The organism is uncultured Caulobacter sp., assembly GCF_937900395.1.
Lineage (GTDB): Bacteria > Pseudomonadota > Alphaproteobacteria > Caulobacterales > Caulobacteraceae > Caulobacter.
The window spans coordinates 1-49515 of sequence record NZ_CALCDX010000243.1; the positions used below are offsets into that span (position 1 = coordinate 1).

Genomic DNA, 49515 nt, shown 5'->3' on the forward strand with positions numbered 1-49515 from the left:
GGCTATCTGTTCCGCACGCCGCCGGGCTGGTCGATGATGGCCATGGGGCCGCCCAACCACGTCAAGGACGGCATCCAGCCGCTGGCGGGCGTCATCGAGACGGACTGGCTGCCCTTCCCCTTCACGATGAACTGGATCTTCACTCGCCCCGGCACGGTGCGGTTCGAGAAGGGCGAGACCTTCTGTTTCCTGATGCTGCTGCAGGACAAGGCCATCGAGTCGTTCCAGCCGGTGATCCGCTCGATGAACTCCAATCCCGAGCTGCGCCGCCAGTACGACGTCTGGGCCGAGAAGCGCACCGAGTTCAACAACCTGATCTTCAAGCGCGACCCCGAGGCCACCAAGGAGGCCTGGCAGCGCTTCTACTTCAAGGGCGAGTACCCCGAGGAGATCAAGGCGGAGGCGCCCAGCCACCACGTCAACAAGCGCCGGCTGAAGTCGCCCAAGCTGGGGGTTTAGGCGCCGGCCTGATCCTTCCGCATGGGCGCCAAGCGCCGCCGTGACTTCGTTCGTCTTCCCCCTTAGGGTCGCCCGTAAACGCGCCTGAGGGCCATGGGGGAAATCGAATGAATCGTCGCCTGACAGCGCTGGCCGCCTTGTTGCTCATGTCTGGATCGGCCCTGGCTCAGACGGCCGGGACCCCGAGCGCGCCGGCCGCCAGCGCGGCCAAGCCTGACAAGCCCGAGAAGTGGAACGTCAACGCGCCCCAGGGCGTCGCCACGCGCGAGGTGCGCATCGCGGTCGACAACGGCACCTGGATGAATGTCGACGTCTCGCGCGACGGCAAGCTGATCGCCTTCGACATGCTGGGCGACATCTATGTCATGCCGATCGCGGGCGGGACGCCGACGCGGATCGCCGAGGGCCTGGCCTATGACCAACAGCCGCGCTTCTCGCCGGACGGCAAGCGGATCGCCTTCACCTCGGACCGTGGCGGCGGCGACAACATCTGGGTGATGAACGCCGACGGGAGCGACAAGCGCCAGGTGACCAAGGAGGACTTCCGCCTCCTGAACCAGCCCAGCTGGAGCCCGGACGGCCGGTTCATCGTGGCCAAGAAGCACTTCACCACGGGCCGCTCGCTCGGCACCGGCGAGGTGTGGGTCTACCACGTCTCGGGCGGCGGCGGCGTCCAGTTGGTCAAGCGCGCCAGCGAAGCGCTGCAGAAGGAGCTGGGCGAGCCGATCTACGCGGCCGACGGCAAGAGCGTGTTCTACACCCGCAACGTCACGCCCGGCCCGATCTTCGAATACGCCCAGGACTCCAACACCGCCCTGTTCGACATCGAGCGCTACGACCTCGAGACCGGCGAGGTGACGACCGCCGTGTCCGGCCTGGGCGGGTCGGTGCGTCCGACCCCGTCGCCGGACGGGAGCAAGATCGCCTTCGTCCGCCGCGAGCGGACCAAGTCCAAGCTCTATGTGAAGGACCTGACCTCGGGCGAGGAGCGCAAGGTCTATGACGCTCTGGATCAAGACGTGCAGGAGACCTGGGCGGTCACCGGCGTCTATCCGAACATGGCCTGGACGCCGGACGGCGCCAGCGTGGTGTTCTGGGCCGGCGGCAAGATCCGGCGCGTGAACGTGGCCGACGGCGCGTCCAGCGAGATTCCCTTCAAGATCGACGACACCCGCGTCGTGATCGACGCGGTCCATCCCGAGGTCGCGGTCGCTCCCGATCGCTTCACCACCAAGATGCCCCGCTGGGCCAGCGTCTCGCCGGACGGCAAGTCGGTGGTGTTCGAAACCCTCGGCAAGCTCTGGGTCAAGTCCACGGCGGGCGGCGAGCCACGCCGGCTGGTCTCGGGCGACGAGGCCGAGTTCGAGCTCTATCCGTCCTGGTCGCGCGATGGCCGCACGATCGTCTTCGTCGGCTGGAGCGACGCGGGCCTGGGCCGTCTGCGCACGGTGGCCGCCAGCGGCGGGGCGGCCAAGGACGTGATCGCCCAGCCGGGCCACTATGGCGCGCCGCGCTTCTCGCCAGACGGCAAGACGATCGTGTTCGAGCGCCGGGGCGGCGGCGGCCTGACTTCGCCGCGGTGGTCGCAGGATCCGGGCGTGTATCGCGTGGCCGCCTCGGGCGGCGCCCCGGTTCGGATCTCGCGCGGCGGCGGCGATCCGCAGTTCGGCGCGTCCAACGACCGCGTGTTCATGCTGATGTCCGAGAAGGACAAGCGCCAGCTGGTCAGCACCGACCTGAACGGCCAGGCCAAGCGCGTCCACGCCAGCGGCGACATGGTCACTGCCTACCAGGTCTCGCCCGACGGCCGGAACGTGGCCTTCCGCCAGAACTACGAGGCCTTCGTCATGCCGCTGATGCCCGGGACCCAGGAGGTCTCGGTCGATCAGAAGGGCGGGCCGCTGCCGGTGACGCGGGTCAGCGCCGAGGGCGCCGACTTCATCAACTGGTCCAAGGACGGCAAGCAGGTCCACTGGAGCATGGGACCGACCCTGTTCACCGCCGAGACCGACGCGCTCTATGCCAACGCGCCCGCCGCCGACGGCGCGAGCAAGGACGAGGGCAAGTTCAAGCCGGTCAAGACTGGCCTCCCGTTGTCGATGGAGGCGGTCGCCGACAAGCCGACCGGCGTCGTCGCCCTGACCGGCGCGCGCGTCGTCACCATGGCCGACAAGAGCGGCGGAATCATCGACAACGGCGTGATCGTCATCAAGGGCGACCGCATCGTCGCGGTGGGGCCAAAGGCCAGCACGCCCGTGCCCGCCGACGCCAAGGTGGTCGATGTCGCGGGCAAGACCATCATCCCCGGCCTCGTCGACGCCCACGCCCACGGACCGCAGGGCGATGACGACCTGGTGCCGCAGCAGAACTGGTCGGCCATGGCCAACCTGGCCATGGGGACGACCACGATCCACGATCCGTCGTCCCGGGCCGCCGAGATCTTCGTCGCCGCCGAGCTGCAACGCGCCGGCAAGATCCTGGCCCCGCGCACCTTCTCCACCGGCGAGATCATCTATGGGGCCAAGGCCGCCGGGGTCTATGCCGAGATCAACAGCCTGGACGACGCCCTGGCCCATGTCCGCCGGCTGAAGGCCCAGGGCGCCCACAGCGTCAAGAACTACAACCAGCCGCGCCGGGACCAGCGCCAGATGGTGGTGGTCGCGGCCCAGAAGGAGGGCATGGAGGTCGTGCCGGAGGGCGGGTCGCTGTACGCCATGGACGTAACCCTGGTCCAGGACGGCAACGCCACCGTCGAGCACAACCTGCCGGTCGATCGCTTCTACGACGACATCGTCAGCCTGTGGTCGCAGAGCAAGACCAACTACACGCCGACCCTGGTGGTCGCCTATGGCGGCCTGGCGGGGGATCCCTACTGGCGCCAGCACATGGACGTCTGGGCCCACCCGCTGCTGTCCAAGCACGCGCCGCCGGCCCTATTGGCGGCCCGCAACGTGCGCCGCCAGGCCGCGCCGGAAGAGGACTATGTCGACGGCGCCACCGCGCGCGAGGCCAAGAAGCTGGCCGATCGCGGCGTGCAGGTGGCCATCGGCGCGCACGGCCAGCAGGCCGGCCTCGGCGCGCACTGGGAGCTGTGGTCGTTCGTCCGCGGCGGTTGGAGCCCGGTCGAGGCCCTGGCGGCCGGCACGATCAACGCGGCCCGCTCGCTGGGCTACGCCAAGGACGTCGGGTCGCTGGAGGCGGGCAAGCTGGCCGACCTGCTGGTGCTGGACGCCGATCCTACCGTCGACATCCGCAACAGCGATAAGCTGTACCGCGTGATGCTGGGCGGGCGGCTCTACGATCCGGCGACCCTGAACGAGACCGTGACCGGCAAGCGCGTCCGCCAGCCCTACTGGTGGGAGCGTTCGGGCGAGACCTGGAGCGGCGGCCAGGGCGGCGCCGACCACACCGACGACGTCGGGTAGGGGCTGGCTAAAACAGTGTCATCCCGGCCGTAGCGCAGCGGAGCGCCGGGACACAGGGGCCGCGCGCTCGGCGTTCACGCACCCCCTGGGTCCCGGATAAGCCCTGTGGGCTTTCCGGGATGACAGGATTTGGGGAGCGGTCGTTTGCCCCTTAAGCCGCCTTCACCGCGCCGGCGATCGACTTGACCACCTTCTTGACCAGGGCCGGGTCGTCGCCCTCGGCCATGATGCGGATCAGGGGCTCGGTGCCCGAGGCGCGGACGACGATGCGGCCCGAACCGTTCAGCTGGGCCTCGCCGTCGGCGATGGCCTCCTTGACCGTCTTGGCCTCCAGCGGCTTGCCGCCGGCGAAGCGGACGTTTTCCAGGAGCTGCGGCACCGGCTCGAACTGGCGGCTCAGCGCGCTCATCGGCTGGCCGCTCTCGACCATCACCGCCAGCACCTGCAGGGCGGCGATCAGGCCGTCGCCCGTGGTCGAGAAGTCCGACAGGATCAGGTGGCCCGACTGCTCGCCGCCGACATTGAAGCCGCCTTCGCGCATGCGCTGCATGACATAGCGGTCGCCCACGGCGGTGCGCTCCAGCGACATCCCAAGGGCGTTCAGATGGCGTTCCAGGCCGAGGTTCGACATGACGGTGGCGACCACGCCGCCGCCCTTCAGCGCGCCGTCCTTGGCGAAGGCGCCGGCGATGATCGCCATGATCTGGTCGCCGTCGACGACCACGCCCTTCTCGTCGCAGATCACCAGGCGGTCGGCGTCGCCGTCCAGGGCGATGCCGATGTCGGCGCGGTACTCGCGGACCATCTTGGCCATGGCCTCGGGATGGGTCGAGCCGCACTCCTCGTTGATGTTGGTGCCATCCGGCGACACGCCCAGCGAGATGACCTCGGCGCCCAGCTCATAGAGGGCGGTCGGGGCGACCCTGTAGGCCGCGCCGTTGGCGCAATCGATGACGATCCGCAGGCCCGACAGGTTGCGATGGCGCGGGAAGGTCGCCTTGACGATCTCGACATAGCGCGCCTGGGCGTCGTCGATCCGCTTGACCCGGCCCAGCTCGCGCGGGGCGGCGAGGCCCTCCTGCAGGCCCTCGTCCATCAGGGCCTCGATCTTCAGCTCCTGCTCGTCCGACAGCTTGTAGCCGTCGGGGCCGAACAGCTTGATGCCGTTGTCGGCGAAGTTGTTGTGGCTGGCCGAGATCATGACGCCCAGGTCCGCGCGCATCGAGCGGGTCATCATGGCGACGGCCGGCGTCGGCAGCGGGCCGAACAGGCGCACGTCCAGGCCGACGCTGGTCAGGCCCGCGACCAGGGCCGGTTCGATCATGTAGCCCGACAGGCGGGTGTCCTTGCCGATCACCACCAGGTGGCGGCGCTCGTCCTGCGAGCGGAACAGCTTGCCGGCCGCCAGGCCGACGCGCAGGGCCACCTCGGCCGTCATGGGGTGCTTGTTGGCCTGGCCCCGGATGCCGTCGGTGCCGAAATAGGCGCGCTTGCTCATATGATTTCGTCGTCTCTTGGCGAGCGTACAGTCGTTGGGTCGCTCATTGCCCCAATTCTGAGCCATTCAGAAGAGATTGGCTTGCTGAAATTCGGCGCGCGAAACGATCCGAAATGCAGATTTATCAGAGCCAATCCAGGACGAGTGCTAAACGCGGCTTCGCAAAGCGAACGCCCGCGCACGATCCGGTGACGCGTTCTACAAGGGATCATGGCCCATGTGCGGCATTATCGGCATCGTCGGCAAGCAACCGGTCGCCGACCGTCTGATCGAGAGCCTCAAGCGCCTGGAGTACCGCGGCTACGATTCGGCGGGGATCGCCGGCGTGGTCGGCGACCGCATCGAGCGCCGTCGGGCCCAGGGCAAGATCAAGGCGCTGGAGGCGGTTCTCGCCGACCAGCCCCTGCCCGCGACCACCGGCATCGGCCATACCCGCTGGGCCACCCACGGGGCGCCGAACGTCAAGAACGCCCACCCGCACACGGCCGGCCGCGTCACCCTGGTCCATAACGGCATCATCGAGAACTTCGCGGAGCTTAAGGCCGAGCTGGCCGCCGCCGGCCGGACGTTCGAGAGCGACACCGACACCGAGGTGATCGCCCAGCTGATCGACGCCCAGCTGGCGACGGGCCTCGCGCCCCTGGACGCCTTCAAGGCCACGCTGGACCGCCTGACCGGCGCCTACGCCCTGGCCGTGCTGATCGAGGGCGAGGCCGACCTGATCCTGGGCGCCCGCCGCGGCAGCCCGCTGGTGGTGGGCGAGGGGCAGGGCGAGATGTTCCTGGGCTCGGACGCCCTGGCCGTCGGCCCCTTCACCAACCGGGTGATCTATCTGGAGGAGGGCGACTACGTGGCCCTCGACCATGACAGCTGCCGCATCTTCGACGCCTCGGGCGCGGCGGTGACCCGGCCCGTGCGCGTGGTGCCGACCTCGTCGGTGATGCTGGAGAAGGGCAACTACCGGCACTTCATGGAAAAGGAGATCCATGACCAGCCGGAGGGCTGCCAGCGCACGATCGCGGCCTATGTCGACACCCTGACTTCGAAGGCTTCGATCCCTGGCGATATCGACTTCGCCAAGTTGGAGCGCATCCAGGTCGTGGCTTGCGGCACCTCGTACATCGCCGGCGTCGTCGGCAAGTATCTGATCGAACAGCTGGCCGACCTGCCGGTCGACGTCGAGATCGCCTCGGAGTTCCGCTATCGCGAGCCGGCGATCCGCAAGGACGCCCTGGTCGTCGCCATGTCGCAGTCGGGCGAGACCGCCGACACCTTGGCGGCCCTGCGCTACTGCAAGGCCAAGGGCATGAAGAGCGCGGTGGTGGTCAACGCCCAGGAATCCACGATGGCTCGCGAGGTCGACGTGGTCTGGCCGATCCATTGCGGTCCGGAGATCGGCGTGGCCTCGACCAAGGCCTTCACGGCCCAGGTCAGCGTGATGATCGCCCTGGCGATCGCCGCCGCCAAGGCGCGGGGGACGATCGACGCGGCCGAGGAGCAGCGCCTGGTGAAGGTGCTGCTGGAAGCCCCGCGCCTGATCGCCGAGGCGATCGGCCTGGAAGACGCCATCAAGGAGATCGCCGCCGACGTCGCCAAGGCCCGCGACGTGCTCTACCTCGGTCGCGGCCCGATGTCGGCCCTGGCCCTGGAAGGCGCGCTGAAGCTGAAGGAGATCAGCTACATCCACGCCGAGGGCTACGCCGCCGGCGAGCTGAAGCACGGCCCGATCGCCCTGGTCGACGACCAGACGCCGATCGTGATCCTTGCGCCCCACGACAGCTATTTCGAGAAGTCGGCCTCGAACATGAGCGAGGTGATGGCGCGCGGCGGCCAGGTGATCTTCATCACCGACACCGAAGGCGTGAAGCACGCGCCGGCGGGGGCCAAGGTGGTGGTGACGGCGCCAGCCTCGGATCCGCTGGTCTCGACCCTGGTGATGTCGGCGCCGATCCAGCTGCTGGCCTACCACGTCGCCGTGGTGAAGGGCGCTGACGTCGACCAGCCGCGGAACCTGGCGAAATCGGTGACGGTGGAGTGATCTAGCCGTTCAGGGCGGAGTGCTTGCGCGAATACCCGAAATACACCGCGCAGGCCCCCGCCACCCAGGCCGCGAACAGCGCCCAGGTGTCCAGCGGCAGGCCGATGATCAGATAGCCGCAGAAGGCCACGCTGGCGATCGGCAGCAGCGGGTAGAGGGGGGCGCGGTAGCTCCTCGGCAGGTCCGGCTGGGTCCGGCGCAGGATGATCACGCCCAGTGAGACGATGGCGAAGGCGATCAGCGTGCCCATGCTGGTCAGGTTGACCAGCACGTCCAGCGGCACGAACGCCGCCAGGATCGCGATGAAGGCGGCGACGATGTAGGTGTTGAGGTCCGGGCTGCGGGTCTTCGGATGCAGGCGCTGGAACACCTTGGGCAGCAGGCCGTCGCGGCTCATGGCGTAGAGGATCCGCGTCTGGCCGTACATGACGACCAGCGTGATCGAGAAGATCGAGACGATCGCCCCCACGCACAGCACCAGCGAGGTCCAAGCCTGGCCGGTTAGGTTCCTCAGGATCACGGCGAGACCGGCTTCCTGGCCCTTGAAGGCGGTCCAGGGCTGGGCGCCGACGGCGGCCAGGGCCACCAGGATGTAGATCGCGGTGACGATCAACAGGGACAGGACGATGCCCAGCGGCAGGGTTCGGCGCGGATCCTTGACCTCCTCGCCGGCCGTCGAGACCGCGTCGATGCCGATGTACGAGAAGAAGATCGACGAGGCGGCCGCGCCCACGCCGGCCACGCCCATCGGCATGAACGGCGTCAGGTTGCGGGCCTGGAAACCGCTGAAGGCGATGACGACGAAGAACAGCAGGACCAGCAGCTTCAGCACCACCAGGACGGCGTTGGCGGTCGCCGACTCCTTCACGCCGCGCAGCAGCAGCACCATGCAGGCGCCGACCAGGACGACGGCCGGCAAGTTGACCACGCCGCCCGCCCCCGGCGGCTTGGCGATGGCGTCGGGCAGCCGCCAGCCGACCAGGTCGACCAGCATCTCGTTCAGGTACTGCCCCCAGCCCACGGCGATCGCCGAAGCCGAGACGGCGTATTCCAGCAGCAGGCAGGCGCCGACGATGAAGGCCACGAACTCGCCCAGCGTCGCGTAGGCGTAGGAATAGGACGAGCCCGACACCGGAATGGTCGAGGCCAGCTCGGCGTAGCACAGGGCCGTCAGGGCGGCGGTGATCCCGGCCAGCACGAACGAAAGGATCACGGCTGGCCCGGCGGCGGGCACCGCGGTGGTCAGGGCCACGAAGATGCCGGTGCCGATCGTGGCCCCGACGCCCAGCATGGTCAGCTGAAAAAGGCCGATCGAGCGGTGCAGGCTCTCGGGCGGGTGCTCGCCCTCGATCTGGGCGACAGGCTTGCGGCGCAGAAGGTCGGCCGCGTGGAACGGGGCCATGGCGGCTCCTTCACGGAAAATCAGGCGGCGCCTATGAACGCCGCCCGCCTCGCCGTCAACCGCGCGGCTTCAGCAGATAGTCCCGCGTCAGCGGAACCGCATCGCGCTTCTTGGCCAGCTGGATCTGGAAGACCATGTGGCCGCCGTGACGGAAGCCCAGCTCCGCGCCCGCCAGATAGAACTCCCACATCCGCCGGAACCGTTGGTCGAACATCTGGGGGATGTCCGGATCGGCCATGAACCGCTCGCGCCAGATGCGGCAGGTCTCGGCGTAGTGCAGCCGCAGAATCTCGATGTCGGTGATCCAGAGGCCGGCCTTCTCGATCGCCGCGACGATCTCCGACAGGCCCGGGATATAGCCGCCGGGGAAGATATACTTCTGGGTGAAGGCGTTGGTCGCGCCGGGGCCGTGCATCTTGCCGATCGAATGCACCAGGGCCACGCCGTCCTCGTCGAGCAGGCGGGCGATGGTTTCGAAATAGGTCTGGAAATTCGGCGCGCCGACATGCTCGAGCATGCCGACCGAGACGATGCGGTCGAACGGCTCGTTCAAGTCGCGATAGTCGGTCAGGCGGAAGTCGATCTTGTCCGACAGCCCGGCCTTCTCCGCCCGCTGCTTCGCCAGCGCCAGCTGTTCGGTCGACAGGGTCACCCCGGTCATCCGCGCCCCGAAATCCTTGGCGAGCGTCATCGACAGCCCGCCCCATCCCGAGCCGATGTCCAGGGTCTTCATGCCGGGCTTAATCAGCAGCTTGCGGCCGATCAGCGCCTTCTTGGCGGCTTGGGCCTCCTCCAGCGACATGTCCGGACGCTCGAAATAGGCGCACGAATACTGCATGTCGGCGTCGAGGAAGCGCCGGTAGAGGTCGTTGGACAGGTCGTAGTGGTGGGCGACGTTGCGGCGCGAGGCGACGCGGTCGTTGACCTGCTGGATCCGGCGCTTCAGGGCCTTGCGGAACCGGCTGAACGCCGAGCCGCGTTTGGGTTTGCGCCCGCCGCTCTCGCCGACGATGGTCAGGAGGTCCGAGATCGTACCCTGCTCAAAGACGATGTCGCCCTCCATATAGCCTTCGCCGAGGCCCAGGCTGGGATTGGCCAGGCGGCGCAGGCCCCGGCTGTTGATCCGGATGACGACGGGCGGGCCGGAGCCGTCTCCGGCCTTAACGATGCGACCGCCGGGCAGGTGCGCCGTCAGGTCGCCGGACTTGATCATCTTGGCGAGGAGAGCTTCGATCATGCGACCAACTTAAGCGGTCCCGGGCCCGCGACAACCTGTCGCACACGGAGGAAAGCGCATGGCGATCGAAATGATCCCGATCGGGCGGGTCGAGGGCGGCCGCGACGTTCCCGAGGACGACGATTGGGGCGAGAGCCGCGCCCGCATCGTTCTGGACCCGGAGCGGTTTGACGACGAGGCGCTGATGGGCCTCGACACCTTCAGTCATGCTGAGATCGTCTACGTGTTCGACAAGGTGACCGACGACCAGATCGTCACCGGCGCCCGCCACCCGCGCGGCAACAAGGCCTGGCCGCGCATCGGCATCTTCGCCCAGCGCGGCAAGAACCGGCCGAACCGCATCGGCGTGACGGTCTGCGAGGTCGTGGCCGTCAAGGGGCGGACGCTGGAGGTGAAGGGGCTGGACGCCATCGACGGCACGCCCGTGCTCGACATCAAGCCGGTGATGAGCGGCTTCGCCCCGCGTGGCGAGGTCCGCGAGCCCGACTGGGCGCGCGAGATCATGGCCGCCTACTGGTAGGTCGGCCTACATCTTCCGGATTTCAGGACAGGCGTCGGGTTCGGCCGTCCAGCTGATGCTGGCGATCTTCCAGGCGCCGTCGGCCTTGACCAGGGTGAAGACGTCCAGCCCGCAATGGATGCTCTTGCCGTTGATCGAAAGCTCGTACGGCGCTGAAACGGTCGCCAGTCCGCCGCGGCGAATGATGACCGGCGACCACATCCATTCCTTGGCCCCGGACGGAGGCTTGGTCCCGAAAGTCTCCTCGAAGCCGAAGCGGCGCAGGGCGGTTTGGCCGTCGGGTCGACTGGTCAACGACATCAGCTGGGCGTTGGGCAGCAGGGTCGCGCGCATGGCCGCGACGTCGCTCTTCTCGAAGCCGTCGAAGAAAGCCTGGGCGGTCGCCAGCACCGCCTTGTCCTCGGCGTCGGCGGGCGGGGGCGCGGCGGTCTGGACCGCGGCGGCGATCAGCAGGGCGAGCATGGTCTTTGATCAAGCCTCGTCGGAAAGGCGGCGCAGGAAGGCCTGGGCGGCCTCCTTGTGGCGGGGCTTCAGCGTCCGACCCAGGATCGCCATCAGGGCCGCGAACACCGCCGCGTCGTCGGTGAAGCCGATCACAGGAAGGATGTCGGGCAGGGCGTCAGTGGGCAGGACGAAATAGGCCAGGGCCGCCAGCATCATGCCCTTGGCCGCCGTGGGTGTCTCGGGATCGCGGGCGCACCACCAGACCGACAGGGCGTCGGCGGCGAACGGGACCTTGGCCGCGACCTTGCGGATCTTGGGCAGGAAGCCGCGCTCGACCCGCTCCTCGTTGACGCGCACGGTGGCGGGGACCAGCGCCTTGGCCGGGTCCAGCACGTCGTTGACGTTTACGTCGGGGGACGGTTTGGCGTCGCCGCTCATCGGTCTAAACCTCTGTTCCAAGTTCGATCCTAAACGCGAACCGATCAAACGCGAAGCTAAGGGGAAACGCCCATGAAACTCGACAACACCGTCGCCGCCGTCGTCACCGGCGGCGCTTCGGGCCTCGGCGAGGCCACCGCCCGCGCCCTGGCGGCGCAAGGCGTCAAGGTCGCCATCTTCGACATGAACGAAGCGCGCGGCGAAGAGGTCGCCAAGGAAATCGGCGGCGTGTTCTGCAAGGTCAATGTGACCAGCGACGCCGACGTCGACGCCGGCTTCGAGAAGGCCCGCGCCGCCCACGGCCAGGAGCGCATCCTGGTCAACTGCGCCGGCACCGGCAACGCGGCCAAGACCGCCAGCCGCGACAAGACCACCGGCGAGACCAAGCACTTCCCGCTCGACGCCTTCGACCGCATCATCCAGATCAACCTGGTCGGCACGTTCCGCTGCATCGCCAAGTCGGCCAAGGGCATGCTGGACCTGGAGCCGCTGCAGGACGGCGAGCGCGGCGCGATCGTCAACACCGCCAGCGTCGCGGCCGAGGACGGCCAGATGGGCCAGGCGGCCTATTCGGCCTCGAAGGGCGGCGTTGTCGGCATGACCCTGCCGATCGCTCGCGACCTGATGGGCGAGGGCATTCGCGTCAACACCATCCTGCCGGGCATCTTCAACACCCCGCTGATGAACGGCGCGCCCGAAGCCGTGAAGGCGGGCCTGGCCGCCTCGGTGCCGTTCCCCAAGCGCCTGGGCAATCCCGAGGAGTACGCCCAGCTGGCGCTGACGATGATCACCTGCGGCTACTTCAACGGCGAGGATGTCCGCCTGGACGGCGGCATCCGCATGGCGCCGCGGTAAGGCGGACAGTTCCTCCCCCGCCAGCGGGGGAGGTGGCCCAGAGGGCCGGAGGGGGCGAGCTGGGCGCAAGCCGCATTGGCCCCCTCAGTCACTCCGTGACAGCTCCCCCGCATCGCGGGGGAGCATCTGCTTCTCTACTTCGCTTCCGGCCGGACGATCGTGCTGGCTAGGTTCGCCATGATCTCGCGGGCGTCGTAGGCGCGGGGATCGCCCTGCGGCTTCTGGCCCTTGTGCATCACGATCTCGGCGCCGGCCTCGAACTTCTCGACCGTGCGAATCTGAGCGCGGTCGGCGAAGAAGGGGTCACCCCAGAAAGGGTCCCAGGTCCGCCAGCCATAAGACGGGCCGTAATAGCGCCAGGACGGGCGCCAATAGCCGTACGGACCCCAGCCGAACGCGGGACGGGCCAGCGGGTCGGGCTCGACATAGGTGCGGGCGGTGCGATCGGTGCGGTGGTCGGCGGTCTCGAACCAGTCGTAACCCTGCTGCACGGTCAGCTCGGCCGACCGATAAAGCAGATAGCGCTCGACCGTTTCGCGCGAGGTCAGGCTGTTGCCCGCGAAACTGACGCGATAGCGGTCGCCTTCCAGCTTCTGCTCGGAGAAGCCGCCCGTAACGGCGCCCGAGGTCACCTTGGGCTGATACGGAGTGGGGGTGGCGCAGGCGGATAGCCCCGCGGCGATCGCCAGAGCCGCGGCGACGGCGACCTTTTTCATGGACATGACTTGCTCCTTCAAGCGGAGTCCTCAGTGTTTGGAGTCAACTCTGGCCGGGCTTTGTGGTTTCGCCAAGGCGCAGTTTGCAACCGTCTTGAAATCTAGGGTGTCGGGATCACCCGCGCGAGACGATCAGGATCGCGGCGGTGATCAGCAGCACGCCGACCAGCAGGGCGAACCCGCGCCGGAACCCGGGCTCGTTCATGCGGCTGGACAGGGCCGCGCCGCCCAGGCCGTAGCTGGACATGCTGATCAGGTCCATGCCGATGGTCGCGCAGGCGAACATGACGAGCTGCGGGGCCAAGGGTCTTTTGATGTCCAGGAACGGCGGCAGCACGCCCGAGAAGAACAGCAGGATCTTCGGATTGGCGATCTGGACCATGAAGCCGTCGAGGAAGGCCGAGCGCCCGGCCCGCACCGTGGCCGAGGCGTGGCTTTCGAGGTTCTTGATCCCAGCCCACAGCGACTTCAGCCCCAGCCACACCAGATAGGCCGCTCCGCCCAGCGCCAGGACGTGGAAGGCCTTGGGGAAGGCGATGATCAGGGCGCCCAGGCCCAGGGCCGAGCCGGTGAACCAGACCAGGGTGGCGGTGTTCATGCCGACCACGCCCAGCAGCGCCGCGCCCTTGCCGCGCTCCATGCCGGTGGCGATGGCGAACAGATTGGCCGGTCCCGGCGTGATGGCCATGACGAACATGGCGACCAGGAAGGCGCCGTAGCGGGCGGGATCGACGGGCAGGTGGTCCATGGCGCGGATATAGGCCGCCGCGCCATGCCAATCCAAGCGGAGCTTAGGCCCCGATCACCGCATAGACCCAGATCGCCCGGCCCAGGGCGCCGAACACCAGCACCGCCGTCGCCAGCGCCTGGATGACGAAGCCCAGCTCGCGCTTCTTCGGATCGGCGGCGTAGCCGAGGGCGTAGATGATCCGGCCGACGATCCACACCACGCCCATAGCGGCCGCGAACAGATCGTTCCAGTAGATGGCGAACAGCCACAGCGCCGGCAGATAGATGACCAGCCACTCGACCGTATTGGCCTGGACGCGGATGTGGCGCTCCAGCTCGGGATCGCCGGTCATGGCGGGGGCGTCGATGCCGGTCCGCCGGCGCGCGCCGGGAATGCGCAGGATCATCCAGACATAGACCAGCAGGGACAGCAGGGTGACGATCGCCACCAGGGCGTGGGACTGATGCATGCTTAGTTCCTCCCCGCGGCTTCGCGCCGCTACGCAGCGACACTATTCGTATTCGCCCTGAGTTTGCACGCGGCGATCACAGGCCTATCAGACGCGCGCACGCCGGGAACCCGGCCGGGTTTCGTTCGCTCCTAGGACTGAACGACCCCTTCGCGGAGGCTTCGTAAAGCCATGCATGTGGACTCCACGGCGATCCGGGAGATCGACTACTCCCCCGAGCACGGCAAGCTGTTCGTCACGTTCAGCGACGGCGACGAATACGTCTATGTCGGCGTCCCCGAGCGCGTCGGCCAGGCGTTCTTCCGCGCGCCGTCCAAGGGGCGGTTCTTCCAGCGGATGATCCGCGACCGGTATCCGTACAATCGGGTCTAGCGCCAAAAGGAAAGGGCGCCGCGAGTTGCCTCGCGACGCCCTTCAATCTTCAAGCTTTTAACCGCGCCTAGCCGCGCTTGTCGCGCTTGGCCAGAACCCGCAGGCGCAGGGCGTTCAGCTTGATGAAGCCGCCGGCGTCGCGGTGGTCGTAGGCGACCTTGCCTTCCTCGAAGGTGACCAGGTCCTGGTCGTACAGCGAGTAGGGGCTGGTGCGGCCGATCACGGTGACGTTGCCCTTGTAGAGCTTCACGCGCACCTGACCCGAGACCTTGGTCTGGCTGTAGTCGATGGCGGCCTGCAGCATCTCGCGCTCGGGCGAGAACCAGAAGCCGTTGTAGATCAAGCTGGCGTACTTCGGCATCAGCTCGTCCTTCAGGTGCATCGCGCCGCGGTCCAGCGTGATGCTCTCGATGCCGCGGTGGGCGGCCAGCAGGATCGTGCCGCCGGGGGTCTCGTAGACGCCGCGCGACTTCATGCCGACGAAGCGGTTCTCGACCAGGTCGAGGCGGCCGATGCCGTTGTCGCGGCCCAGCTCGTTCAGCTTGGTCAGCAGCGCAGCCGGGCTCATCGCCACGCCGTCGATGGCGACCGGGTCGCCCTTCTCGAAGTCGATGGTGATGATGGTCGGCTTGTCCGGCGCGTCTTCCGGCGCGATCGTGCGCATGTGGACGAACTCGGGGGCCTCGACCGCCGGGTCTTCCAGGACCTTACCTTCCGAGCTTGAGTGCAGCAGGTTGGCGTCGACGCTGAACGGCGCTTCGCCGCGCTTGTCCTTGGTGATCTGGATCTGGTGCTTCTCGGCGAAGTCCAGCAGGGCCTCGCGGGACTTGAAGTCCCACTCGCGCCAGGGGGCGATCACGGTGATGTCGGGCTCGAGGCCGTAGTAGCCGAGCTCGAAGCGGACCTGGTCGTTGCCCTTGCCGGTCGCGCCGTGGCTGACGGCGTCGGCGCCGGTCTTGCGGGCGATCTCGATCTGCTTCTTGGCGATCAGCGGACGGGCGATCGAGGTGCCCAGCAGGTACTGGCCCTCATAGACCGTGTTGGCGCGGAACATCGGGAAGACGTAGTCGCGGACGAACTCCTCGCGGACGTCCTCGATGAAGATGTTCTCGGGCTTCACGCCGGCGGCCAGGGCCTTGGCGCGCGCCGGTTCGATCTCTTCGCCCTGGCCGAGGTCGGCCGTGAAGGTCACGACTTCCGCGCCGTACTCGGTCTGCAGCCACTTCAGGATGATCGAGGTGTCGAGGCCGCCCGAATAGGCGAGCACGACCTTCTTCACGGACTTGTCGGCCATGAGGGGTCCTTCCGGAGAGAAACACAAAGTCGCGCGCCTTCAACGGGATCAGGACGCGCGGGTCAAGCTCAAATGAGCGCGGCTAGAGATGACCCTCATCCTGCAGCGTCTTGATGACGAACCGCAGGTGGAACAGCTGGGAGAGCGCCAGGCTGGCGGCGATCGTGGCGCGGACCAGGAAGATGATGGTCGCCTGCACCGGATCGGTCGTGAAGGTCGCTTGGGTCAGGGTGAAGGACAGCAGCACGACGATCGCGATCAACGGGATCGCGAGCAGGCCGAGCGGCTTGGAAAGGCGCGCGAGCGGCTGGCCGTCGCGGCTCCACAGCATCGGGATCGAGACGTCCTTGCCGATCCGCTTCCACGCGCCCTGGGCGGTGGCGGCGATGATGGCCAGGGCGGCGATCGACAAACCGTCGCCCAGGACGCGGAGGGTCGTCTCCACCGCCTACACCGTCACCTGGGCGCCCAGCTCGACCACGCGGCCGGGCGGGATCTTGAAGAAGTCCGTCGGATTGGCGGCGTTCTTCATCAGGTAGATGAACAGGCGGTCCTGCCACAGCGGCATGCCGCTGTTGGCCGACGGCACGATCGAGCGTCTCCCCAAGAAGAAGCTGGTGGCCATGATGTCGAACTTCAGCCCCTGCTTGCGACACACGGCCAGGGCCTTGGGGATGTTCGGGCTTTCCATGAAGCCGTAGTTGACGATGACCTTCTTGAAGTCGTCGTTGACCTTCTCGATCTTGACCCGGTCCTCCTCGTTGACGCGGGGCGTCTCGGTGGTGCGGACCGTCAGGATGACGTTGCGCTCGTGCAGGACCTTGTTGTGCTTGAGGTTGTGCATCAGGGCGACCGGCGTCATGTCCGGGTCGGAGGTCAGGAAGATCGCCGTGCCGGGCGCGCGGTGCGGCGCCCGCGCGCGCAGGATCTCCATCAGGTCGACCAGGGGCACGCTGTCGCGGCGGGTCTTGGCCGACAGGATCGCCGCCCCGCGGGTCCAGGTCCACATGATCAGCACCAGGACGCCGCCGAACACCAGCGGCAGCCAGGCGCCGTCGGGGATCTTCAGCATGTTCGAGGCGATGAACACCATGTCCAGGGCGGCCAGCGGCACCAGCAGCAGGGCGGTCTGGCCCAGATTCCACTTCCAGACGCGGCGGATGACGACGTAGGCCAGCAGGGTGTCGACGAACATCGCGCCGGTGACGGCGATGCCGTAGGCGCTGGCCAGCTTGTGGGAGCTCTGGAAGGCGAACAGCAGCACCAGGACGCCGATCAGCAGGAACTGATTGACCGCCGGCACGAAGATCTGGCCGGCCTGGGTTTCCGAGGTGCGCTTGATTTCGATGCGCGGCAGCAGGCCCAGCTGCACGGCCTGCTGGGTCATCGAGAAGGCGCCGGTGATCACGGCCTGGCTGGCGATGACCGTGGCGACCGTGGCCATCAGCAGCACGGGCCAATAGGCGAAGCCGGGCACCATCTCCCAGAACGGGTTGTGGCGGGCGGCCGGATGATCCAGCACCAGGGCGCCTTGGCCCAGATAGTTCAGGGCCAGGCACGGGAAGACCAGGCACAGCCACGCGGCCTGGATCGGCCGCTTCCCGAAGTGGCCCATGTCGGCGTACAGCGCCTCGGCCCCGGTCACCACCAGGAACACGCTGCCCAGGATGACAAAGCCCAGGAAGCCGTTCTCCAGCAGGAAGCGCAGGCCGTACCAGGGATTGAAGGCGCGGAAGATCGACGGGTCGTCGGCCAGATGGAAGGCGCCCAGGGCACCCAGGATCAGGAACCAGATCGCGGTGATCGGTCCGAACAGCGAGGCCATTCGGTGCGTGCCCTTGGCCTGGACCAGGAACAGGGCGATCAGGATGCCGGCCGAGATCGGCAGGATGTAGGGCGACAGGGCCTTGCCCACGTGCGGCGCGTCCTTCAGGCCCTCGACGGCCGAGAGCACCGAGATGGCGGGCGTAATGATGCCGTCGCCATAGAACAGCGCCGCCCCGATCACGCCGAGGAAGAACACGGCGACCGAGCGCTTGCGGCCCGCGCCGCCCAGGGCCTTCTGGGCCAAGGCCATCAGGGCCAGGGTGCCGCCCTCGCCCTTGTTGTCGGCGCGCATGAAGAAGATGACGTACTTGATCGTCACGAACAGGGTCATGGTCCACAGGACCAGGGACACCACGCCCAGCACCGCGTGCTCGGTCGCGGTGGTGCTGCGCGAGTGCGCCAACGCCTCGCGAAGGGCGTACAGCGGGCTGGTGCCGATGTCGCCGAAGACGACGCCGATCGAGCCCAGGGCCAGGGCCATGAAGCCATGACCCTTCACGTCATGGCCGTGCCCCGACCCATTCGGCGGGCCGCCATCCTGCGATGGAATGTCGGAAGACGCGGGGGCGCAGTCGGAAGCGGGTGCGCCTGAGGCTTCGGAAGCCATTCAATCCCTCCGGGCCGCCCTCGCAAAACGCTGTCGGCCGACCCATATCGATCAAGCGCGGCGCGATACACCCAATTTACGATGGGTTCAATCGTCCCCTAACGTCGCATCGCGCGGCGACGTCAGGATTAAACAGTTTTCAGTTGAACGCGCCCGCGACAACCTTACGTTCCCGGTAGAGATGTCCGACAGTCAAAAATTCCCCGTGGCGGCGCACGCCCTGGCCTATCTGGCGCACAAGGAGGCGTTTTCCGCCGACCGCGCCGTGGCCAGCGCCGAGCTGGCCGCCTCGGTCCCGACCAATCCGGTCGTGGTCCGCCGGGTCACCGCCATGCTGGGCAAGGCGGGGCTGATCGGCGCGCGCGCCGGCGCCAACGGCGGCGCCTGGCTGCTGAAGCCGGCCGAGGCCATCACGCTCGACGTCGTCCTGAAGGCCGTCAACGGCTGCGCCCACCTCGGCGTCGCGCCCAAGGGCGTCAAGGGCTGCCCGGTCGGCGAGAAGATTCCCGACGCGGTCCGTTCGGCCATCGAGGCGGCCGACGCCGCCGCCGCCGCGCGCCTGGGCCAGATCACGGTCGCCGACCTCCTCGCCGACGCGCACTAAGGGCTTCGGGGCGAGCCTTCAGTCGGGCTGAAAACCGACCATAGAAAAATTGCACCAACTTTTGTTGCTGATCCCCCTGGCGGTCGCGCTGGCGCTTATTACGTAATCGCTACCGTTTCAGTTCCCAATCGGAGGGATCAACCATGACCACCGTCGCCATCGCCTATCATTCCGGCTACGGCCACACCGAGGTTCTCGCCCAGAAGGTCGCCGAGGGCGTCCGTGACGCCGGCCAGACCCCGGTGCTGCTGAAGATCGAGAGCGCGGCCCAGGACTTCGGCCCGTTCATCGAGGAGATCACCAAGGCCGACGCCGTGATCTTCGGCGCGCCGACCTACATGGGTGACGTCTCGGGCGTGTTCAAAGTGTTCGCCGACGCCACCTCGGCGGCGTTCTTCACCGGCGCGTGGAAGGACAAGTTGGCCGCCGGCTTCACCAATTCGCACAGCTTCGCCGGCGACAAGGCCCACGCCTTGGCCAGCCTGACGATCCTGGCGGCCCAGCACGGCATGAACTGGATCAATCTGGGCATCGCCCCGCCGAACGTGACCGCCGCCGAGCGCGGTCCGGACACGCTCAACCGCGTTGGTTCGTTCATTGGCGTCGCCGCCCAGTCCGACAACGTTTCGCCCGAGCTCTCGCCGCCGGCTGGCGACCGCGAGACCGCCCGCCTGCTGGGCGAGCGCGTCGCCAAGGCCGCCGTCCGCTGGGCCGCCGGCGCCGCGGCGGCTGAAGCGATCACGACCAAGGCCGCCTAGTCGGTCACGGCCGCGGCCGTTCCCCTCCCAGCCGCGGCCAGGAAGGCGCGCGCCCGCCGGCGCGCGCCTTTCGACGTTTCGGACTACTCCTCTTCGCCGACCGGCTGCTCGTAGGCCGCCATCATCGCCATGTTCAGGATCTTGGACACCGAGGCCGACAGCGGCGCGATCTGCACCGATTTCGACAGGCCCAGCAGCACCGGCCCGATCACCGTGGCCCCGCCCAGCGACTGCACCAGCTTGGTCGAGATCGAAGCGGCGTGGATGGCCGGCATGACCAGGATGTTGGCGCTGTCGGTCAGGCGCATGAACGGATAGTTGGCGCGCTTTTCCGGATCCAGGGCCAGTTCGGGCGGCATTTCGCCCTCGTACTCGAAGTCGACGTCCATTTCGTCGAGCATGGCGACGGCTTCGCGCACCTTCTCCGACCGCAGACCCATCGGGTTGCCGAAGGTCGAATAGCTCATGAAGGCCACGCGCGGCTTGAAGCCCAGGCGCCGCACGGCGCGGGCCGCCTCGCAGGCGATCTCGACCAGCTCCTCGGCCTCCGGCAGCTCGGTGACGTTGGTGTCGGCCACGAAGATCGTCCGGCCCTTGGCCAGCACCACCGACATGCCCATGATCCGGCCGCCCGGCGCCGGATCGACGACGCGAAGCACCTCTTCCAGGGCCTGGTCGAAGCTGCGCGTGACGCCGGTGACCATGGCGTCGGCCTCGCCCAGGGTGACCATCGAGGCGGCGAAGCTGTTGCGGTCCTGATTGATCAGGCGTTGGACGTCGCGCTTCAGATAGCCCTGGCGCTGCAGGCGGGCGTAGAGGGCGTCCACATAGTCCGGATTGCGATCGGACAGACGCGCGTTGACGATCTCGAGGCCGGCGGTCTCGGGATCGAGGCCCACCAGCTTCATGTTTTCGTGCACCAGGTTCTCGCGGCCGCACAGGATCGACTTGCCGTAGCCGCCGGTCTGGTAGGCGTAGGCGGCGCGGATGACGCTGGGGTCCTCGCCCTCGGCGAACACGATGCGCTTGGGATTGGCCAGCACCGAGCCCGAGATCTTCTGCAGGAAGCCGGCGGTGGGATCCAGGCGCTGGGCCAGGCTGGCGCGATAGGCGTCCATGTCGGCGATCGGGCGGCGGGCGACGCCGGTGTCCATGGCGGCCTGGGCCACGAACGGCGGCACGTACCAGATCAGGCGGGGATCGAAGGCTGACGGGATGATGTAGTCCGGACCGAACTTCAGCTGGCGGCCGTGGTAGGCGGCGGCCACCTCGTCCGGAACGTCCTCGCGCGCCAGCATGGCCAGGGCCTGGGCGCAGGCGATCTTCATCTCGTGGTTCACGCGGCGGGCCCTCACGTCGAGAGCCCCGCGGAAGATGTAGGGGAAGCCCAGGACGTTGTTGACCTGGTTGGGATAGTCCGACCGGCCCGTGCCCATGATCGCGTCCTTGCGGACCCGCTTGACCTCTTCCGGGGTGATTTCCGGATCGGGATTGGCCATGGCGAAGATGACCGGGTTCGGGGCCATCGAGGCGATCATTTCGGGGGTGAAGGCGCCCTTCGCGGAAAGACCCAGCAGCACGTCCGCGCCCTGGACGGCTTCAGCCAGGGTGCGCTTGTCGGTCTTGACCGCGTGGGCGCTCTTCCACTGGTTCATGCCCTCGGTGCGGCCCTGATAGAGCACGCCCTTGGAGTCGACGGCGATGCAGTTCTCGGCCCGCACGCCCATGGCCTTGATCAGCTCCAGCGAGGCGATGCCGGCGGCGCCGGGGCCGTTCAGCACGACCTTCACGTCCTCGATCTTCTTGCCGGTGATGTGGCAGGCGTTGATCAGGCCGGCGGCGCAGATGATCGCCGTGCCGTGCTGGTCGTCGTGGAACACGGGGATGTCGAGCAGCTCCTGCAGCTCGGTCTCGATGCGGAAACACTCGGGGCTCTTGATGTCCTCCAGATTGATGCCGCCGAAGGTCACCCCGATGTTCTTGACCACCGTGATGATCTCGTCGGGATCCTTGGAGGTGACCTCGATGTCGATCGAGTCAACGTCGCCGAACCGCTTGAAGAGGACGCTCTTGCCTTCCATGACCGGCTTGGAGGCGAGCGCCCCCAGGTCGCCAAGCCCCAGGATCGCGGTGCCGTTCGAGATCACCGCCACCAGGTTGCCCTTGGACGTGTAGTCGTAGGCCGCGTCGGGATCGGCGGCGATGGCGTGGACCGGAACGGCGACGCCGGGCGAATAGGCCAGCGACAGGTCGCGCTGGGTCGCCATCGGCTTGGTCGGCACGATGGCGATCTTCCCCGGCGTGGGGTGGCGGTGGAAGGCCAAGGCCTCCGCATCGGTGAAGGTCTTGCGTTCCGCGTCGCTCATCCGGCGTTTCCCATTCCTGCTGCGCAAGTTGATCGTGGGACGCGCCGATCGATGCGAACGCGTCCTTATGCGTCTCCAGCGTAGCGACCGGGAACCGGCGTCACAACAGGCCACGCTCGCGAAAAGTCCAGCAAACGCTTGTTGGAATTGGCGTTGCGTCAACCTGAATGACCTTTCGTCACCCGTGCCGAGGTTGACCTCGAGGGGCGGATGGGCGATCAGCAAGGCGAAGAGCGTAAGAGGAAAGCCGTTGACCCAGCCCGTGAAGATCGCCGTCGCCGGCGCCCTCGGCCGCATGGGCCAGGCCGTGATCCAGGCGCTGGAAGGCCGCCACGACGTGGTGCTGGCCGCCCGCTTCGACCGCCCCGAGGCGGAAGGCGAGCTGCTGGTCAGCGCCGACGCGGCCCTGGCCGCCGCCGACGCCGTGATCGACTTCACCCTGCCGGAAGTCTCGGCCCAGCTGGCCGAAGCCGCCGCCGCTCGCGCCGTCCACCACGCCCACGCGCCGGCCCTGGTCATCGGCTCGACCGGTTTCTCGCCCGAACAGCTGGCCCGGATCGAGGCGGCCGCCCAGAAGGTCGTGATCGTCCGCTCGGGCAATTATTCGCTGGGCGTCAACATGTTGATGGGCCTGGTGCGCCAGGCCGCCGCCGCCCTGCCGGCGTCCGATTGGGACATCGAGGTCTTCGAGGCGCACCATAAGCGCAAGATCGACGCGCCGTCGGGTACGGCCCTGATGCTGGGCGAGGCGGCGGCCGAGGGGCGCGGCGTCGACCTCGGCCAGGTCGCCGACCGCGGCCGCGACGGCGTCACGGGTCCCCGCAAGGAAGGCGCGATCGGCTTTTCGGTGGTGCGCGGCGGCGGGATCGTCGGCGAGCACAGCGTGATCTTCGCCGGCGAGTCCGAGATCCTGACCCTGGCGCACTCGGCCATCGACCGTGGCCTGTTCGCCCGAGGCGCGGTGGCCGCCGCGGCCTGGACAAAGGGCAAGGCGCCAGGGCTCTATGACATGCAAGACGTGCTCGGCTTTAAGAAGTAGGGATCCAAAGCTGAGCCGGGGGGCTTCTTAGGAACCAGACTTCAGGATCTGATGGCCGAACCCTCCACCGCCGCCGAGCCGAAACAGACGTCCCGCAAGACGTGGGGGCGCGAGCGCCTGATCGATCTCGGCCTCGAAGCCGTGTCGCTGTCGATGCTGGCCTTCATCGCCACGGGCCTCGTGGTGTGGTCGGGTCGGCGGGAGATCAGCCGCGAACTGGCGGTCAGCTGGCTGCGCGACCACGGGATCGAGGCCGCCGTCGAGATCGACGACCTCGACGCCACGGGCTTTTCCGGCCGGGTGCGTCTGGGATCGCGCGACAACCCCGTCTTCGCCGCTGACCGGCTGGAGGTCGCCTACGATCTGGCCGCGCCCTGGACCGGCGAGCGGTTCGGCATCCAGACCAAGGCGGTGCGGCTGGTCCGGCCGAGGGTCTTGGCCAGCGTCGACGAAAAGGGCCGCGTCCGCTTCGGCGCGCTTCAGCCCCTGATCGACGAGGCTCTGAAGTCACCCCGGAAGCCCAACGTCCCCGGCCCGGCGATCCTGGTCGAGGACGCGCGGCTGGACCTCGCCACGCCGGGCGGCCGCGTTCGCGTCACCGGCGACGCCAGCCTCGACGACGGACAGCTGCTGCGGCTGGACGGACGTCTGGCGCCGCTGCGCTACGCTGTCCCCGACCTGGCGCTGGCCGCCAAGGGCGCGACGGTCTCGGCCCGCAAGCGCGGCGACCGCCTGACGGTCGAGGTTTCGCTGGCCATAGACAGCCTGGAAACCAAGGACGCGGACCTCGCCGGCGCGGCGGCGAAGCTGTCGGCGGACCTGCCCTACCCGGACTTGGCGGCGATGAAGGCGAGCGGCCCGCTGGAGGCTCGGCTGGCGCTGGCGGCCCGCAATGGCCGGATCGCCGAAACCCAGGCGAGCGATCTCGCCGTCGACCTGAGCTTGGCCGGTCGCTTCGATGGCGGCCTGAACGCCTTCGCGTTCCTCGGCCGGTCGCGCGGCGCGGTGCGGGGCGATCGCCTGTCGGCGCCCGCCTTGGACGCCCGCGCGGCCAGTCTCTCGCTGGACGCCTCGCGGATCACCATTGGCCGCCGGGATGGGCGCACCGCCTTGCGCGGCGCTGTCCAGACCACGCTTGTCGCCGACCAGGCCTTGGCCGGCGGAGTGGCGCTGCGGGGCCTGAAGGCTTCGGCGGATTCTGCCAATCTGGGGTTGGCGGTGGACAATCAGGGCTTCACCGTCAACGGCCCGCTGGCGATCGATGCGAGCGCCCAGCGCCTCGCCAACGGCGGCTTGGCGCTCGGCGACGCGCGGCTGGAGGGGCGAGGCAAGATCGACCAAGGCCCGGGCGGCCTGACCCTGGCCCTAAATGGCTCGGCCGGAGGCCGCAGCGGCGTCTCCGGCCCTGACGCCGAACGCCTGGCCGGGCTGATCCCCAATCCCGCCTATGGCAAGCCTCTGTCCCACGCGCTGCGGACGTTCGAGCTGGCCGCGCCCAGCCTCGGGCTGGACATCCAGGCCGGACGGACGCGCGCGACCCTCGCCCAGAGCGCGACCCTATCGGCTCCGAACGGCGTGAAGGTCGCGGTCGCCGCGCCGAAGGGGCTGCTGCTCGACGCGGGACCGGAGGGCGCGCGCGGCGCGCTGCAGGTGTCGCTGACGGGTGGCGGACTGCCGACGGTCAAGGCGCTGGCGCCGCAGTGGCGGATGGCCGGCGGCGTCCTGACCTCGCCGCTGTCGCTGGCGGTCGACAACTTCGACCTGCCGCCGATCCAGGGCGTCACCGGCCAGGTCGACGGTCAGGCGCGACTGGCGGGCGGCCGCTTCACCCTGACCGCGTCGAAGTGCTCGCCGCTGACCGCCAAGGCCTATGCCTTGGGCGACAACCCGGTCACGGACATCAAGGCCAAGCTCTGCCCGACAAAGGCGCCGCTGGTGCTGGCCGGCGCCGGCGGCTGGAGCGCGAACCTCAAGTTCGAGGACGGCGAAGGCGCCCTCGCCGTGGCTCAGGCCAAACTGCAGGGGATCGAGGGCGAGGCCAGCTTCGGCGGGGCGGGCGGCTTCGATCGCGCCAGCGTCCGGGTCGAACGCGCGGCGGTCACCGACGCCGCCGCCGAACGACGCTTCAATCCGATCCTCGCCAAGGGCCAACTGGCCCTGACGGGCGGTGTCTGGGGCGGGACCTTGCAGACCGCGACGCCGACGGGCGCTCCGCTGGGCGAGATCCGCCTGCGCCATGTCGTGGCGACGGGCCGAGGGCAGGCCGACATCGACGCCTCCAAGCTGGTCTTCGCCAAGGACGGTCTGCAGCCAGGCGACCTCTCCCCGATGGCCGGCTTCGCGCGCGAGGCCAAGGGCCCCGCCAGCTTCACCGGCGTCTTCGCCTGGGATGACAAGGGCGCGACCAGCCGCGGCCGCCTGGTGGCCGACAGGATCGACTTCACCAGCCCGGTCGGCTTCGTCGCCACCCTGGACGGCGCCGTTGACTTCGACAGCCTGGCGCCGTTGACCACCCGGCCGGGGCAGTCCTTGAAGGTCGTGCGCATCGATTCCCTGGTGCCGCTGACGGCGGTGGAGTCGGTGTTCCAGCTCGGCGCCGACGCCCTGCACATCTCCAAGGCGACGTTCGAGGCGGCCAAGGGGCGGATTTCGATCGAGCCGACCGACGTGCCCCTGGCGGCCGACAAGACCATCAAGGGCGTGATCGTGGTCGAGCACCTCGACCTGGGCGAACTGATCGCCGCCTCGTCCCTGGCCGAGAAGGTCAAGGTCCAGGCGGTGGTCGACGGTCGCCTGCCGTTCACCTTCGGGCCCGAGGGCCTGCGCTTCCAGGAAGGCAAGATCAGCGCCATCCAGCCGGGCCGGCTGGAGATCTCGCGCGCGGCCCTGTCCAATGTCGCCGCCAGCCCGAACGATGCGCCCGGCGCGCCGCCCGCCCAGCCGGCCCAGGTCAACGCCATCCAGGACTTCGCCTATCAGGCCATGGAGAACCTGGCGTTCGACCAGTTGGAGGCCGGGGTGAACAGCACCGACAAGGGACGGCTGGGGATCCTGTTCCACATCAAGGGCCGGCACGACCCGAAGGTCCCGGAAAAGGCGCGGGTGGGCATTCTCGACCTGATCCGCGGACGAGCGTTCGACAAGCGTATCGCCCTGCCGGCCAAGACGCCGGTGGATCTCACTCTCGACACCTCGCTGAACTTCGACGAGCTTCTGGCCGACTGGCGAAGCTGGTTCGAGCGCCAGGGCTCGGAGACCTCGAACCGTTCAGGTCCGGTTCAACCGTGACCGGCCACCCTGAACATGAACTGGAGACTAGACGCATGAGAAAGCGCGCCCTCTTGATGGCTCTTGTCGCGACGGGAGCGCTCGGCGCGGCCGCCTGCACCCCGACCGTCCGGGTGAAGGTCGACCCGATCAATATCTACGCCAAGCTGGACGCCGACGTGCGCGTGCGGCTGGACAAGGAAGTCCAGTCGCTGATCCAGCAGAACCCGAACCTGTTCTAAGCAAGGAGGACCGACATGATCCGCAAGACGATGACGGTTCTGGCGCTGGGCCTGGCGATGACCGCCGCCGGCGCGAACCTGGCCCTCGCCCAGTCGGCCGCCGCCAAGGCCGCCGTGGACGCCGGCAAGGCCGCAGGCACGGTTGGCGAGCAGGCCGACGGCTATCTAGGCATCGTGTCGGGCGGCGACGCCGCCCTGCGCGCGGCCGTGGCCGAGATCAACACCGGCCGCGCCGCCGCCTACAAGGACATCGCCGCCAAGACCGGCGTGACGCCCGAGGCCGCCGGCCAGGCCACCGCCAAGCAGCTCTACGGCCGCCTGGCGCCCGGCCAATACTGGAAGCCGCTGGATGGCGGCTGGGTGAAGAAGTAGGCCTCCGAGAGCACGCGCCGGGCGATCAGCGCCCGGCGCGTCCACGTCCGATCAGGCCGCCGCGCGGATGTAATGGGCCGGCTCGGTCCTGAAGCGTCCCACCAGCTGGGCTAGGGCGCGCGCCTCGGTGCTCATGTTCGCCACCGCCGCGGTGGTCTCCTCCACCATGGCCGCGTTCTGCTGGGTGACCTGATCCATCTGGTTCATCGCAGCGTTGACCTGGTTCAGTCCCGTGGACTGTTCCTGGGATGACGCGGCGATCTCGCGGATCAGCTGGTCGATCTCGCTCACCTTCGAGACGATGCCCGCCAGGGCTTCGCCCGTGTCGCCGACCAGGCGCACGCCGCGTTCCACTTGGCTCGTGCTGCTGGCGATCAGGACCTTGATCTCCTTGGCGGCGTCGGCCGAGCGCTGAGCCAGGGCCCGCACCTCTTGGGCGACGACGGCGAAGCCGCGACCGGCCTCGCCGGCGCGAGCGGCCTCGACCCCGGCGTTGAGCGCCAGAAGATTAGTCTGGAAGGCGATCTCGTCGATCACACCGATGATCCGAGTGATCTGGCCCGAGGAGTTTTCGATCTCGCCCATGGCCGCGACGGCCTCCCGGACGACTTGGCCCGAGCGATCAGCATGGCTGCGAGCCTCGCTGGCGGCGGTCGAGGCCTCCAGGGCGCCATCGGCGCTGCGCTTGACCGTGGCGGCGATCTCCTCGATCGCGGCGGCGGTCTCCTCGAGGCTCGCGGCCTGCTGCTCGGTGCGCCGCGACAGATCGTCGGCGGCGCTGGCGATCTCGCTGGAGCCCGACTGGAGATTGTCAGTGGCCTCGGCGATGGCGCTCAAGGCGCCGCGCAGGCTTTCGACCGAGCGGTTGAAGTCGCCCTTGATGCGGTCGTACTGGTCGGGGAAGGCGTCGATCTCGGCCGTCAGGTCGCCATCGGCCAGACGCCCAAGTTTCTCGGCCAGGATGGAGACGACCTGGTTCTGGACTGCGGCCGCTTGCTCGCGCTCGGCGCGGCTGGCTTCCTGCTCGCGGCGCACGGCCGTGATGTCGGTGGCGAACTTGATGACCTTGTAGGGCTTGCCGTCGGCGTCGAACACCGGGTTGTAGCTGGCGCGGATCCACACCTCGGCCCCGCCAGCGCCGATACGCCGGAAGGCGTCGGAAAAGAACTCGCCCGCCCGCAGCCGGTCCCAGAATCGCGCGTAGTCGGCGCCGGCGACCTCGGCGGGGTCCACGAACATGCTGTGGTGGCGGCCGCGGATCTCGTCGATGCGATAACCCATGGTGGCCAGGAAGTTCTCGTTGGCGTCGATGATGGTCCCGTCGAGCTGGAACTCGATCACCGCTTGCGAGCGATGGATCGCCGCGACCGTCGCCTTCAGCTCCGCCGCTTCCGCGCGCAGCGCCCTGCCGCGCTTATCTTCGATGCCAAACATGAACGTACCTCTGAAGTCTGAGACACCGTTCTATGGTGGGATCCTTAAAGCTTGATTATATCGAGTTCGATATTTTCAATTTATATTTGGTTACGCTACATTAAACAAAGCGGACTACTCTAGCGCGCATGGTCGACGATATCGCGCACGCTGAGGCTCCGCTCGCCAAGCCCCGCCCGTTGGAGGAGCATGACGCCGGCTATCAGGAGCTGTACCTGGACAACCAGCTGTGCCTGGCGATCCAGATCGCCGACAGCTTGGTCACCAAGGTCTATCGCGGCCTGCTGGAGCCGCTGGGGCTGACCCATCCTCAGTATCTCGTCCTGATCGCCCTTTGGGAGCGGACCGAGCGCTGCAGCATGGGCGACCTGCGCCGGGGGCTTTGCATGGACACCGGCGCGGTGACGCCGCTGGTCAAGCGCATGGAGGCCGCGGGCCTGCTGCGGCGGTCGCGCGACTCGGCCGACGAGCGCCGGGTGTGGGTTGATCTCACCGACGCCGGCTGGGCCCTGCGCGATCGCGTGCTGGAGGTCCGGCGCAACGTCGTCGCGCGCCTGCCCCTGTCGGACGCCCAGATCGCCACGCTGCGATCGAGCCTGCAATCGCTGAACGCCGCCATGCTGGCCGACAGCCCCCCTTTGCGATGAGCGTCGGCCCCGCCTAGCGCCTAGGGCGCGACGTCCTTAAACACCGACTCATGTCCGCCGCCCGCGCCCGCCTGCTTCCCTACGCCGCCCTGATGGCCGCGATCGTCGTCCTGTGCGTGGGGACGTCCTTCGCCAAGAGCCTGTTCCCGCTCGTCGGCGCCCAAGGCACGACGGCCTATCGCGTGGGCTTCTCGGCCTTGATCCTGCTGCTGGTCTGGCGGCCGTGGCGTCATCCGCTATCGCGCGCGGACCTGGGCCGCATCGCCGCCTATGGCGCGGTGATGGGGCTGATGAACCTCTGCTTCTACATGGCGATTCGCACAGTGCCGCTGGGCCTGGCGATCGCGATCGAGTTCATGGGGCCGCTCGCCGTGGCCGTGGCCAGTTCGCGCAAGTTGATTCACTTCCTTTGGATCGGCTTGGCCGTGCTGGGCCTCGCCCTGCTGCTGCCGGTCGATCCCGGCGCCAAGCCCCTCGACCCGGTCGGGGTCGGCTTCGCCTGCGCGGCGGCGGTGATGTGGGCGCTGTACATCATCCTGGGCAAGCGGACCGGCCACCTGCACGCTGGACGTTCGGTAGCGCTGGGCATGACGACGGCGGCGCTGATCGTCGCGCCGATCGGCGTCATCTCGGCCGGCGCCAGCCTGTTCCACCCGAAGGTGGTGCTGCTGGGACTGGTCGTGGCGGTCTTGTCGAGCGCCATTCCCTATTCGCTGGAGATGATCGCCCTGCGCGGCATCCCCAAGCGAAGCTTCGGCGTCGTGCTGAGCGCCGAACCCGCGGTGGGCGCGCTCGCGGGCCTCGTGATCCTGGGCGAGCATCTCGCGGCCTCTCAATGGCTGGCGATCGTCGCGATCATCGCCGCCTCGGCCGGCGCGATCCTGACCACGCCCGCCGACGCCGTGACCGAGGAGGTCACGCCTTAGGCATCTCCGGCCGAGCCCGCTTCCGCGACATCATGACTCTTGAGCGACTCGCTCAGTGGACTGAAGCTTCGACTCACGTCCGCGTGGAGCGTTGTCGATGACGATCAGTGCGTTCGAGAAACAGCTTATGGGTTATGGCCTGACCACGGCCGAGATCCACTATCACATGCCCGATCACCCCGGCCTGCTGCAGCTTTACGTCTGGCAGGACTACGATCTGGCGCCGAAGTTCCCTACCCTGAAGGGCTTTCTCGACTTCTGGAGCCGCGAGCTGGATGGGGTGCTGCACTCGGTCCGGGTGGCCCACAACAGGCTGATCGGCCCCCGAGAATGGCGGGCCGTGAACGGGGTCTTCACGCTGCAATAGTTTCGCTGGGCTTGCCTCGGACGCTCGTCGCCCGTAACTCCCGGGCGATGAGCGCTGGAGCCAAAATCTGCGGACTGTCGACGCCCGAGACGGTCAAGGCCGCCTTCGACGGCGGCGCGGCCTTCCTGGGCTTCGTCTTCTTCGAGAAGAGCCCGCGCAACCTGACGCCCGAGATCGCCGCGCGGCTGGTCGAGCCGGTTCGGGGCCGGGGCGTGAAGACGGTCGCCGTCACCGTCGATCCCGATGATGCTCTGATCGATCGCCTGATGGCGACGATGCGGCCCGACCTGATCCAGGTCCACGGCAAGGAGACGCCGTCCCGCGTCCGCGAGATCGCCGCCCGGGCCGGTGTCGGCGTGATCAAGGCCTTCTCCGTTTCCTCGTCCGCCCATGTGGACCAAGCCGCCGCCTTCGACGGCGCCGCCGAGTATCTGATGTTCGACGCCAGGCCCGTGGAGGGCTCGGCCCTGCCGGGCGGCACGGGCGCTCGTTTCGACTGGGAACTGCTGTCCGGCCGCCGCTTTTCGCGCCCGCATTTCCTGGCCGGAGGGCTCGATCCGTGGAATGTTGCCGAGGCGATCACGGTCTCGGGAACCCCGCTCGTGGACGTTTCTTCTGGCGTGGAGCGCGGTCCCGGCCTAAAGGACCCGGTCCTGATCTCGGCGTTCCTGGACGCCGTCAAACGCGCCAAAGACTAGACAAGCCCAGCTGGGAAGCTTTCGTGAACGCTCCTGCGAAACCTAACGACTACTCGGCCTATCCGGACGCCAACGGCCGGTTCGGCGACTTCGGCGGCCGCTATGTGGCCGAGACGCTGATGCCGCTGGTGCTCGACCTGGGCAAGGCCTATGCCGACGCCAAGGCCGATCCGGAGTTCCAGGCCCAGCTGACGAGCTACAACACCCACTACGCCGGCCGGCCCAGTCCGCTCTATTTCGCCGAGCGCCTGACCGAGCACTTCGGCGGGGCCAAGATCTATTTCAAGCGCGACGAGCTGAACCACACCGGCTCGCACAAGATCAACAACGCCCTGGGCCAGATCCTGCTGGCCATGCGCATGGGCAAGACCCGGATCATCGCCGAGACGGGCGCGGGCCAGCACGGCGTGGCCACCGCCACCGTCTGCGCGCGCTTTGGCCTGCCGTGCGTCGTCTACATGGGCGCCACCGACGTCGAGCGTCAGAAGCCGAACGTCTTCCGCATGAACCTGCTAGGCGCGGAAGTCCGCCCGGTCAGCTCGGGCACCGGCACCCTGAAGGACGCCATGAACGAGGCGATGCGCGATTGGGTGACCAACGTGCACGACACCTACTACCTGATCGGCACCGCCGCCGGCCCGCACCCTTATCCGGTGATGGTCCGCGACTTCCAGAGCGTGATCGGCGCCGAGGCGCGCGAGCAAATTCTGGAGATGGAAGGCCGCCTGCCCGACGCGGTGGTCGCCTGCATCGGCGGCGGCTCCAACGCCATCGGCCTGTTCCACCCGTTCCTGAACGACGCCGGCGTGCGCCTGATCGGCGTCGAGGCGGCCGGCCACGGCGTCTCCACCGACAAGCACGCCGCCTCGCTGACCGGCGGGCGTCCGGGCGTGCTGCACGGCAACAAGACCTATCTGCTGCAGGACGACGACGGCCAGATCATCGACGCTCACTCGATCTCGGCTGGCCTCGACTATCCGGGCATCGGCCCCGAGCACGCGTTCCTGCACGAGGTCGGCCGCGCCGAATATGTCTCGAGCACCGACGAGGAGGCCCTGGCGGCCTTCCAGCTGTGCTCGACCCTCGAAGGCATCATCCCGGCGCTGGAGCCGGCCCACGCCCTGGCTCGCGTCGGCGAGATCGCCCAGGAGCTGGGCAAGGACAAGATCGTGGTGATGAATCTCTGCGGTCGCGGCGACAAGGACATCTTCACGGTGGCCGAAGCGCTCGGGCGCAAGATCTAGGACCGACCTCGCGTGACCAAAGACCGTATCGACCGCCGCTTCGCGGCGCTGAAGGCCGAGAACCGCGCCGGCTTCGTGACCTACGTCATGGCCGGCGATCCCGACGCCGCCACGACGCTCAGCGTGCTCAAGGGCCTGCCGGCCGCCGGCGCCGACCTGATCGAGCTGGGCTTCCCCTTCTCCGACCCGATGGCCGAGGGCCCGACCATCCAGCGCGCCGCCCAGCGGGGCCTGAAGTCCGGCATGACCCTGCAGGGGACGCTGGACCTCGTCGCCGCCTTCCGCGAAGGCGACGCCGACACCCCGATCATCCTGATGGGCTATCTCAATCCGGTCCTGCACCGCGGGTTCGAAAGCTTCGCCGCCGCCGCCGCCAAGGCCGGGGTCGACGGCCTGATCATCGTCGATTGCCCGCCGGAGGAAGCCGACCCGCTGTCGGACGCGCTGGAGGCCGAGGGCATCGCCCTGATCCGCCTGGCCGCCCCGACCACCGACGACGCGCGCCTGCCGATGGTGGTGCGCCGCACCTCGGGCTTCGTCTATTACGTCTCGGTCGCCGGGGTGACCGGCGTGAAGTCGGCCGACGCGGCCGAGGTCGCGCCCGCCGTCGAGCGCCTGCGCAAGGCCTCGGGCCTGCCGGTGGCGGTGGGCTTTGGCATCCGCACGCCCCACCAGGCCGCCGCCGTCGCCAAGGTGGCGGACGCGGCCGTCGTGGGCTCGGCGCTTGTGGATGAAATCGAATCCGCGGCTCGGTTGAACGAAAACGTGACCGAGAAGGTTCTTCTAAAAGCGTCGGAGCTGGCTAAGGCTGTGCGTTCGGCGCGAGTCGGGACGAAGTGAGGCTCTAAGGCTATGGCTATGGCTGAACCCCAGGACCCGAAAAAGGGCGACAAGAAGCAGGCCGGCGACCGCCGAGGCGGCGGCTGGCTGTCGCGGATCGCCCCCGGCGTGCGCGGCGCCTTCTCCAAGCGCGAGACGCCGGAGAACCTTTGGGTCAAGTGCCCGGACACGGGCGAGATGATCTTCCGCTCCGACCTGGAGGCGGCCCTGTGGGTCACGCCGGCCGGTCGCCACATGCGGATCGGACCGGAAAACCGGTTCAAGTTCACCTTCGATGAGGGCCAGTACGAGGTTCTGCCGAGCCCGTCGGTGGTCGAGGACCCGCTGAAGTTCTCGGACGGCAAGCCCTACAAGGACCGTCTGGCCGCCGCCCGCAAGGCGACCGGCGAACAGGACGCCATGGCCATCGCCTATGGCAAGGTCGGCGGCGTCGACGCCGTGGTGCTGGTCCAGGACTTCGCCTTCATGGGCGGCTCGCTGGGCATGGCCGCCGGCGAAGGCTTCATCGCCGCCGCCAAGGCCGCTCAGGAACGCCAGGTCCCGCTGATCGCCTTCACCGCCGCCGGCGGCGCGCGGATGCAGGAAGGCGCGCTGTCGCTGATGCAGATGGCCCGCACGACCCTGGCGATCAACGAACTGAAGGACGCGGCCCTGCCGTACGTCGTGGTCCTCACCGACCCGACGACCGGCGGCGTCACCGCCTCCTACGCCATGCTGGGCGACGTCCACCTGGCCGAGCCGGGCGCCCTGATCGGTTTCGCCGGTCCGCGCGTCATCGAGCAGACCATCCGCGAGACCCTGCCGCCGGGCTTCCAGCGCTCGGAATATCTGGTCGAGAAGGGCATGGTCGACCGCGTCACGCACCGCAAGGAGCTGCCGCAGGTCCTGGGCTCGATCCTGGGCACCCTGATGATGGGTCGCAACCGCAAGGCGGCCTGAGCGCCGCCTTGGCCGAGCACCTCCGCGCCCATGACGCCGCCCTTGAGCGGCTGAAGGCGCTGCATCCCAAGCTGATCGACCTGTCGCTGGACCGGATGCGGCGACTGTGCGCCGCGCTGGGCGACCCGCAGGACCGCCTGCCGCCGGTGATCCATGTGGCCGGCACCAATGGGAAGGGTTCGACGGTCGCCTATCTCCGGGCCATGGCCGAGGCGGCGGGCCTGAAGGTCCACGTCTTCACCTCGCCGCATCTGGTTCGGTTTTCCGAGCGCATCCGCCTGGCTGGGATCCTGATCACCGACGAGCATCTCGCCGCCGTGCTCGATCGGGTCGAACAGGCCAACGCCGGCCACGAGATCACCTTCTTCGAGATCACCACGGCGGCGGCCTTCGTCGCCTTCGCGGAGGTCCCGGCCGATCTCTGCATCGTCGAGGTGGGGCTGGGCGGAATTCTCGACGCCACAAACGTGATCCAGAGGCCGGCGGTCAGCGTCATCGCGCCGATCGACATCGATCACCGCGAGTTCCTGGGCGACACCATCGCCAAGATCGCCGTCGAGAAGGCCGGGATCATCAAGCCGGAGGCCCCGGTGGTCTCGGCCCGCCAGCAGATCGACGCCGAGGACGTCCTCGACACTAACGCCGCTCTTGCCGGGGTCGAGCTGACCCTGATGGGCCGCGACTTCGACGCCTGGAGCGAGCGCGGGCGGCTGCTGGTGCAGATGCAGGACCGCCTGCTGGACCTGCCCGCGCCCTCGCTGCCCGGCGAGCACCAGTTCGCCAACGCCGGCCTCGCCGTCGCCGCCCTGCTGGCCCTGGGCGACTCGCGCATCGACGAGGCGGCCATGGGGCGGGGAATCGCCGGCGCCGTCTGGCCCGCCCGCTTCCAGCGCCTGACCGCCGGACCGCTGGCCGAGCGCGCCAAGGCGGCCGGCGCGGATCTCTGGCTGGACGGCGGCCATAACCCGCACGCCGGCCGGGCCGTCTCGCGCGCCGTCGCCGACCTCGCCACTCGCGACGGCCGGCCGGTGGCGCTGATCTCGGGCCTGCTGGCCAACAAGGACGCCACGGGCTTTTTCACGCCGTTCCGGGGCGTGGCGGCCAAGGTCTTCACCGTGACCTTCGAGGGACACGCCGCGGCCAGCGCCGCCGAGACCGCCGCCGCCGCCGAGCTGGCCGGCCTGCGCGCCGCCGCCTGCGACGGCGTCGAGGATGCTCTATCGCGCGCGCTTCAGCTGGAGCCGACGCCCCATGTGCTGATCTGCGGCTCGCTGTACCTGGCCGGCGAGGTGCTGGCGATGAGTCCAGAGACTTGGCCGACCTAAGGGCGTAAGGCTGACCTCACGCCGATAGGGCGGCACGGCCCGCCGGACATCCTCGGCGGGCGCGCCCGTCCTGGCAGGAATCGCCGATGGCCAAGGGTCAGAAGAAGTCGAACAAGGAAATCCGCAAACCGAAGGCCGAGAAGAAGCCGCCGCCGCCGCCGACCTCGCCGTTCATCGTGACGGGGAAGAAGTAGGTCCCTTCCTCATCCGAATTCCCCGGCGAATGCCGGGGCCCAGGTACATCCTGAAGGCGTGGGGATCTCGCGCCGTCCGCCCAAACAGGCCGGCAAACCTCGGCGCCTTCGATCTGGGTTCCGGCATTCGCCGGGAAGGTCGGGATTCTACGACAAAAAACGCCCGCCCCGGAGGACCGGAGCGGGCGTCTTCAATTCAGCGGAAGAGGGCGGTTAGGCCGCCTGGACGCCGGCTTCGTTCAGCCATTCCAGGATCTTCTGCTTGGGCATGGCGCCGACCTTCATCGAGGTCATCTGGCCATCGCGGAACAGCATCATGGTCGGGATGCCGCGGACGCCGTAGCGCGACGGGGTCGTCGGGCTGTCCTCGATATTGACCTTGGCGATTGTCACGACGTCGGCCAGCTCTTCCGACAGCTGCTCCAGCGCCGGGGCGATCTGCTTACAGGGACCGCACCATTCGGCCCAGAAGTCGACCAGCACGGGCTTGCTGGCCTTCAGGACGTCGGCTTCGAAGGTGGCGTCGGTCACCGCAACGGTGCTCATGGCTTGCTCCAGTCTGGCGTCGCGCGGCGGGCGCGGAGGACGCGATGAATTCCAAAATGCCCGGATTCGCTCCGAGCGCTTGCGCATAGATGTAGGAGCACGGCGCGGCCCCGGCAACGGCCTTAGGCCAGCCGCGCCAGCGCCTCGGCCATCACCTTTTCTGAAACCGGCATCAGCTTGGGGCCGTCCGTCCACACCAGGGCCGCCTCGATCGCCCGGCCCGGGAACACCTCGCGCAGCACCGCCGCATAGACCGCCATCTGGGCCAGATAGGCGGGATCGGCGTCCTCGATGCGGTCGGGCGAGGGGCGATTGGTCTTGTAGTCGACGACCAGCACGCGGCCTTCGTCCACCACCAGCCGGTCGACGCGGCCGGAGACGGCCAGGCCCTTGGGCAGGTGGGCGCTGGTTCCGGCCAGGGCGACCTCGGCCCGCGAGCCGGGACCGAACACGGCGGCGAAGCGCGCGTCATCCAGCACCCCAAAGGCGGCGGCCGCCATCTCCTCACGCTGCTCGTCCGTCAGGTCACGCTCGGCGGCCAACAGTCGCCGCGCGGCGGCTGGACGCTGGTCGGGCGCGAGGTCGGGCAGGATCTGCAGCAGCTTGTGCACCAGCTCGCCCCGGCGATAGCGGCCCAGGCCCGCGACGCGCGCCAGAGGCGAGGGGGCGGGCACGCGGGCGTTATCCTCGATCCGCGAGGGGGCTGCGTAGCGCGCGGCCGCCGGTTCGGGCGGCGCGGTGTGGGTCATCCACTCCGGCGCGGCGGCGGGGACGCGAATGTCCTCCTCGGCGCGCGGCGCGGGAGTCGGATCGGGGCCGTAGCGCAGGAAGGCGGTCTCGTCCTCGCCGATCGTCCGCACGTGGGGCGCGATATCGGCATGGCCGAAGGCGGCGCGGACGGCCGCATACCAGCCGCCGACCTTGTCGTCCTTGGTGCGGGCGTCGATGCGGCCGCACAGGATCAGGCGGTCGCGGGCCCGGGTCAGGGCCACGTACAGCAGGCGCAGCGCCTCCTGGCCCTCCTTGTCCTCGCGCAGGCGGCGGGCCTTGGCCGAGGCCTCGCAGTCGCCCTTGCTTGAGCCGCACCAGAGCAGCGCCCCGTCCTCGGTGACCAGCAGCGGCGAGCCGCCGGCCCCGCGCTTCACCGTGGTCTCCGGCAGGAAGACGATTGGCGCCTCCAGCCCCTTGGAGCCGTGGGCGGTCATCACCCGCACCTCGCGGCGCGCGCCCTCCATCTCGCGTTTGACGATGATGTCGAGGGCCGCGAAGTCGGCGACCAGGGCCTCGAGATCGCGCACGCCGCGTTGCTCGGCCTCCATCACCTGGGCCAGGAACTCGTCGAGCGCCTCTTCGGCCTCGGCGCCCAGGCGGGTCAGGACCTTGGCGCGGTGCGAGCGGCCGCCGGCGTCAGCGAGGCCCAGCCAGGCGGCGAAGAATTCGAACGGTTGCCGGCGGCGAGCCTCGATCAGGGCCCAGTCCAGCACGGCGCGCGCGGCGCCCCACTCGGGGCGCTCCTCGGACCGTCGCTGAAGCTCCGTCCACAGCGTGGCGCGCCGACCCTTGGCCAGCGCATAGATGTCGTCGTCGGACAGGCCGCAGAATGGCGCCTTCAACAGCGCCGCCAACGTGAGGTCGTCGTCCGGGAACAGGACGAACCGGCCCAGGGCCAGCAGGTCCTCGAAGGCGATGTGGCTGGACAGCGACAGCCGGTCGGCGCCGGCCACCGGCACGCCCCGCCGTTTAAGGGCGCGGATGATCTCCTCGAACAGCACCTTGCGGCGGCGGACCAGGACCAGAATGTCGCCGGCGTGGGCGGCGCGGTGGCGGCCCAGCTCCTTGTCGAACACGGCGTCGCCGCGCTTGAGAATGGCGGCGGTCTCGGCGGCGATGGCTTCGGCCAGGCGCCGGTTGGCGCTGCGCTCGCCTTCGGCGTCCAGCGGCGCCTCCCAGGCCTCGCGCTCCTCGCCGGGCAGCTCGCGGGTCAGCGGCCAGAGATCGACGCAGCCCGGATGACCGTGACGGAACAGCTCGTGGCGGACGAGGTCCTGGCCCACCGGCGGCGGCACGCCCTCCCGCGTCTCGGGATCGGAGAACAGGGCGTCGACGAAGCTCAAGACCTCGCGGGTCGAGCGGTACGACATGGTCAGCGGCACGCCCTTGCCGACGGCGCCGACCGCCTCGATCCGGGCGATATAGCCTTGGGTCTCTTCCAGCAGGCGCGTCGGGTCCGCGCCCTGGAACGAATAGATCGACTGCTTTTCGTCGCCGACGATGAACAGGGTGCGCTCGGCCCGGCGGCCGCTCCAGCCCTCCGAGGTCGCGCCCGCGAAGAAGTCGGCGGTCAGAGCGCGCAGGATCTCCCACTGCTCGGGGGCGGTGTCTTGGGCCTCGTCCAGCAGGATGTGATCGACGCCGCCATCCAGCTTGTAGAGCACCCAGGCGGCCTCGACCTTCTCGGTCAGCAGCACGCGGGTCTTGTCGATCAGGTCGGTGAAGTCGAGCGCGCCGCGGGCCTCCTTCTCGGCCATGTGGCGCTCGATATAGAGGCCGGCCAGCAGCAGGGCGTTCTGGGTGTCCTCGGCCACCTTGGCGGCGCGGACCTGCTCGCGGGCGGCCTCCAGCTTGGCCTGTTCCAGCAGCAGGGCCTCGCGCAGGTCCTCGCGGCTCTTCAGGCCCGAGGTCTTGGCCGGCCAGGTCGCCGGTGTTCCTTCGCCGCTCTCGGTGAACAGGGCGCGCAGGGCCAGCTCCAGCGTGGCGTCCGGGTCGCGGGCCACGGCCGCCAGGGCCTCTGCATATTTGGCGTCCTGCTTGCCGCCGCCATCGAACAACACGGTCGCCGCCGCGCGCCAGGCGCCGAGGTCGAGCCGGGCCATGGCCTTGGCGGCCAAGTCCTCGGCGGAGGTTGGCGCGTCGAAGCCGCAACGGTCCCAGGCGTCGGCGATCGCTTCGGCCAGGCCCCCGCAACGCTGGACATAGGCCATGATCTGGCCGCGTCGCGCTTCGAAGCCGTCGAACATCGCCTCGAAGCTCTGGAAGTCCAGCGCCACCGAGAACCGGGCATAGGCTTCGGCGAAGACGTCGTCGTGCGTGTCCACCCAGTTCGCGACGGCGCGGCGGGCGGCGCGGGCGATGGCGGCGCCGGCCTGGTCGTCCATCACCGTGAAGCCGGGCGAGACCCCAGCCTCCAGTGGGAAGCGCCGCAGCAGCTTCTCGCAGAAGGCGTGGATGGTCTGGATCTTCAGGCCGCCGGGTGTCTCCAGCGCCTGGGCGAACAGGGCGCGGGCCTTCGACAGACGTTCGGCGCCATAGACCTCGCCGTCGCCGACCAGCTTGATCAGCTCGGCGCGCAGGTCGGCGTCGCTGGTCACCGACCACTTGCCCAGCCGCTCGAACAGGCGGCGCTGCATCTCGGCGGCGGCGGCCTTGGTGTAGGTGACGCAGAGGATCGCCTCGGGCGGCACCTTGGCCAGCAAGAGCCGCGCGACCCGGTCGATCAGGGTCTTGGTCTTGCCGGAACCGGCGTTGGCCGTGACGAAGGCCGAGATCGCCGGATCGGCGGCGATGCGCTGAGGGTCGATCATTCACCCTCTCCGTCGTCGCCGCTGGTCGACCATTCGAACACCCGCGCCAAGTGGGCGTAGTCGCCGGGGTGCTCCTTGACGAACTGTGGGGCGACCCGCGAGCGGTAGGGCTCTTCGGGATCGTCATAGCGGGCGACCAGCTTGACCAGGCCGTCCATCGCCTTGCGCGCGGCCTCCTCGCTCTCGCCGTTCGCCAAGGCGCGGAGCTGTTCCTCGCCGGCGGGCCGCCGACCGGTGACGCGGACATAGGTCAGGTCGCCGGGCGCGGGGCTGCCCAGGTCCGGGAAGCCGCCATTCATCAGGATCGCCGCCGTCAGGGTCAGCTGCGGCGAGAAGCCGGTGTCGACCTGCTTCTGCGAGGGCGCGGCGCCCGTCTTGTAGTCGAGGATGTGGGCGGTCCCGTCCGGTGTCGGCTCGATGCGGTCGGCCTTGGCGGTCAGGGTGAAGGGGCGGCCGTTGATCGAGAGCTCAAGCTTGCCCTCGGCCTCGACGATGATCCTGCGCGCGCCGGCGCGGCGATGGCGCTCCCAGTCGGCGACCCACAGGGCGGCCTCGCGGGCCAGGGCTTTCTCGCGGGCGAGAGCGGTCGGCGGCATGCCGGCGTTGACCAGGGCCTCGATATAGAAGCGTTCGAACACCGCGGCCGCGTCGGCGGGCACGGCGTCCGGATAGGTCTCGGCGAATTTTTCGAAGGCCGCGTGGATGGCCGTGCCGCGCGCCCGAGCCTCGACCGGCTCGTCGGGGCGCTCCAGCGGGTAGAGCTTGAGGATGTCGCGCGCCCAGACGGCGTAGGGATCGCGGGTCAGGGCCTCGACGCGAGTGACGGCCATCTTGCGCGGCCGGTCCTCGACCGGTGGGCGCGGTTCAGGGCGTTTGATCGGCGAATAGGGCTCGGGCGCGTCGAGGGCGCGGACCCAGTCCAGTACGTCGTCGCGGCGCGGAAGGGAAAGGCCCGCGCCGGCGGCCAGGGTCTTCAGGCGCCACAGCCAGCGCGACTCGACGGCCGGCGCGCCGCCGCGCCGCTCGCAGTGGACCAGCACCACATCGGGCGCGCTGGCGGCCTGGGCGAAGTCGTGGGCGGTCAGGCCCACGCGCCGTTCGGGCGGCGGCAGGCCCAGGCGCTGGCGCATCGGCCGCGACAGGAACGGATCGATCGGCGCGCCCTGCGGCCAGACGCCTTCCTCCAGTCCCGCCAGCACCAGGCGGTCGGCGCGCACCAGGCGGGCTTCGATCGCGCCCAGGATGCGCAGGCGGGGATGGGTGGCCCCGCCGACGCGGACGGTCTCCTCGTTGACGAGGCGATCGAGGATGTCGGCGAAGGCCTGGGGCGAGGCGTCGGGCAGGGGCTCGCCGTCCTGGATCAGGGCGGCCATTAGCGCGCCCAGGCACTCGCCCGCGCCGCCGGCCCACAGGCGAGGGGGCGCGATCAGCCCTTCCAGCGCCTCGACCAGGGCCTTGGCCGCGTGGCAGGGGCGGGCGTAGCCGTCGGCATAGGGGCTGGCGGCATGGTCGACGGCGGCCAGCACGCGCTCGCAGAGGGCGAGAGCCTCGGGGGCGTCTTTTAACCGCGCGCGCAAAACCTCGGCCGAGCCCGGCGCCGCGCCGCGTAGACCCTTGCGCTCCAGGAGGGCGGCGGCCTCTCCCTCGTCCTCCCCCAACACCAGCGGATGCTTGGCGACGGCCAGCAGGCGCACCGGGTTGAGCGGCTCTTCGACGAGACGCGCCAAGTGCAGGGCCAGGATCGCCGAGCCGGCGGCAGCCAGCGGCGCGCCGGCCGAGCTGTCGGGGATGACGCCCCAGCGCTGCAGGCGGGTCATCACGCGGCGGGCCAGGGTCTGGTCCGGCGTGACCAGGGCGGCGGTCTTGTCTGGCGTCTCCAGCGCCTCGCGCAGGAGCAAGGCGCAGGCGCCGGCGGCCTCCTCCTCGGCGCGCGCGGCGATGACGGAAAAGCCAGTCAGCCCTTCGGCGATCGGGTCGAGGTCCGGGGCCTCGGCGCGCAGAGACGCGATCTGAGCCAGCCAGTCGGCGGTGGCCTCGGCCGGGCGCAGGGCCTCGTTGACGATCCGCCGGCGCCAGCGGCCCCGGCTGTCGGCGTCGGGGACCCAGGCGCGGACGTCGCCGCGCGCGACGCCGGCCCGGTCCAGCAGGCGCTTCATGGCGCCTTGCGGATGCTGCTCGCCCTGCGTCCCCTCGATCCGGGTCCAGGCGCTGTCGGCCAGGTCCTCGTCGAGGCCGGGCAGCACCACGGCGCCCTTCGGCGCGGCGGCCACGACGCGCAGCAGGTCGGCGGTGGCGGGGGCCGTGCCGGTCGATCCGGCCGCGACCAGCACCTCGGTCGGCGGGTTTTCGGCCCACTGTCTCTCCAGCGCGCGCAACAGGCGCACGCGGCGTTCGGAGACGTCGATCAGGCCCAGGTCCTTCAGACGTTCCGGCCAGGCGCGCAGGACGGCCTTCAGGAACCGGGCCGAGACTTGCCAGTGCTGGGCCAGGTCGCCCTCGGCCAGGCCATCGAGCCTGTCCTCGAACTGGATCTCCTCGATCTGGCAGCTGTCGAGGAAGTCGGACAGAGCCTTGGCCAGCTCCAGCGCCTGGACCGGGCCGGGCGTGAACGACAGCAGCCCGCCATGATCGACCACCAGCCGCGCCAGCTCGAACCGGCGACGACGCGAGGCGATGGCGGGCGGCAGGTCGATCGAGAGCTCGCCCGGCTCGAACGGCGGCTCGCCCTCGTCGAGGTCGCCCAGCGGCCGGATCTGCGGCAGCAGCAGGGCCCGCCCGCCGCCGACCGCCAGGAAGGCGTCGGCCAAGGCGCGGGCGCCCCGGCGGGTCGGGGTCAGGACCGTGGCGCGCGGCAGGGCCTCGGGGCCGAGCGGCTCCAGGGCGTTCAGCAGGCCGCGCGCCAGGTCGTCGACGAACGGCCGATGCGCGGGGATCGAGAACCAGCGCGGCCCCGGGCGCTCAAAGAATGGGGCCTGGGCGCTCATGCTTGCGAGAGCCTCGCCTCGGCCGCCAGCTTGGCGTCGGGGTCGCCGACGTGCATCCAAAGGCCATCAGGCGCGACACCGTGGACGCGACGGTCGGCGGCGAGGCGCTTCCAAAGCGGCAGCAGCGAGAACGGCCCGTCCGGACCATCCGCGGTGATCTGGGGCTTGCAGATGTGCACGCCGACATAAACCAGCGGCGCCATCTCGCCGGCGTCCTTGAAGCGGACGACGCCGTCCTCCGCCAGGAACACGTCGCCGCTGTCGTGGAAACCCAGCGAGCCGCTCGTCGAGGCCAGCATCAGGCAGACATCCATCTTGGCCGAGTCCCAGGCGGTCGCGACCGCGTCGACGGCCGCCGCGCCGTGCTCGATCCAGATCGAGTCGATGTTGGCGACGAAGACGGGACCCTCGCCCAGCAGCGGCAGGGCGTGCTTGATCCCCCCGCCGGTCTCCAAGGCTTGCGGACGCTCGTCGGAGATGACGATGCGCGGTCCCAGGCCCTTGGCCTCGCGGGCCTTGAGGTGGGCTTCGACCAGGTCGGCGAAATAGTGGACGTTGACCACGGCGGTCTCGACGCCGGCGGCCGCCAGGCGGTCCAGCATGTGGTCGATCAGGGCCTTGCCGCCGACCTCGACCAGGGCCTTGGGCCGGTCGTTGGTCAGGGGGCGCATGCGGGTGCCGAGGCCCGCGGCCAGCACCATGGCGACTTTAGGCCCGCTCATCGGCGCGTCTCCGACGGAACATGGCGATCGAACCAGGCCTTGAGGTCGGCGAGCGCCGGGTCTGCGAAACAGACGTCCAGATAGACCCACAGGCGCGGGATGAAGTCGGCGTAGCGGGGCTTGCCGTCCCGGGCCACCAGGCGCGCGAAGATGCCCAGGATCCGGATGATGTTTAGCGCGCCCAGCGCGTGGTAGTCGGCCAGGAAGGCGGTGCGATCCAGGTCCGGCCTCGCCGCCAGATAGCGCTCGAGGCACGCCGCCTCCCGCTCGGGCGAGACGGTGCGGCGGGCGTCGTGCAGCAGCATCGACAGGTCCCAGGCCGGGTGGGCCAGGACCGCGTCCTGGAAGTCCAGCATCCCGACCCGCGCCGCCCCAAGGCGCTCCGGCAGCCAGATCAGGTTCTCGGCGTGATAGTCGCGGTGGCAGAAGACCGTCGCTTCGGCCTCGCCCCGCGCGCGGATTGGCGCCCAGATCGCCTCCCATTCCGAGAGGGCGGCGGCGTCGAAGGCGACATCGCGGAACTTCGGCTGCCACTCGATGAAGATGTCGTGGGCCGTCTTCAGGGCCAGATCGTCATAGGTCAGCAGCGGCCAGGTCGAGCCGTCATAGCTGAGCACGCTGGGCGTCGGCGCGGCGTGGATCGCGAGCAAGCCGTCGATGGCGGCGTCGTAAAGCGGCGCTTCATCGGTCCCGGCCTCGATCAGGCGGGCGTAGAGGTCATCGCCCAGGTCCTCCAGCACGGCGAGACCAGCGCCGGCGTCGGAGGCCAGCACCTGGGGAGCCGAGAGGCCCTGGGCGTTCAGCCAGCCGGCGCAGGCGACGAAGGCGTCCACACGGCCGGCGGCCAGGCGCGCCAGGGCGTTGTAGCCCAGCGCCGTGCGCTGTTCCGGCGTCGCGTCCGGCGGACAGGGCGCGGTCTCCACCGACGGCGGCTGGTCCATGAAGATGAAAGTCTCGCTCTCCCGATGCAGGCGCTCGTACGACCGGGTCGAGGCGTCGCCGCCCAGCGGCTGGCGGCGGACGTCGCCGAAGCCGTGGGCCTCCAGGAACGCGGCCTTGGCCGCCTCACGTTCAGAACTCAAGGGAACGTCCTTCGAAACTTCCGTGTCCGACGACCGTCGCGCGTCGCGCGTCGCCGTCCAGGGCGATGTCTATATCGAGCCGATTCGGCGGCAAACGCCCTTCCAGTCGCTGCGGCCACTCGATCAGGGCGACACCGCCGTCCAGCGCCTCATCGAGACCGATCTCATAGGCCTCATCGGGGTCGGTCAGGCGATAGAGATCGAAGTGGGCCAGCGGGAAGCTTGCCGTCTCATAGAACTGAACGAGCGTGAAGGTTGGGCTTGGCACCTCTTCGTCCGGCGTCGTCAGGGCGCGGATCAGGGCGCGAGCCAGGGTCGACTTGCCGGCGCCGAGCGGGCCGGTCAGGCAGAGGGCGTCGCCAGGGCGCAGGGACGCGGCCAGCTGGCGGCCCAGCGCTTGGGTCGCGGCCTCGTCGGCGAGGTGGAGGGTGCTCATGTCCACCCCATAGCGCGTCGCCTCGGCGATGTTGAGGGCGCAAGGCCCTTTCCCCCGCGCCGCGCACGCGCTAACCGCAATGCCCGATGCCGACATCCCTCCGCACCGCCTATCGCGAGCGCCTGGCCCAGGGCGAGATCCGTCCCGACGTCGCCCAGGCCGCCGCCGTCGAGGCCCTGTCCCGCCTGGAAGCCGACCTGGACTCGGCCGGCGAGCCGAACTTCTCTTTCTTTGGCCGCAAGCCCAAGAGCCAGCGCGGCGTCTATTTGTGGGGACCGGTCGGGCGCGGGAAGTCCATGCTGATGGACCTCTTCTTCGACAGCGCGCCGGTCACCAAGAAGCGGCGGATCCACTTCCATGCCTTCATGGCCGAGGTCCACGCCGATATCGACGCCTGGCGCAAGGGCGACGCGGCGGCGCGCAAGGCGCGCTTCGGACAGTCGAAAGGGGATGATCCGATCGCCCCGACCGCCGAGCTGATCGCCCAGAACGCGCGCCTGCTGTGCTTCGACGAGCTTCAGGTCACCGACATCGCCGACGCCATGATCCTGGGCCGATTGTTCGAGGCCCTGTTCGCGCGGGGCGTGACCCTGGTGGCGACCTCGAACCGGCCGCCTGAGGATCTCTACAGGGATGGGCTGAACCGCCAGCTCTTCCTGCCTTTCATCGACATGCTGAAGTCGGCGCTGGACATCGTGGCGGTGCGCGGGCCGGTCGACTTCCGCCTGGATCGCCTACGGGCCGCCCGCACTTGGCTGGCGCCAATCGACAAGGCCAATCAGGCCGAGTTCGAGCGGCTGTGGACCGACCTGCTGGACGGCGCGCCGGAGACCGGCGCGACGCTGGAGGTGCTGGGCCGCAAGATGCGGCTGCCACGCGCGGCGGGCGGGATGGTCCGCGCCTCGTTCGCCAGCCTGTGCCAGCAGGCGCTGGGCCCCCAGGACTATCTGGCCCTGGCCGAGCGCTTCCACACGATCTTCCTCGAGGACGTGCCCTGCCTGACGCCGGCCCGGCGTGACGCGGCCAAGCGGTTCAACACCCTGATCGACGCCCTCTACGAAGCCGACGCCAAGCTGGTCGCCCTGGCCGAGGCCGAGCCCGAGGCGCTGTACCCCGAAGGCGACGGCGCCTTCGAATTCGAGCGCACGGTTTCGCGTCTGCAGGAAATGCGCTCGGCCGACTATGTCTCGCGCGTCCGCGATTAGGAGCCATCGATGTCCGTCAAAGACCGGGTCCGCGTCCGCGAGACCAAGCTGCTCTCCGACAACTGGTACGTCCTGAAGACCACGACCTTCGACTGGAAGCGGCGCGACGGGACCTGGCAAAGCCAGAGCCGGGAGCACTATGACCGGGGCAACGGCGCGGTGCTGCTGCCCTATAACCTGGCCAACCGTACCGTGCTGCTGGTCAAGCAGTTCCGCTATCCGGCCTTCATCAACGGCTACGACGATCTCCTGATCGAGGCGGCGGCGGGGCTGCTGGACGACGCCGAGCCCGAAGTCCGCATCCGCGCCGAGGTCGAGGAGGAGCTGGGCTATCGCCTGGGCGAGGTTCGCAAGGTGTTCGAGGCCTTCATGAGTCCTGGCTCGGTGACGGAGATCCTGCACTTCTTCGTGGCCGAGTACGATGCCTCGATGCGCATCGGCGACGGCGGCGGCCATCCAGACGAGGGCGAAGACATCGAGGTGCTGGAGCCAACGATCGACGAGGCCTTGGCCATGATCGCCGACGGCCGCATCCGCGACGCCAAGACCATCATGCTGCTGCAGCACCTGGCCCTGACGGTGTTCGCCAAGGCTTAGTCGAGATCGCGCGCCAGCGGGGCGTCGAAGCGCACCACCAGGCCATCCTCGGCGTAGTCGAAGGCGATGTGGCCACGTAGCTCGCCGGCGATGCTGCGCTCGATCAGGCGGGAGCCGAAGCCACGCCGCGTCGGTTGTGCGGCGGGCGGTCCGCCGGTCTCGCGCCATTCGAAGACCAGGCTGGCGTCGCCGGTCACCGACCAGGTCAGCAGCAGGCGGCCCGCCGTGGACAGCGCGCCGTACTTGGCGGCGTTGGTGGCCAGTTCATGGAACACCATGCCGAGCGCCAAGGCCACGCGCGCGGGCAGGTGAACGTCTTCGCCCTCCATCACGACGCGTTCAGCGCCGTAGGGGCCCAGTTCCTGGCTGAGGATCTGCCGCAGGCCCGCGCCGGCCCATCGGCTATCGGTCAGGGCGTTGTGGGTCTGGGACAGGGCCAGCAGGCGCGACTCGAAGGCCGCCGCGAACGCCTCGGGATCTCGTGCGCCGCGCAGCGTCTGCTGGGCGATCGCCTGAACTGTCGCCAGGGTGTTCTTGACGCGGTGGTTCAGCTCGTCGAGCAGGAGGCGCTGCCGCTCGTCCGCCTGGACCTGGTCGGTCATGTCGACCCCTTCGACGAACACGCCTGAGGCCGTTCCATCCGGCTCGATGATCGGCTGATAGACGAAGTCCAGGTAGCGCTCCTCCAGCGGCGCGCCGACCTCGCGCTGCAGAGCGACCTTCACGCGACGGCCGACGAAGGCCTCGCGGCTGGTCAGCACGCGGTCGAGAAGATCAACGAAGCCCTGTTCGGCGACTTCGGGCAGGGCTTCGGCTAGAGGCAGGCCCGTCACCTCGCGATGACCGATCAGTTGGGCATAGGCGTTGTTGGCAAGGTCGAAGACGTGGTCAGGGCCGCGCAGCACCGCCATGAAGCTGGGCGCCTGCATGAACAGGTTGCGAAGCTGCCGGCTCTGAGATTGCACCGTCTCGGCCCGGCGCAGCACATCGTCGCCCAGCATGGTCGCCGAGCGTGAGCCGAAGGCCGCCTCCTTGAGGCGCTGAATGGCGGTGACGTCCTGGGTGTGCTGCAGGATGTAGCGGGTCGCGCCCGTCTCGTCAGGGATCGGCGTGTGGGTGGCGCTCCAGATCCTGTCCTCGAATCCCCCGCCGAGATGGGCGGGCCGTTCGATCGCATAGTGGATCAGCGGAAGTTCGGTTACCTCGCCCTTGTCGCGCGCCTGCGCGAGCGAGGCCTCCAGGCTTGCTCGGCTCTCGCCCTCGGACGGGAAGGCGTCGAAAATATACTCGCCCTCAATGTCTTCCCATCGTCTTTGGAGCGTATTCAGATAGGCGGCGTTTGCCGCGACATACCGGTAGTCGCGGTCCAGCAGCATGTAGGGCGAGGGGATGCGATCGAATATCTCGCGAAAGTCGATCGGACCATTCATCTGACGCGCCGCCTACCCCGTAACCCGTTGGGAGCAACGCAAGCTGCGCCTTGCGGTTCCTTCAAGACACCGTCGTTGGGTTTGCGAACGTTTCTCAAGAGAGCGTCGTTTAATTGACAGCTAAGTCCCCGCGCTTAAAAGCGTCCCGCAACGCACAAAGGCTACTGAGGTTGGACCTCCCATGACCGACACGAGCCGGGAGCTGCCCGAGCGCCCGATGTCACCGTACACGCAGGTGTGGCGCTGGCATATTACGATGGCCTGCTCGATCCTACACCGCGGCTGCCTGGTCGCGCTCTATGTGGGCGCCGCCATCCTGGCCGGTTGGGCCGCGGCCCTGGCCGCTGGGCCGAGCGTCTATGCCGGCTATCTGAGCATCCTGGGCTCGCCGATCGGCAAGCTGGTGCTGCTGGGCGAGACCTTCGCGGTCTTCTACACCGTCGCCTATGTCATCCGTCAGTCCTTCTGGGATGTGGGCAAGGGCTTCGCGCCGCGCACCGCCGACATGACGGGCGCCATGTCGATCGCCTTCGCCGTCGTGGCGACGATCGTCACCTGGGTCCTGGCCGGCGCCAACGGAGCGTTCTGATCATGAGCAAGAACGACATCTATCAGCCCCAGCAGTTCCGCACGCCGCTGTCGCGCGCTCGGGGCCTCGGCGCCGCCCGCCATGGCGTCCATCATTTCATCACCGAGCGCGTCTCGGGCCTGGCCCTGGTTCCGCTGCTGCTGTGGGGCGCCTACGCCGCGCTCCGCCTGATCGGCGCCGACCAGCACACCGTCGCCCTGTGGCTGGGCCAGCCGCTGAACGCGGTGCTGTCGAGCCTGCTGCTGCTCGTCGCCCTCGTGCACCTCCAAGGCGCGATGCAGGTGGTGATCGAGGATTACATCCATCGCTTCACGACCAAGACCGCCCTGGTGATCGGAAACCTGTTCGTCTGCGTGATCGCCGGCGCCGTCGGGATCTTCTCGATCCTGAAGGTGGCCCTGACCGTGACCGGAGCCCATTGATGTCGGCCTACAAGTTCATCGACCACAAGTTCGACGTCGTCGTCGTCGGCGCCGGCGGCTCGGGCCTCCGCGCCGCGCTGGGCGCCGCCCAGGCCGGCCTCAAGACCGCCTGCATCACCAAGGTGTTCCCGACCCGCAGCCACACCGTGGCCGCGCAGGGCGGCATCTCGGCCTCGCTGGGCAACATGGGCCAGGACGACTGGCGCTGGCACATGTTCGACACCGTCAAGGGTTCGGACTGGCTGGGCGACCAGGACGCCATCGAATACCTGACCCGCAACGCCCCGGCGGCGGTCTATGAGCTTGAGCATTGGGGCGTGCCCTTCTC

46 protein-coding genes and 1 pseudogene are annotated in these 49515 nt (G+C 68.9%); 27 read left to right on the forward strand and 20 right to left on the reverse strand.

What is annotated here, in order from left to right; all coding sequences use genetic code 11:
• The 3 genes and pseudogenes from Q0379_RS22615 to Q0379_RS22625 form a co-directional block, all read left to right on the forward strand.
• A partial coding sequence (locus Q0379_RS22615) for a DUF6065 family protein (RefSeq protein WP_299017075.1) occupies positions 1 to 459 on the forward strand: 459 nt, incomplete at its 5' end.
• A gap of 107 nt (positions 460 to 566) precedes the next feature.
• Positions 567 to 3884 carry an amidohydrolase family protein gene (locus Q0379_RS22620; protein ID WP_299017078.1) on the forward strand — a complete coding sequence of 1106 codons (3318 nt, stop codon included), beginning with the start codon at positions 567 to 569 and terminating at the stop codon, positions 3882 to 3884.
• A 16-nt stretch (positions 3885 to 3900) separates the two neighbouring features.
• A pseudogene (locus Q0379_RS22625) lies at positions 3901 to 3981 on the forward strand (hypothetical protein); the annotation flags it as partial.
• A 54-nt stretch (positions 3982 to 4035) separates the two neighbouring features.
• Here the strand turns inward: Q0379_RS22625 and glmM are convergent.
• The gene (gene glmM / locus Q0379_RS22630; RefSeq protein WP_299017081.1) at positions 4036 to 5382 is read right to left on the reverse strand and encodes a phosphoglucosamine mutase; all 1347 of its coding nucleotides are present in this window, start codon (positions 5380 to 5382) and stop codon (positions 4036 to 4038) included.
• 217 nt (positions 5383 to 5599) lie between these two features.
• On the opposite strand from glmM, the gene glmS reads away from it, so the two are divergent.
• Positions 5600 to 7420, forward strand: coding sequence for a glutamine--fructose-6-phosphate transaminase (isomerizing) (gene glmS / locus Q0379_RS22635; RefSeq protein ID WP_299017083.1), 1821 nt, complete (start codon positions 5600 to 5602; stop codon positions 7418 to 7420).
• Position 7421: 1 nt separating this feature from the next.
• Here the strand turns inward: glmS and Q0379_RS22640 are convergent, their stop codons facing one another.
• Positions 7422 to 8822 carry an amino acid permease gene (locus tag Q0379_RS22640; RefSeq protein WP_299017085.1) on the reverse strand — a complete coding sequence of 467 codons (1401 nt, stop codon included), beginning with the start codon at positions 8820 to 8822 and terminating at the stop codon, positions 7422 to 7424.
• Between the two features lie 55 nt (positions 8823 to 8877).
• Complete coding sequence (locus Q0379_RS22645; RefSeq protein ID WP_299017087.1) at positions 8878 to 10059, reverse strand: cyclopropane-fatty-acyl-phospholipid synthase family protein; 1182 nt, start codon at positions 10057 to 10059, stop codon at positions 8878 to 8880.
• Positions 10060 to 10117: 58 nt separating this feature from the next.
• On the opposite strand from Q0379_RS22645, the gene Q0379_RS22650 reads away from it, so the two are divergent.
• Positions 10118 to 10579, forward strand: a complete 462-nt coding sequence (locus Q0379_RS22650) for an SAM-dependent methyltransferase (protein WP_299017089.1) — start codon at positions 10118 to 10120, stop codon at positions 10577 to 10579.
• A gap of 6 nt (positions 10580 to 10585) precedes the next feature.
• Here the strand turns inward: Q0379_RS22650 and Q0379_RS22655 are convergent, their stop codons facing one another.
• Both Q0379_RS22655 and Q0379_RS22660 read right to left on the reverse strand, forming a co-directional pair.
• On the reverse strand, positions 10586 to 11041 hold the full coding sequence (locus tag Q0379_RS22655) for a nuclear transport factor 2 family protein (protein WP_299017091.1): 456 nt from the start codon (positions 11039 to 11041) through the stop codon (positions 10586 to 10588).
• Positions 11042 to 11050: 9 nt separating this feature from the next.
• Positions 11051 to 11461 (reverse strand): YkvA family protein, encoded by a 411-nt coding sequence (locus Q0379_RS22660; RefSeq protein ID WP_066687431.1) that lies wholly within the window; start codon positions 11459 to 11461, stop codon positions 11051 to 11053.
• Between the two features lie 72 nt (positions 11462 to 11533).
• Here Q0379_RS22660 and Q0379_RS22665 point away from each other — a divergent pair, with 72 nt between their 5' ends.
• Positions 11534 to 12316, forward strand: coding sequence for an SDR family NAD(P)-dependent oxidoreductase (locus Q0379_RS22665; protein WP_013077323.1), 783 nt, complete (start codon positions 11534 to 11536; stop codon positions 12314 to 12316).
• 134 nt (positions 12317 to 12450) lie between these two features.
• On the opposite strand, the gene Q0379_RS22670 is transcribed toward Q0379_RS22665, so the two are convergent.
• From Q0379_RS22670 to Q0379_RS22680, 3 genes are all read right to left on the reverse strand, one after another.
• Positions 12451 to 13038 carry a hypothetical protein gene (locus Q0379_RS22670; protein ID WP_299017104.1) on the reverse strand — a complete coding sequence of 196 codons (588 nt, stop codon included), beginning with the start codon at positions 13036 to 13038 and terminating at the stop codon, positions 12451 to 12453.
• 109 nt (positions 13039 to 13147) lie between these two features.
• On the reverse strand, positions 13148 to 13816 hold the full coding sequence (locus Q0379_RS22675) for a LysE family translocator (protein WP_299017106.1): 669 nt from the start codon (positions 13814 to 13816) through the stop codon (positions 13148 to 13150).
• A gap of 7 nt (positions 13817 to 13823) precedes the next feature.
• Entirely contained in the window at positions 13824 to 14231 is a 408-nt protein-coding gene (locus Q0379_RS22680; RefSeq protein WP_299017108.1) for an MAPEG family protein, read from the reverse strand.
• Positions 14232 to 14402: 171 nt separating this feature from the next.
• Here Q0379_RS22680 and Q0379_RS22685 point away from each other — a divergent pair, with 171 nt between their 5' ends.
• Complete coding sequence (locus tag Q0379_RS22685) at positions 14403 to 14603, forward strand: KTSC domain-containing protein (RefSeq protein WP_299017110.1); 201 nt, start codon at positions 14403 to 14405, stop codon at positions 14601 to 14603.
• A 67-nt stretch (positions 14604 to 14670) separates the two neighbouring features.
• On the opposite strand, the gene Q0379_RS22690 is transcribed toward Q0379_RS22685, so the two are convergent.
• The 3 genes from Q0379_RS22690 to Q0379_RS22700 form a co-directional block, all read right to left on the reverse strand.
• The gene (locus Q0379_RS22690) at positions 14671 to 15897 is read right to left on the reverse strand and encodes an argininosuccinate synthase (protein WP_299017111.1); all 1227 of its coding nucleotides are present in this window, start codon (positions 15895 to 15897) and stop codon (positions 14671 to 14673) included.
• 82 nt (positions 15898 to 15979) lie between these two features.
• On the reverse strand, positions 15980 to 16342 hold the full coding sequence (locus Q0379_RS22695; RefSeq protein ID WP_299017113.1) for a hypothetical protein: 363 nt from the start codon (positions 16340 to 16342) through the stop codon (positions 15980 to 15982).
• A gap of 3 nt (positions 16343 to 16345) precedes the next feature.
• Positions 16346 to 18331 carry a potassium transporter Kup gene (locus Q0379_RS22700; protein ID WP_299017118.1) on the reverse strand — a complete coding sequence of 662 codons (1986 nt, stop codon included), beginning with the start codon at positions 18329 to 18331 and terminating at the stop codon, positions 16346 to 16348.
• 181 nt (positions 18332 to 18512) lie between these two features.
• On the opposite strand from Q0379_RS22700, the gene Q0379_RS22705 reads away from it, so the two are divergent.
• Positions 18513 to 18935, forward strand: coding sequence for an Rrf2 family transcriptional regulator (locus Q0379_RS22705; protein WP_299017121.1), 423 nt, complete (start codon positions 18513 to 18515; stop codon positions 18933 to 18935).
• 143 nt (positions 18936 to 19078) lie between these two features.
• Complete coding sequence (locus Q0379_RS22710) at positions 19079 to 19693, forward strand: flavodoxin family protein (protein ID WP_299017125.1); 615 nt, start codon at positions 19079 to 19081, stop codon at positions 19691 to 19693.
• A gap of 83 nt (positions 19694 to 19776) precedes the next feature.
• On the opposite strand, the gene Q0379_RS22715 is transcribed toward Q0379_RS22710, so the two are convergent.
• Positions 19777 to 22059, reverse strand: a complete 2283-nt coding sequence (locus tag Q0379_RS22715; protein ID WP_299017128.1) for an NADP-dependent malic enzyme — start codon at positions 22057 to 22059, stop codon at positions 19777 to 19779.
• A 250-nt stretch (positions 22060 to 22309) separates the two neighbouring features.
• On the opposite strand from Q0379_RS22715, the gene dapB reads away from it, so the two are divergent.
• The 4 genes from dapB to Q0379_RS22735 are packed head-to-tail and all read left to right on the forward strand — an operon-like array spanning position 22310 to position 26979.
• On the forward strand, positions 22310 to 23098 hold the full coding sequence (dapB, locus tag Q0379_RS22720) for a 4-hydroxy-tetrahydrodipicolinate reductase (RefSeq protein WP_299017131.1): 789 nt from the start codon (positions 22310 to 22312) through the stop codon (positions 23096 to 23098).
• Between the two features lie 51 nt (positions 23099 to 23149).
• A complete protein-coding gene (locus Q0379_RS22725; protein ID WP_299017134.1) occupies positions 23150 to 26386 on the forward strand; it encodes a YdbH domain-containing protein in 3237 nt (1078 codons plus the stop codon).
• Positions 26387 to 26421: 35 nt separating this feature from the next.
• The gene (locus Q0379_RS22730) at positions 26422 to 26607 is read left to right on the forward strand and encodes a YnbE family lipoprotein (RefSeq protein WP_299017137.1); all 186 of its coding nucleotides are present in this window, start codon (positions 26422 to 26424) and stop codon (positions 26605 to 26607) included.
• Between the two features lie 15 nt (positions 26608 to 26622).
• Entirely contained in the window at positions 26623 to 26979 is a 357-nt protein-coding gene (locus Q0379_RS22735; RefSeq protein WP_299017140.1) for a DUF1318 domain-containing protein, read from the forward strand.
• Positions 26980 to 27030: 51 nt separating this feature from the next.
• On the opposite strand, the gene Q0379_RS22740 is transcribed toward Q0379_RS22735, so the two are convergent.
• On the reverse strand, positions 27031 to 28413 hold the full coding sequence (locus tag Q0379_RS22740) for a PAS domain-containing methyl-accepting chemotaxis protein (RefSeq protein ID WP_299017143.1): 1383 nt from the start codon (positions 28411 to 28413) through the stop codon (positions 27031 to 27033).
• Between the two features lie 128 nt (positions 28414 to 28541).
• Here Q0379_RS22740 and Q0379_RS22745 point away from each other — a divergent pair, with 128 nt between their 5' ends.
• The 9 genes from Q0379_RS22745 to Q0379_RS22785 all read left to right on the forward strand — a co-directional run bounded on the left by Q0379_RS22745 (position 28542) and on the right by Q0379_RS22785 (position 35593).
• Positions 28542 to 29060 (forward strand): MarR family transcriptional regulator, encoded by a 519-nt coding sequence (locus tag Q0379_RS22745; RefSeq protein ID WP_299017146.1) that lies wholly within the window; start codon positions 28542 to 28544, stop codon positions 29058 to 29060.
• A 50-nt stretch (positions 29061 to 29110) separates the two neighbouring features.
• On the forward strand, positions 29111 to 29986 hold the full coding sequence (locus tag Q0379_RS22750; protein ID WP_299017149.1) for a DMT family transporter: 876 nt from the start codon (positions 29111 to 29113) through the stop codon (positions 29984 to 29986).
• Between the two features lie 97 nt (positions 29987 to 30083).
• A complete protein-coding gene (locus tag Q0379_RS22755; RefSeq protein WP_299017152.1) occupies positions 30084 to 30353 on the forward strand; it encodes an usg protein in 270 nt (89 codons plus the stop codon).
• Between the two features lie 47 nt (positions 30354 to 30400).
• Positions 30401 to 31051 (forward strand): phosphoribosylanthranilate isomerase, encoded by a 651-nt coding sequence (locus Q0379_RS22760; protein ID WP_299017155.1) that lies wholly within the window; start codon positions 30401 to 30403, stop codon positions 31049 to 31051.
• Between the two features lie 23 nt (positions 31052 to 31074).
• Complete coding sequence (trpB, locus tag Q0379_RS22765; protein WP_299017158.1) at positions 31075 to 32295, forward strand: tryptophan synthase subunit beta; 1221 nt, start codon at positions 31075 to 31077, stop codon at positions 32293 to 32295.
• 12 nt (positions 32296 to 32307) lie between these two features.
• Positions 32308 to 33135, forward strand: a complete 828-nt coding sequence (trpA, locus tag Q0379_RS22770) for a tryptophan synthase subunit alpha (protein ID WP_299017161.1) — start codon at positions 32308 to 32310, stop codon at positions 33133 to 33135.
• A gap of 12 nt (positions 33136 to 33147) precedes the next feature.
• Entirely contained in the window at positions 33148 to 34074 is a 927-nt protein-coding gene (locus tag Q0379_RS22775) for an acetyl-CoA carboxylase carboxyltransferase subunit beta (protein ID WP_299017164.1), read from the forward strand.
• Positions 34075 to 34082: 8 nt separating this feature from the next.
• A complete protein-coding gene (locus Q0379_RS22780) occupies positions 34083 to 35399 on the forward strand; it encodes a folylpolyglutamate synthase/dihydrofolate synthase family protein (RefSeq protein WP_299017167.1) in 1317 nt (438 codons plus the stop codon).
• A gap of 86 nt (positions 35400 to 35485) precedes the next feature.
• Positions 35486 to 35593 (forward strand): hypothetical protein, encoded by a 108-nt coding sequence (locus tag Q0379_RS22785; protein ID WP_299017170.1) that lies wholly within the window; start codon positions 35486 to 35488, stop codon positions 35591 to 35593.
• 213 nt (positions 35594 to 35806) lie between these two features.
• Here the strand turns inward: Q0379_RS22785 and trxA are convergent, their stop codons facing one another.
• The 6 genes from trxA to tsaE form a co-directional block, all read right to left on the reverse strand.
• A complete protein-coding gene (gene trxA / locus Q0379_RS22790; protein WP_066686019.1) occupies positions 35807 to 36139 on the reverse strand; it encodes a thioredoxin in 333 nt (110 codons plus the stop codon).
• A gap of 122 nt (positions 36140 to 36261) precedes the next feature.
• On the reverse strand, positions 36262 to 39720 hold the full coding sequence (gene addA / locus Q0379_RS22795) for a double-strand break repair helicase AddA (protein ID WP_299017176.1): 3459 nt from the start codon (positions 39718 to 39720) through the stop codon (positions 36262 to 36264).
• Positions 39717 to 42704, reverse strand: coding sequence for a double-strand break repair protein AddB (addB, locus tag Q0379_RS22800; RefSeq protein ID WP_299017179.1), 2988 nt, complete (start codon positions 42702 to 42704; stop codon positions 39717 to 39719). Before addB ends, addA begins: the two co-directional genes overlap by 4 nt.
• On the reverse strand, positions 42701 to 43426 hold the full coding sequence (gene murU, locus Q0379_RS22805; protein ID WP_299017182.1) for an N-acetylmuramate alpha-1-phosphate uridylyltransferase MurU: 726 nt from the start codon (positions 43424 to 43426) through the stop codon (positions 42701 to 42703). The genes addB and murU overlap by 4 nt, the downstream gene beginning before the upstream one ends.
• The gene (amgK, locus tag Q0379_RS22810) at positions 43423 to 44508 is read right to left on the reverse strand and encodes an N-acetylmuramate/N-acetylglucosamine kinase AmgK (RefSeq protein WP_299017185.1); all 1086 of its coding nucleotides are present in this window, start codon (positions 44506 to 44508) and stop codon (positions 43423 to 43425) included. The genes murU and amgK overlap by 4 nt, the downstream gene beginning before the upstream one ends.
• Positions 44498 to 44944 carry a tRNA (adenosine(37)-N6)-threonylcarbamoyltransferase complex ATPase subunit type 1 TsaE gene (tsaE, locus tag Q0379_RS22815; protein WP_299017188.1) on the reverse strand — a complete coding sequence of 149 codons (447 nt, stop codon included), beginning with the start codon at positions 44942 to 44944 and terminating at the stop codon, positions 44498 to 44500. The genes amgK and tsaE overlap by 11 nt, the downstream gene beginning before the upstream one ends.
• Before the next feature lie 86 nt (positions 44945 to 45030).
• On the opposite strand from tsaE, the gene zapE reads away from it, so the two are divergent.
• The gene (zapE, locus tag Q0379_RS22820) at positions 45031 to 46149 is read left to right on the forward strand and encodes a cell division protein ZapE (RefSeq protein WP_299017191.1); all 1119 of its coding nucleotides are present in this window, start codon (positions 45031 to 45033) and stop codon (positions 46147 to 46149) included.
• A gap of 9 nt (positions 46150 to 46158) precedes the next feature.
• The gene (locus tag Q0379_RS22825; protein WP_299017194.1) at positions 46159 to 46746 is read left to right on the forward strand and encodes an NUDIX domain-containing protein; all 588 of its coding nucleotides are present in this window, start codon (positions 46159 to 46161) and stop codon (positions 46744 to 46746) included.
• Here the strand turns inward: Q0379_RS22825 and Q0379_RS22830 are convergent.
• Complete coding sequence (locus Q0379_RS22830) at positions 46743 to 48176, reverse strand: HWE histidine kinase domain-containing protein (protein ID WP_299017198.1); 1434 nt, start codon at positions 48174 to 48176, stop codon at positions 46743 to 46745. The genes Q0379_RS22825 and Q0379_RS22830 overlap by 4 nt on opposite strands.
• Positions 48177 to 48357: 181 nt before the next feature.
• Here Q0379_RS22830 and sdhC point away from each other — a divergent pair, with 181 nt between their 5' ends.
• The 3 genes from sdhC to Q0379_RS22845 form a co-directional block, all read left to right on the forward strand.
• Positions 48358 to 48765: a succinate dehydrogenase, cytochrome b556 subunit gene (gene sdhC, locus Q0379_RS22835; RefSeq protein ID WP_299017201.1), complete on the forward strand. Its 408-nt coding sequence runs from the start codon at positions 48358 to 48360 to the stop codon at positions 48763 to 48765.
• A complete protein-coding gene (gene sdhD, locus Q0379_RS22840; RefSeq protein ID WP_197426937.1) occupies positions 48732 to 49187 on the forward strand; it encodes a succinate dehydrogenase, hydrophobic membrane anchor protein in 456 nt (151 codons plus the stop codon). Before sdhC ends, sdhD begins: the two co-directional genes overlap by 34 nt.
• Positions 49187 to 49515: FAD-binding protein (locus Q0379_RS22845; RefSeq protein ID WP_299017204.1), on the forward strand; the 329-nt coding region annotated here is incomplete at its 3' end. The genes sdhD and Q0379_RS22845, both read left to right, overlap by 1 nt.

Coding starts and splice junctions, on each gene's coding strand:
- Q0379_RS22620 (WP_299017078.1), top strand. CDS start 567: ATGAATCGTCGCCTGACAGCGCTGGCCGCCTTGTTGCTCATGTCTGGA.
- glmM (WP_299017081.1), bottom strand. CDS start 5,382: ATGAGCAAGCGCGCCTATTTCGGCACCGACGGCATCCGGGGCCAGGCC.
- glmS (WP_299017083.1), top strand. CDS start 5,600: ATGTGCGGCATTATCGGCATCGTCGGCAAGCAACCGGTCGCCGACCGT.
- Q0379_RS22640 (WP_299017085.1), bottom strand. CDS start 8,822: ATGGCCCCGTTCCACGCGGCCGACCTTCTGCGCCGCAAGCCTGTCGCC.
- Q0379_RS22645 (WP_299017087.1), bottom strand. CDS start 10,059: ATGATCGAAGCTCTCCTCGCCAAGATGATCAAGTCCGGCGACCTGACG.
- Q0379_RS22650 (WP_299017089.1), top strand. CDS start 10,118: ATGGCGATCGAAATGATCCCGATCGGGCGGGTCGAGGGCGGCCGCGAC.
- Q0379_RS22655 (WP_299017091.1), bottom strand. CDS start 11,041: ATGCTCGCCCTGCTGATCGCCGCCGCGGTCCAGACCGCCGCGCCCCCG.
- Q0379_RS22660 (WP_066687431.1), bottom strand. CDS start 11,461: ATGAGCGGCGACGCCAAACCGTCCCCCGACGTAAACGTCAACGACGTG.
- Q0379_RS22665 (WP_013077323.1), top strand. CDS start 11,534: ATGAAACTCGACAACACCGTCGCCGCCGTCGTCACCGGCGGCGCTTCG.
- Q0379_RS22670 (WP_299017104.1), bottom strand. CDS start 13,038: ATGTCCATGAAAAAGGTCGCCGTCGCCGCGGCTCTGGCGATCGCCGCG.
- Q0379_RS22680 (WP_299017108.1), bottom strand. CDS start 14,231: ATGCATCAGTCCCACGCCCTGGTGGCGATCGTCACCCTGCTGTCCCTG.
- Q0379_RS22685 (WP_299017110.1), top strand. CDS start 14,403: ATGCATGTGGACTCCACGGCGATCCGGGAGATCGACTACTCCCCCGAG.
- Q0379_RS22690 (WP_299017111.1), bottom strand. CDS start 15,897: ATGGCCGACAAGTCCGTGAAGAAGGTCGTGCTCGCCTATTCGGGCGGC.
- Q0379_RS22700 (WP_299017118.1), bottom strand. CDS start 18,331: ATGGCTTCCGAAGCCTCAGGCGCACCCGCTTCCGACTGCGCCCCCGCG.
- Q0379_RS22705 (WP_299017121.1), top strand. CDS start 18,513: ATGTCCGACAGTCAAAAATTCCCCGTGGCGGCGCACGCCCTGGCCTAT.
- Q0379_RS22710 (WP_299017125.1), top strand. CDS start 19,079: ATGACCACCGTCGCCATCGCCTATCATTCCGGCTACGGCCACACCGAG.
- Q0379_RS22715 (WP_299017128.1), bottom strand. CDS start 22,059: ATGAGCGACGCGGAACGCAAGACCTTCACCGATGCGGAGGCCTTGGCC.
- Q0379_RS22725 (WP_299017134.1), top strand. CDS start 23,150: ATGGCCGAACCCTCCACCGCCGCCGAGCCGAAACAGACGTCCCGCAAG.
- Q0379_RS22730 (WP_299017137.1), top strand. CDS start 26,422: ATGAGAAAGCGCGCCCTCTTGATGGCTCTTGTCGCGACGGGAGCGCTC.
- Q0379_RS22735 (WP_299017140.1), top strand. CDS start 26,623: ATGATCCGCAAGACGATGACGGTTCTGGCGCTGGGCCTGGCGATGACC.
- Q0379_RS22740 (WP_299017143.1), bottom strand. CDS start 28,413: ATGTTTGGCATCGAAGATAAGCGCGGCAGGGCGCTGCGCGCGGAAGCG.
- Q0379_RS22745 (WP_299017146.1), top strand. CDS start 28,542: ATGGTCGACGATATCGCGCACGCTGAGGCTCCGCTCGCCAAGCCCCGC.
- Q0379_RS22750 (WP_299017149.1), top strand. CDS start 29,111: ATGTCCGCCGCCCGCGCCCGCCTGCTTCCCTACGCCGCCCTGATGGCC.
- Q0379_RS22755 (WP_299017152.1), top strand. CDS start 30,084: ATGACGATCAGTGCGTTCGAGAAACAGCTTATGGGTTATGGCCTGACC.
- Q0379_RS22760 (WP_299017155.1), top strand. CDS start 30,401: ATGAGCGCTGGAGCCAAAATCTGCGGACTGTCGACGCCCGAGACGGTC.
- Q0379_RS22775 (WP_299017164.1), top strand. CDS start 33,148: ATGGCTATGGCTGAACCCCAGGACCCGAAAAAGGGCGACAAGAAGCAG.
- Q0379_RS22785 (WP_299017170.1), top strand. CDS start 35,486: ATGGCCAAGGGTCAGAAGAAGTCGAACAAGGAAATCCGCAAACCGAAG.
- trxA (WP_066686019.1), bottom strand. CDS start 36,139: ATGAGCACCGTTGCGGTGACCGACGCCACCTTCGAAGCCGACGTCCTG.
- addA (WP_299017176.1), bottom strand. CDS start 39,720: ATGATCGACCCTCAGCGCATCGCCGCCGATCCGGCGATCTCGGCCTTC.
- addB (WP_299017179.1), bottom strand. CDS start 42,704: ATGAGCGCCCAGGCCCCATTCTTTGAGCGCCCGGGGCCGCGCTGGTTC.
- murU (WP_299017182.1), bottom strand. CDS start 43,426: ATGAGCGGGCCTAAAGTCGCCATGGTGCTGGCCGCGGGCCTCGGCACC.
- tsaE (WP_299017188.1), bottom strand. CDS start 44,944: ATGAGCACCCTCCACCTCGCCGACGAGGCCGCGACCCAAGCGCTGGGC.
- zapE (WP_299017191.1), top strand. CDS start 45,031: ATGCCGACATCCCTCCGCACCGCCTATCGCGAGCGCCTGGCCCAGGGC.
- Q0379_RS22825 (WP_299017194.1), top strand. CDS start 46,159: ATGTCCGTCAAAGACCGGGTCCGCGTCCGCGAGACCAAGCTGCTCTCC.
- Q0379_RS22830 (WP_299017198.1), bottom strand. CDS start 48,176: ATGAATGGTCCGATCGACTTTCGCGAGATATTCGATCGCATCCCCTCG.
- sdhC (WP_299017201.1), top strand. CDS start 48,358: ATGACCGACACGAGCCGGGAGCTGCCCGAGCGCCCGATGTCACCGTAC.